The organism is Aporhodopirellula rubra (genome assembly GCF_014192335.1).
GTDB lineage: Bacteria > Planctomycetota > Planctomycetia > Pirellulales > Pirellulaceae > Rhodopirellula > Rhodopirellula rubra.
On the sequence record NZ_JACHXU010000012.1, the window covers coordinates 136,327 to 193,997 of the forward strand.

A 57,671-nucleotide genomic window follows, 5' to 3' on the forward strand; every position below is an offset into this window, starting at 1 on the left:
AAACCTCGATCGTGTCAGGCTGGATCGCACCCACCAAGTTTTTCATCGACTTCAAAAGCCGAGACGCGGTCGCGAAGTATTTCCGACGGATCCGATCGATCACCGGGATATCGTCGTATTCATCTGGCATCGTTCGAAACGTCGAAATCACACCGCTGTTGACTCCTTCGACGACCTCACGTGCTTCCGAATAGGTTAACACGGGCAGTTCGCTCGTCTTCGCTTCGCTCGTTTCCAGCGGAACGGTCTTGAGCCCGGCGGCCTCCGCGGTCCGGCGAACCCGGGCCTGACAGATGGTGCAGGCGACTGGATTTCCGTTGAAATTGACTGCACACGTGCCGGCGGATGCGTTGCAGTAACTGACCGTTACCTCATTGCCGCCATCCTGGAGTTCTTTGGCCCGGGCCAGCGTCACGACAAGGTGTTTCCGCCACAGCGGGTACGCCGCGTGTACCAGGATTTTCTGCCCATCTGACGATGGAGCATCTTTGTCGCCGATTGGGATAACGTCCATGTAATCTGATCCTGATTGCGAGAGCGTACCGCATTCCCATGGAATCTCGAGACGACTCTCTACCGGTGAACTCCTTTCACCAACCTCATGTATTCGCGGAGATTATCGCAACGCGTCATCTGTCGCAATACCGTCCACGCCCCCCCAGAAGCAGGGACTTTCGATCTTGCTGTGAAACAGGGACGTCTCTAAAGTTGCCAATCTCAACAAACCGGGCCATTCCCCCCAAACAAACCAACATGCTCCACACTCTCGGATTTGTGTTCGCACGTGGCGGATCGAAAGGCGTTCCCAATAAGAACCTTCGGTTGCTCGATGGCAAACCGCTGATCGCCCATGCAATTGAGACGGCCCTGCAGAGTCGTTCGATTGATCGCGTGATCGTCTCGACCGACAGTCTGGAAATTGCCCACGAAGCCCGAAAACATGGCGCTGAAGTCCCCTTCATGCGACCGCTCGAATTGGCCACCGACACCGCTCCCGAGAGGCTCGCGTGGCGGCACGCGATTGAGCAGATGGAAAGGATCGATGGCAAACGGTTGGACGTCTTCGTCAGCATCCCACCGACCTGCCCGCTGCGAATTCCATCAGACATCGACCGCGCCGTCGACGCGTTGGTTGCCGGCGATGGCGACATCGTCCTCTCAGCGACCGATGCTTCGTGCAATCCGTACTTCAACATGATCACGATCGCGGAGAACGGTGCCGCCGAACTCGCCGCGAAACCCAACGGCAACGTCGCACGCCGCCAAGACGCACCGAAGGTCTATGAACTGACGGCGGTCGCTTATGCGGCCCGGCGTGATCCGATTTTTCAGTTCGATTCCATCTTCGACTGCGATGCCCGGGCGATCGAAATTCCCGCCGAGCGAGCCGTTGATATCGACACCGAGTTTGATCTGAAGCTGGCTGAGTTTCTGTACTCTCAAAACCAACAGCCACCAATCAGGAAGGCTGCCTAAGTTCGGCGGTCGCAATTTTCAAGGATGATCCCCATGCTCTCGACTTCCACCGCTATTCGCGTCGGCGATCGTTTTGTAGGCGAAGGTCACGGATGTTTCGTCATTGCCGAAGCCGGCGTGAATCATAACGGTTCAATCGAACGGGCATTCGAGCTGATTGACTGTGCGGCGGATGCCGGCGCGGACGCGGTGAAGTTCCAAACCTTCGAGTCCACTCAGCTCGTCACCAAGGACGCCCCGCAAGCCGCCTACCAACAGAAGAATCTCGGCATCAAACAATCTCAACTCGAGATGCTCAGACAACTCGAACTCTCCCGCGACGATCACGAAAGATTAATCGGTCACTGCCAATCACGCGGCATTCACTTCATGTCGACACCATTTGACGAACCCAGCGTCGATCTGCTGGTCGAACTCGGCGTCGACGTCTTCAAAATCCCATCGGGCGAGATGACCAACACGCCGTTCCTCGCCCATGTCGCGTCCAAGGGATTGCCTCTGATCGTTTCGACGGGAATGTGCAGCCTCGGTGATGTCGAAGTCGCCGTCGATACGATTGAATCCGCAGGCAATCAAGACTTTGTCCTGCTGCACTGCGTCAGCAATTACCCGGCGGATCCGGCGACCGTGAACCTGCGAGCGATGGCGACCATGCGATCGGCATTCGGACACCCGGTTGGATATTCCGACCACACGATGGGAATCGATATCAGCGTTGCGGCAGCGGCCCTCGGCGCCTGCGTGCTCGAAAAGCACTTTACGCTCGATCGCACGCTCCCCGGCCCTGATCACAAAGCATCACTGGAACCGTCCGAACTCGTTCAACTGATCAAGAGCATTCGCACTGTCGAATCCGCCTTGGGCACGGGAGTCAAGCAAGCGACCAGCGCAGAAAAGGAAACCGCTCGAGCGGCCCGCAAGAGCCTCGTCGCCGCAACGCACATCCCCGCCGGTGCCGAACTGACCGAATCGTTGCTCGCGATCAAACGCCCCGGCACCGGTTTGCCACCGAGCATGAAGCCATTCCTGCTGTCGCGACGCACCAAGATCGACATCGCCGAAGGTGAACTGCTTCGCCTGGAGGACGTGGCATGACCGATCACGCTTCGCCTCATCCCGTTCGGATTGCCACGGTTACCGTTGCCCGCAGCGACTTTGGAATTTACCTCCCCGTCTTGAGAAAGATCGCCGCCAGCGATTGGGCACAACCGCTCGTCGTCGCCGGCGCCGCTCACCTGAGCAACCGACACGGACACACGGCCGATTGGATCGTGAGTGAAGGATTCTCAATCGATGCCGAGGTTCCCATCACCGATCAAACGGACAATGCGGTTGGCGTTGCCATCGGATGCGCCGAAGCAATCCAAGGATTCGCCAAAGCGTTCGACCAACTCAAACCCGATGCGATCATGCTGCTCGGAGATCGTTTCGAAATGCACGCCGCCGCCGTCGCCGCGGTGCCATTCGGCATTCCGATCATCCATCTGCATGGCGGCGAAATCACACAAGGTGCCATCGACGAAAGTTATCGGCACAGCATCACCAAACTCAGCCACGTGCACTTCGCCTCGACACGAGCCTACGCGGATCGAATCATCCAAATGGGCGAAGATCCTCGCCGCGTTTTCGTCAGTGGAGCACCGGGTCTCGATCATCTCGCGGACTTCGCCCCCTGGTCGATCGATCAACTTGCAACCAAACTCGACCTATCGCTCGACCAACGTCCTCTGTCGATCACTTTTCACCCCGAAACTCTCTGCGATCGAGATTCACTGACACAGGTCCGATACCTGATCGATGCGATCAGCGATCTCGACGTACCGATGGTGATCTCACAACCGAATGCAGATCCAGGCAATCAAGCAATCCTCGAACAGTGGACGGAATTTACAAACGCCCGTCCGAACCGGGTTCGCCTCGTCGCGAACCTCGGAACACAAGGATACTTCAGCCTGCTTCATCACGCCGCCTCCATGGTCGGCAATTCGTCCAGTGGGATCATCGAAGCGGCTTCGTTCAGTCTTCCGGTTGTTAACATCGGCGAACGTCAACAGGGACGCATCCACGCGGAAAACGTAGTGGACGTGGGATTCGATTCCGAAGCTATCAAAGCCGCCATCACCAAAGTCAGCTCGCCTCAATTTCGCTCGGGCCTTCAAACCTTGCAAAATCCCTACGGGGACGGGACCGCCAGTGACCACATTGTCGGAACGCTGCGAAAACTGATGCAGCGTCCCTTGTCGGTGCGGAAACCGTTCTTCGATCTCCCGGCAACACCGCATCGCCCGTCATCACACCCGATTACGAAGGTCGCATGATGTACCAATCATCTCCACAACCACAGCATGCCGAGACTGCTCGCGGATCGTTAACCGGATTCGGCGCCGGCGGACACGCTCGAGTCGTCATCGCTTTGGCAAACCGGTGTGGTTTCCAAATGCGATGTTTGCTCGATCGACAAACCGCTCCTCAGACGCAATCGACACTCGACGGCGTTCCTATCGTGTACGAAGACGAGACGTCGTACTACGCGAACCTCGAACGCGAACTCCACCACGATCACCACGGCGCGACACTGACACATCGACAACCGGAGGCGGCGATTTGCGTCGGCACGGCGAACTCCACGGCTGTCCGCACTTCGCTCTACAAGCGTCTCTCCATGTTGGGATTCGTTTTCCCGACATTGATCGACCCGACAACAATCCGTGAACACGCCGTCACGATCGGGAATGGCGTTCACGTTTTAGGCGGCAGCATCCTCGCCGCGGGTGCTGCACTCGGTGACAACGTTTTGATCAACCACCGAGTGACTGTCGAACACGACTGCATCATCGGCGATCACGTTCATCTCGCGAGCGGCTGCGTGTTATGCGGCGGCGTACAGGTGGGTTCCGGTTCGCTCATTGGCGCGGGCAGTGTGATCCTTCCTGGGATTCGAATCGGCAAGGACTGCGTCGTCGGCGCTGGCAGCACCGTCACTCGCGATATCGCCGATGGCCGGACAGTCGTTGGCAATCCGGCTCGACAACTTTTGCATTCACAAGCGGCTTAACGTCTCGTACAAATTGACGATCCCCCAAAATGACAATTCAACGAATCAACGATTGTGAACCGATCAAAGCTCACGCGGGCGATTGCCTCCGTGACGCGATGCGACGGCTTGATCAGACCGCGATGGGTATCGTGCTGCTCTGTGAAAGTGACGGACGGCTACTCGACACGATCACCGACGGCGACGTCCGCCGGGCAATCTTGGACAACGTCGACCTCGACGCGCCGCTGTGGCAGTTATACGGACGAAAAGTCCGCTCGGGACAGCAACCCGTCACCGCCAACGCCACCTCAACGCTGGTGGAAATCGAAGCTCAAATGATTCTCGCGCAAGTCAAACACTTGCCATTGGTGGACGAAAACCAATGCGTTGTCGGACTGGCACGCGACACACTGGCACGCTCCGAACGAAATCAACCGAGCGTTCAAGCGGTCGTGATGGCCGGTGGCTTCGGCACACGTTTGCGTCCTCTCACCGACAACACTCCCAAACCGATGCTGCCCGTCGGCGGCAAACCGCTGCTCGAACGAACCGTCGCCCGTCTCCGTGATTGCGGCATTCGCGACGTGCACTTCACCACTCATTATCTGCCCGAGCAAATCCAACAACACTTTGGCAACGGCAGCGACTTCGGTGTCGACATCCGTTACGTCGCCGAAGAACAGCCCCTCGGCACCGCGGGCAGTTTGAACCTCGTTCGCGATGACGACAATCCGTTGATCGTGATCAATGGTGACATCCTGACGGCAGTCGACTTTTCAGCCTTGATCGACTTCCATAACGAACACGACGCCGATATGACCGTAGGCGTTCGCCAGTACGAATTCAAAGTGCCCTACGGCGTGATCGAGTCCGAAGGCGGGCAAGTAAGACGGCTCAAAGAGAAACCCAAAATGGAATTCCTAGTTAACGCCGGAATCTATTTGGTCGGTGTTGAAGCAAAGAAACTGATACCGGCGGACCAGCGTTTTGACATGACCGATCTGATCGAACAACTCATTGCCGACGGCAAGAAAGTTGTTAGTTTCCCCGTTATCGAATACTGGCTGGACATCGGCCAACACGAAGACTTCGAACAAGCACAATTAGACATCCAGGCCAAAAGGTGGGCAGCATGAGTTGGGAAAACAAACAAGTTCTGGTCACCGGAGCCGGTGGATTTATCGGTAGCCACCTCGCCGAAGAGTTGGTTCGCCGAGGCGCCAACGTCCGAGCGATGGTTCGCTACGGTTCGAGCAATCACCACGGATGGTTGCAGGATTCACCGCTGGCCACTGACATGGAAATTTTCGCGGGCGATATTCGCGACAGTGGAAACGTCCGACGGGCGATGGAAGGTTGCGATACCGTGCTACATCTCGCTGCACTGATTGCGATTCCGTACTCCTACGTCGCGCCCGATTCTTATGTCCGAACCAATATCGACGGCACGCTGAACGTCCTCGAAGCCGCTCGGATGCTCGAAACGCCACGAATCGTGCACACGTCCACCAGCGAAGTGTACGGCACGGCATTGCGAGTTCCGATCGACGAAGAACACCCGTTGCAGGGACAGTCGCCATATTCAGCGACCAAAATCGCAGCCGACAAATTGGCCGAATCCTACTACCGATCATTCGATATCCCGGTCGTCACGATCCGGCCCTTTAACACGTTCGGCCCGCGACAGTCCACGCGAGCGGTCTTGCCGACAATCATCACCCAAGCCCTGACCAGCAATACGATCAAACTCGGGGCGACGACTCCGACGCGAGATCTAACGTACGTGTCCGACACCGTGAACGGGTTCCTTTGCGGCGCGACTGCTGAGGGCATCGAAGGCCAAACGATTAACCTTGGCACCGGCACCGAGATCTCGATCGGCGACCTCGCAAAGATGGTTTGCCGCCTCTGTGGCGTCGAATGCGAGATCGTGTGCGAGAACGAACGCCTGCGTCCGGAAAAGAGCGAAGTCAATCGACTGCTCTCGGACAACTCCCTCGCCAAACGCGAGATGAAGTGGCAGCCCGAACTGACGCTAGAAGAAGGCGTTCAAGAAACGATCGATTGGATGAAACAAAACCTGAGCCATTTCCGTGCCGGCGAGTATACGGTCTAAGATGAACCAACCCATTGCAACCGCCAAGGACTCTGATGCCGATACGAACGAAGCGATCGCCAACGACATCGTTTCACGTGTCCGCTCAGTCGTGCAGACGTCCGATTTCGTTGCCCTCCATGAACCCAATCTGGGTGACATCGAACAACGCTACGTCGCCGACTGCGTCGCGAGCGGTTGGGTATCCTCCGTCGGCAAATATGTCGATCAATTCGAACAAGACCTCGCTCGATATACAGGATCTAAATTTGCCGTAGCGACGGTCAACGGAACCGCCGCTCTGCACGTCAGTCTGCTGCTCGCGGGCGTCGAACGCGACGACGAAGTCATCTGCCCGGCACTCAGCTTTGTGGCCACTGCGAACGCGATTTCGTACTGCGGCGCGATCCCCCATTTCGTCGACACCGAATACCGTACGCTTGGGATGGACGCTGGAAAACTGGCGACTTATCTCAGCGAAATTACCAGCGTCGATGGCGATCGATTGATCAACCGCGTCACCGGCCGCAGGATCTCCGCAATCGTGCCGATGCACACGCTCGGACACAGCGTGGACATGCAGGCCTTGCAAGCGACCGCAACAACATTCGGCCTGCCGATCGTCGAAGACGCCGCGGAGTCTTTGGGCACGTTCTGCAACGGACAGCACACGGGCACGTTCGGCGTCGCCGGTGCACTCAGTTTCAACGGCAACAAAATCATGACCACCGGCGGCGGAGGTGCGATTCTTACCAACGACGAAGCAACCGCCGCGCGAGCCAAGCATCTCACGACGACGGCGAAACAGCCGCACCCGTGGCGATACGTCCACGATGAGATCGCCTTCAACTACCGAATGCCAAATTTGAACGCGGCGATGGGATGCGCTCAACTCGAGCGGTTCCCTGACTTCCGTGAACGCAAACAATCCTTAGCAAACCGATACCGAAGTCAATTCGCAAACAGCCAATCAGCGAATTTCGTTGACCAGTGGGAAGGCGAGTCCAGCAACTTTTGGCTCAATGCGATTCTGCTCGCGAGAACACCCAACTCGCCGCTGTCCCGACGCGACACCGTGTTGCAAAAGACCAACGAAGCCGGCTTGATGACCCGTCCCATGTGGGAATTGCTGAGCGATTTGCCGATCTATTCGACGTGCCCTCGCTCCGATCTCGCCGTCAGTCGGGACATCGCCGAGCGAACCGTATGCCTGCCCAGCAGCGTCGGCTTAGTACCGCCGGCGAGATAGCGGATCTCTCGCAACTCAGCCTCACGTCGACGAACGGTCGCGTACTACTCCGCGAGTATTCGCGTGATCACCGCGAGACGATTGGCGGCCTCCTCACCGAGGCGATTGAGCGATGTGAGATAGGCCTGTTCTTCACGCAGTGCGGTGAGGAATTCGCTGGTCCGGTGGCGGAGTTGATGAGGCCCAAACAGCAATGCGGCATCTCGATCAAGGCCGTCGTAAGCAGGGTCCTCGTGCGTTTGCTGCCTGTTCCCTGGACGCTCGAAACGCAGGATGACGTATCGCCAGTGGCCGTGAGCGATTGTCTCATCGACAAGGTTGTATTGGCTCCGCAGTGCCCAAGCTCGCACCAATTCGGGTTTGCGGTTGGGTTGAAAGATCGCGGTGTCGGGGACGCGGTCCGGATACGCATCCAAAATTCGAACGATCGATTCCCCACCCATCCCACAAATACTCAAACAGTCGGCTTCTCCACTCGCCAGTCCCGCCAACCCGTCCGCCAATCGCACCTCGGCATTGAATCCGGCCAGCGTCGCCTGTGAATTCGCATAAGGTTGAACCTTATTCTCGATCGCGATCCCACGCTCAATCCGGCCGGACGCTAAGAGGGCTTTGAGCAAATGCCCATGGTCCGATCCGATGTCGGCATGGGTGCCGCAGCGAACTTGGCGTGCGACGATTTTGAGACGTTGATCGAGGTGAGGCAAGGGAAGGGAGAGGAAGCGAAGGTGATAGGTTGCAGGTGACAGGCGATAGGTTGCGGGTTGCAGTGATTTACGATGTCTTTGGGATGGTTTCGAGGATCAAATCATTGGCGGGGACCGGGAAGTCGGTCAATGTCACCCAGGGCTCGGACGTTGCGTCGATGGAATCTGCGATCGAATCGGAATCGTCGTAAACTGAAAAAAGCAACTGTCCCTTTTCCACTTCGTCTCCGATCCGAACACACGTTCGAATTCCCACGCGATGGTTGAGCGATTCACCGCCAGATTTCCGACCGCCGCCCGCGGCGATGATCGCATCACCGATCGCCGGACAGTTGATTGATTCGACGTATCCGTCTTGATCAGCGAAATAGTCACGTTGACGCTCGAGCGGCAAGGGCCCGTTCAATCGACCACCCTGTGCGTTGACCATCCGCTCGAATCGCTCCATCGCCTGGCCACTGGCCAATCGCTCACGCAAGCACTTTTCGGCGGCCGCTCCATCATCGAACATTCCAACCTGTATCAGCGCGGACGCCGACAATGCGATCGTGAGTTCACGAAGTGGATTCCACGCCCCGTCCTCATCCGTTTCGCTCAACACCTCAATCGCTTCATTCACCTCGATGGCGTTGCCAATGGCGGCGCCAAACGCGACCCCGAGCGGCTGGTCCATGTCCGACAGGATCGCTCGGGTCGACATCCCCGCTTGGCCGCCGACACGGACAAGACTTTCCGCTAACTCGGTCGCTTCGCCGCGAGTGGGCATGAAACCACCGCTGCCGACTTTCACATCCATCACCAACGCGTCGAGCGACGCCGCCAATTTTTTGCTCAGAATGCTCGCTGTGATCAAACCGACCGATTCGACCGTCGCGGTGACGTCGCGTAATGCATACAAACGTCGATCCGCCGGAGCGATTTTTTCATCGGCCCCGATAATGAATGCCCCGACCTCCGCGAGCACTTTCGATGATTGCTCGATCGATAATGAGGTCTGAAAACCTTCGATCGATTCGAGTTTATCCAATGTCCCACCGGTCCGCCCCAGCCCCCGACCGCTGATCATTGGCACGTCGCAATCCACACTCGCGAGCAGCGGCGCGAGGATCAATGACACTTTGTCACCGAGCCCACCCGTGCTGTGTTTGTCCACTCGAGGACGGTCGCTCGCCCGCGGCAATCGGGTCCCGCTGGCCAACATTTCGCTTGTCAGGCAAGAGATTTCTTCGGGGGTCAACCCGCGAATACAGATGGCCATCGCCATCGCCGCCATCTGCGCATCGGTGACACCACCGTCGCAGTACGAACGAACCAGGAACTGCCACTCGTCTGCATCGAGGGTGAGCCCTTGGCGTTTCTTGCGGATCAGGGTGGTGCAAAGCATAGTGGCGAACGTTCGAATTTGGAGTTCACTGCTGGATTCACAACGAGTGATATCAGTTATAGTTGATCGCTCGGCGGCACCGAATGGCCCGGTGAACTCGAATTGGGGCTCCATTTCGCATCCCAATGACGGTACTCTGCGAACAGCACTCAATCGTTGTCATCGCCTGATTCATTTTTTTGCATTGGAGTCCATGATGGAAAACAAACCCTCTGAATCTTCTGCTCAACCGCAGCCTCCCACACCATCACCGGACGCCAACATTCCGACTCTCACCGATCCGGTCATGGTCTACAACGCCAACGGCAACCTGGAGGCACACTCCGTGGTGACGTGGCTCGAATCGAACAACATTGATGCTTACGCGGTCGAAGACAACTCGGGCGCAGGCGCCTTCGCGTTTGGGACGATGAGCCAAATTCACAAACCTCAAGTATTCGTTGAACGAACGGACGCCCAACGTGCGACCGAGTTACTAGCCGAATTCGAAACTCAGAAAAAGCGCCGCCTGTCCGACATCGCTGACGCCGATCCCATCGCCTCGCAATGCGAAGAATGCGGCACGGTGAGCGAATTCCCGGCTTCGCAAGACGGCACGACTCAGAGTTGCCCGAAATGTCATGTCTTTATGGACGTCGGTACATTCGATTGGCCCGAAGACTTCGATTTCGGCGAACCGGAACCCGAATTGACTCAGGCTGCGATGCCCGACAACGAAGACGACGCACTCGACGCGGCCGCAAAGCTCGATGAGACCGGAGAATGGGATTCGGCAATCAACGCCTACCATCAAATCGCCGAACGTTGGCCTGAACACTCGACGTACACCCAAAATTGCATCGCGGACATCGAACGAAAACGCGATCTCGGTTCCGCCAGCTCTTAGAATACTCCGTTCGCAAACGGTCGCGGTTTTCCGTCCACACCTTCTCGTTTCACTCACCCCGTCGCTCAGGAATCCCCTATGGATTTACGTTCGCAGATGTTGCAGGAATTTGATCTCGAGACCGCCCTGACTCGCAGCGTTCTCAAGATCACGCCCGACGCATTGATGGACTACCAAGCCGACGAGTCACTTCACTCGGTTCGCTGGAACGTCAGTCACCTCGCCGACATCCCCAGTTGGGCGGATGTCATTTTGCGGAAAGATGTCTTTGATATCGCGCCCCCCGATGGTCCGCCGCACACGACTCCCGAAATGGCAACCATCGCGGACACGATCGCTGCGTTTGATTCGAACGTGCAAACCGCCAAAGAAATCCTCGCGGAATTCCCGATCGATTCACTCGAGGATGAATGGTCGCTGCTCATTGGCGGGCAAGCCGTCCTGACCCATTCTCGCTACATGATTTATCGCATGTACATAATCAGCCACGTCGCACACCACCGGGCTCACGTGCTCGTCTACCTACGAACCAACGGCATCGAGACGCCGCACTTATATGGTTAATCCGATCCGAGTCACCGCGATCCAAGTCGGCCAACCCCGCGATTTCAGCGATGAGAGTCCCGATAAATCATGGACTTCTGCAATCATCAAAGATTCAGTCGAAGGACCAGTCCGTGTCAACTTCACCAATCTCGACGGGGACCGGCAATCGGACCTCGTCCATCACGGTGGCCGCGACAAAGCCGTATTGGCCTACCCTCACGTGCACTATCAGTACTGGGCCGCGGAGTTCCCGCAAATTGAGTGGAACGGCGGAGCCTTCGGCGAAAACCTGACACTGGCGAACGTCACCGGGAAAGACGTCTGCATCGGCGATGTCTTTGAAGTCGGGAGTTGTGTCCTGCAGATTTCACAACCACGCCAACCGTGCTGGAAATTGTCAAAGCGTTGGGGCATTCCCAAACTCGCCGTCCGCGTTCAACAAACCCGCATGACGGGTTGGTATCTGCGAGTCCTTCAAGAAGGCGAAATCGAAGCCGGCCAAACAATGACGCTCACCGAGCGACTCCATCCCGAGTTCACAGTCGACTTCGCCAACGACGTCATGTTCGCCAAACCGCGACGCAGCGAAGACGATCGCCACCTCGCCGCTTGCCCCGAGCTATCCAAATCCTGGCAAGAAACGCTCGACCGATAATCGCTACGCAAAGGCCCCTTCTCAGTCGACGCCCCAGCCAGTTCCGTTAGCTCCAACGGCGAAAACGGTGCGTGGACGGCTGAGCCACCGAAAACACAAGCGTCGCTGAGAATCCCACCTACCCTCTTCTCGGTGCTCTCCCTGTCCTCGGTGGCTGATGTCTTTCTATGAATCGATGTTGCGTTGAACCTGCATTGCCGGCCGATTCTGCGGTAAGATCAATCACCCCCGAAGGCCTGCCAACCTGCCGTCGTTCTATCACTTGGAGAATCTCAACTTAATGGCACTACCGATCGATCTGTGGCTCATCCATCCCGAAGCGGAAATGTGCGATGCCTTCCGTGACCGCTTTAACGGCCTGCCTCGTGTTACGGTAATTCAATCCCGCTTCGAAGACTTGCCGCCGCACGATTGTTTCGTCACTGCTGCAAACGCATTCGGAATCATGAACGCTGGCATCGATGCGGCGGTGATCCGATTCCACGGCGAAGACCTGATGCGCCGCGTGCAAACGCGAATCATGGACGAATATCTCGGCGAGCAACCCATAGGCACGTCATTCATTGAACCGACCGGGAATCCCAACTATCCGTTCATTGCTCACTCGCCGACCATGCGTGTTCCCGGTTCCATCGAGGGTACTGACAAGGTGTATGCCGCAACGTGGGCATCACTGCTTGCCGTCTATCGCCACAAAGCGTCGAGCCAAACGCAAATCGAATCGGTCGTATTCCCCGCCATGGGTGCTGGCTTTGGCGGCGTGCCGTTCCCTGAAGTCGCGAGGCAAATGGCGGTTGCCTACCGTCACTATCTCAGCCCGCCCCATCGCATGGACTGGGACATGGTTGCTGCCCGACAGCGTGCGATCCATTACGACGGCAAACATCAAGTCACGCGATGAAGTGACAGAACGACACCACTGTCCCGCACAGTGAGAGCCCTTCACAGATTTGCTTCCTGTTTGCCCCCGCCTATTTGGAAGCGAATGTTATGCTTGACACTCGATTGCCGTTCGCTTCCTTCACTCAACCGAGAAATCACAAATGAAACGTTTATTGCTTTGCCTGCCGCTCCTTTTCGCTTGCACCGGATCAGCATCTGCCGACGAACAAGCGGGCTCTGGTGATCTCCAACCGGTCGCGTCGCAGACTCAAACACAATTCCTCGTCAAGCTTTCCGAATTTCGCCTCGACGAGAATGTTCAGATCGGGACAACGGAAGAAGAAACGCTCGAAACGATTCGCAAACAGAAGGCGACTCCGTTCGAATCGATCCAAATAACCGTGATTGCGGGAACCGAGAGCATGGCGCAGTTCGGCAAACGCGTTTCCGTGGTCACGGGAACGACGATCAGTCGAGACAGGACAATTCAGCAAACAGAACAGATCAGCATTGGCAGCACCCTGCAGGTCAATCTTGCCCTTCACGAGCAAGGCGTGATCGCCAACATCAACTATTCAACCGCACGTTTGTCCGGTGAGGGAACCGACGCCTCGCCACCCGACGTACTCACCAACACCGCTCACGCCGAACAACAATACAAGCTCGGCGAACAGCGGCTACTTGTCGCAAGAAGCGGCACTGAATCCTGGATCGTCGTCGTCACCATCACAGCACTTCAATGACCTCAGCACGACGACCAACTCTTCGGCTTCCTCCGTCTTCTTTCAGCCGTTGGGCAAGCGATTGCGGATAATTTTGGTTGTTGGGTTCCCGGGCATGATGGTGTCACACCACATTTCGCTTTCGAACACATAGCGTACTTGGATCGCGATCGCCTGACCGGCAACAAACGCCGACTCTGCTTCGGCTAGTGACACCGTGCCGTCGGTCTCCGGCGTACGCATTTGTACGTGCCGAACGTCGGCACCGGCGGCAAGATCCGCGAACAGGGCCCTCACTTGATCACCCGCCCACTCGGCCTGAAGTATTTCGGGAAGCGGTTCATCGTCGAGCATGGAGTCGGGCTTCCTGTCGGGGAGTGTAAATCACGGAGTGGGGACCCTCGGCGCGAGACTGAACGTCAACGCTGAATTCCTGGGCGAGCCAATGCAGGCATCAGCAGGATAGCATTTTCGGGTGCAGGACATACGTAGCGACAGACACCACATCCGGTGCAGGCGTCTTCGACGACAGTGGGTTTGCCGTCCGTTACCGTGAGCGCACCCTCGACGGGACATCGTTCGCTACACACGGTGCACGTCGTATGGTGGTGTGCCAAACAGAGATGCTCGGTCACTCTCGCCGTTCCCATCACCTTCGGGATCGATTCGACCAGCACCCCCGGCTTGCATGACGTGATGCAAGGAAAATCCTCGCACATCATGCACGCCTGCGTATCCGCCTCAATCACGGGCGAGCCCGCAACACTCCCGTATCGGTCGGACGCCGTGCGAATGGCGTCGTACGGGCAGGCTGCGATGCAGTCGCCGCAACGCGTGCATCCAACCAAAAACTGAGCTTCATCAATCGCGCCGGGTGGACGGAAAACAGGAACCGGCTTCGACCGCGACGTGATCCCGAGATTGGTAGCGGGAACCGGATCGATATTGATCCCGTTGACACTGCGTGGTTTCGAAATCGGAGTCTCGTCGACAACCGGTTTCGGATACCGAGTCACCAGCGGCGCGAACTGCGTCGGGCGAACCGATTTCCACAGGCGCCCCTGGAAAAGGTCTCGCCGACTTAGCCCCGGCGGTCGTTTACGCTTACTCGAATGCTGCTTTTCTTGCGGGAAACAAAACGACAATCCGCGACGCACAAACCGAATGCACGATTGCCAAATCCGCGTGGCAAGATTCGGTTTATCGTTGCTTTCGCTTTCCGAATGCGTCGTCACTCTTTGGCAACTTCCAGTGGTGGCAGCATGGGAATCGTCTCAGATACGATCGCTTGGTCGAGCGACGCCGACGGTGCGTGACACTGTGTGCAGTTTGATCGCCACGGGTGCGTCGACTCCATGCCTGCCCAGCCGTTGCCGCCACCGTGACACGCGAGACAGTTCTCTCGCATCCACTGCGAATGCGGGATCGTCGGCGGGGCACCGGGAAACGCCCGCTTGCCCGCCTTTGGTGCTGGCAAACCGACAAACGTTGTGCTCACGCGGGCGTCCACGTTTTGAAACGGCGGCGGAGCCATCGGTGCATGACACTGGGTACAGTTGGCGAGGAACTGATGCGACATCACGCTGGCCTTGAGACTCCCCATTTTCATCCCGTTGCTGTGACACGAATAACATGCCGCATCGGTAGTGTTTTCGATCGCGTGCGGGATGATTGGCGGTGCTCCGTTGTAGGCACGTCGAGAAGACCGTGTTTGGCTAGACGCCAACTTCTCTTCTTCGCTCGGTTTGATTTCGGCGAACAAATCATATGTCTGCGTTGGCAACGTCTTGGCGGTCAACTGCCATGACTCGGTTGGCCCCATCTCTGCATCGGCAATCTCCGCGTAGCTAACCGCTTCGATCAGTTTCGCGTCGCCGGATGCCGCATGTTTTAGTTCGTGGTCGACCAACGGTGAATCATGAAATCCATCGGGCAGTGGAACGCCGTCGCCGATCCCGACGAAATAGCCGATCGCCGCCACAGCGATGACGAGCGACAGAAAGATGGTCGTGATTCGCTTGTTCATGAATGCACCATCTCATCCGGAGCCGCTTGGACCGCCGACTTTTTAACGACCTTCACAGCACATTTTTTGTAGTCGGGCTGTTTCGAAAACGGATCGTGCGCTTCGAGCGTGCAATTGTTGATAAGTTTCGTTTCATCAAAGAACGGAACAAAGATCGTCCCACGTGGCGGACGCCCGCGTCCATCGATCCATACCGGCAACTCGCAAACGCCGCGTCGCGACTCAATAACAACCGTTTCGCCTTGGCGAATGTTTGCCGCTCTGGCATCCTCAGCGTGCATCTCAACATACGACGTCGGCATCGCGCGGCTGAGTTGCGAAACCCGGCGAGTCATTGTTCCCGTGTGCCAATGCTCGAGCACACGCCCGGTGCACAACCAGAAGGGATACTCGGCGTCGGGCTTTTCCGGTGGCGGTGCGTATTCATGGAACCAAATCTGAGCCCGCCCGTCGTTCGAGGACGAGTGATAAAACTCAAACTCTTGTCCTTCGGCAACGAACGGATCATCGAATCCGGAGAAACGGAATTTGGTTTCTCGCCACGAACCATCGGGTTGTTCGACGACGGGCCAGCGTAACCCTCGTGCGGCGACGTACTCTTCGTACGGCGCGAGGTTCTTGTGCTTCATCGTCGTGAACGCGCGATACTCCTCAAACAAATGCTTATCGACGTTCGTGTCGTAGTAGTGCTCAAACTCCCAAACCGGGATTTCTTCTCCGCTGTCATCCTTCACGGCAAAAATGAACTCGCCGTCCTTGTTCTTCATTCCTTCGTGGCCGAGTTCGAACAGCCGATGAGCGATCGCGATCGTCATCCAACAATCGTCGCGTGCCTCTCCGGGAGGATCGACCATTTTGAACCATTGCTGCGTTCGGCGTTCGCTGTTGCCAAACATACCGTTCTTTTCCACCCACAAGGCGGCCGGCAAAATCAAATCGGCGAGCCGTGTCGTCGCAGTCGGATAGACTTCCGAGACAATCAAGAATTTGTCTTCGAGGCCTTCTTTATCGTTAAATAACGTATTGAGATTAGGCAACGTTTGGCCTGGATTGGTCACCTGCACGAACAGCGTATTGATGTCACCGCCTTCGGACGTCGGCTTGGTGAACTGCTCAAACATCTTCACCGTGTGGTATCCAGGCATGGGGTTGATACTACCCTCGCGAACGTTCCACAATTCTTCGCACTGCGCCCGGTGATCCGGTTTAGCAACCAAGCGTCCCCCTGGTAACGCGTGTGCCAACGTTCCGACTTCACGAACCGTTCCACACGCTGAAGGTTGCCCGGTAAGACTCGTCGGTGCGTCGCCGGGTCGGCCGAAGTGACCGCTGAGCAGGTGCACGCCGTGAACGAGCGAGTTGATTGCCGTTCCCATCGTGTGTTGATTCATGCCCATGCACCACAGCGACGTGATGCGGATGTCATGGTTTCCGAACAACTCGGCCAGCATGCGAATTTTGTCCGCGGGAACGCCCGAGAGTTCTTCCACGTGCTCGGGTGTGTACTTCGCGATCCGTTTACGAAACTCTTCTTCGGTGATCGCTTCACCGTGCAACGTGGGCGTGTCCGCTTCGTCGCCGCGGAAATTACAGTGTTTGGCGACAAACGATTTGTCGTAGCTGTCGTTTTCGATTAGCAAATGCATGATCCCTAACGAGATCGCCACGTCACCGTGCGGTTTCATCTCCAGGTAATCGTTAGACGCATCAGTTGTTCGTGTTCGACGCGTTCCGATGTCGATAATACGAACAGTTTCCCCGCGCGAACGCCGGTCCGTCACGCGAGAAAACAATACCGGGTGCATTTCGGCAGGATTATTCCCCCATGTGATCAGCACGTCGCACTCATCCAGATCGGCGTAACAACCTGCCGGTTCATCGACGCCGTACGTTGCCAAGAAACCGGTCACCGCCGAGGCCATGCATAACCTCGCGTTCGGGTCGATATGGTTGTTCCCGAGTCCTCCCTTCATGAACTTCTGAGCGGCGAAACCTTCGGGAATCGTCCACTGTCCACTGCCGTAGAACGCGAATTTATCGGGCGCGTCCATGATCCGTTTCGCAACGATATCAATCGCCTCGTCCCACTCAATCTCCGTGAGCTCGCCGTCTTTACGCAGCAGCGGTTTCGTCAATCGATCTTTGCCATACAGAATGCCTCCGACGTGATATCCCTTCACGCACAGGAGGCCCTTGTTGACGTCCGCCGCTTTGTCGCCCGCAATGGCAACGACGCGACCGTCTTCGACACCGACCTGCACATGGCAACCGGTTCCGCAGAACCGACACGGTGCCTTGTTCCACATAAGACCATCGCCATCAGGCAGGCCATCGTCGGCATTGAGCACCGGCAGAGAGAAATCCGCATCGCTCGCGACCATCGAACAGGCCGCCGCCATCGCGGTGGCTTTCATAAAGCTACGCCGTTTCGCATCCATCATTCATCCCCTGTGTGAATCTGACCGTCATCGAAACCGACGAAAGCGACTGCCACGTCGATGACGCCTGGCATTTGCCGTACCCAATCCCAAATCTCTTGATCGCGTTGTCGTGTTGGTGAGTCCACGACTATCGCCAACTTACCGTTTCTGAAGTCACCCGTTTCGATTTCGGGTACGTTTTCTAATAACTCAATTGTCTCACGGTGCCGATCCACCGGCGAATTGAACGTAACGACGAGCCCGCTGACTGGCACTTGTGTTAGGCTTTCAGAAAAGTGTGTGAGTTTTTGTGCGAATTACAGTTCCCAACAACCTGCACCACAGGGTATACAATTAGAGTCATTGGGGAAACCTTGTTTTGGACAGAAAATTGATGCCACGAATCGCAAGTTTAATTTTCGTCTGTTTGATCGCCTCCATGGTAGCCGCTGCGTTAGTCGCACCACCTCAACGCAACACCGATGGTTCGCCGGCAGCGGAAGCGACTCTCGAGTCAAACGCCCTAGCGGACGAGTCATCCGCGGACGCCCCCACTCACCCCAAACCGCCTACGTTCGCGGTCACTGTTCGACGCCCCGACGGCCCGCCTCGAATCGAACTCGCCGGCAGTGATCCGCAAGGCCGCAGCGGAACCGTCGCATGTTCGACGTGTCACAGCGTTCGACCTCCGGACCTTCAAAACCGCACCGCCGCGACGCTGAACGAGTTTCATCAGGGCATGCAATTCAACCACGGCACGATCGCGTGCTATTCCTGCCACAACCCCGACGACGCCGATTCCCTGCGGTTAGCCGACGGGACGCGTGTCGATTACAGCGACGTGATGACGTTGTGTTCGCAGTGCCATGGCCCGCAAGCGACATCGTTCGCCCACGGTGCTCACGGCGGGATGAACGGTTTCTGGGACCTATCTCGCGGACCGCAAACCAAAAACAACTGCATTGATTGCCATGACCCACACGCACCGAGCTTCCCGAAAATGATTGTCGGCTTCAAACCAAAGGACCGCTTCAACGCACCCCATCCCGAACCTGAACCGCATTAAGACGTGATGAGCTTTTGCCCGCGACCGCATTCCAAACCGCTCGCGGCCCGACGACCTTATTGTTTGACGAAATCATCTTCAGACTGCTCCGTCTTTGCGGAGATTCGACTGCCGTCCACACCGTTTACTAACACCTGACGCTTGGTTCCCCACCGCGAGACAATCTGATGGAAACGTCGAAACCGAGCCTTCCGATCGTCGAGAATTTTTCTCGCCGTGCTGCCGTGAAAGGTGGCTTTGCAACGCTGGGTGCTGCGGCATTCGTCGCTGCTGTGTCGCCGCTTCGGCAGGCCGCCAAGAACACGACGGCGGCGGAATTCATGCAACAGCATTACACGGAATTGTCACCGGAACAAAAATCAGACGTGATTGCCCGGCTAGAGACCGAAGCCAAAGAAAAGCATGGCGTCGACGTCCATATCTCAGACGACCGACCGATCCCGGGAACCAAGTTCGTCTACGCGATCAACCTGAGCGTTTGCAACGGGAACGGCAAATGTGTCGAAGCGTGCCACAAAGAAAACAACCACGACCGAACGACCAACCAATCGTACATCCGTGTCATTGAAATGCCCAAAGGCACGATGGACATGGAACAGGGTTCAACCACGTACACCGGCGCGGTCCCCAAAGACGACAAATTCTATTTACCGGTTCAATGTCAGCAGTGCGATGAACCGCCATGCGTCGATGTTTGCCCGGTCAAAGCGACCTGGAAAGAAGAAGACGGGATCGTCGTCGTTGACTACAACTGGTGCATCGGTTGCCGCTACTGCGAAGCCGCCTGCCCCTACCATGCTCGGCGATTCAATTGGAAAGAACCCGAGGTTCCGGCAGAAGAGATCAACCCAGACCAGGGATATCTCAGCAACCGTGTCCGCCCCGTCGGAGTGGTCGAAAAGTGTACCTATTGCCTGCACCGAACACGCAAAGGCAAACTGCCCGCGTGTTTGGAAGCATGCCCGACAGGTGCCCGAGTCTTCGGCAACATTCTCGATAAAGACTCGAACATCCGCTGGATACTGGAAAATAAACGGGTCTACATCCTTAAGGAAGAACTCGGCACCAAACCCGCGTTCTTCTACTACTTCGATTAGTCCTCGCCGCGATTCACATCCGCCAGGATCTATCGCAAGGTCTCCCCACTCCAATCGTTGCTGTTCCCCGCGAAATCATCATGAGCAATACCGCGACCACCGAGAGCCACATCTCGAGCTACCCGAAATTCATCGGCCGTTCGCTTTGGTTGGCGACCGAAGGCTCCTTCGGCTTTTACGCTTGGATGACGATGTTGACGGCGATCTTCCTGGTCGGTGCCAACGCGTGGGCAAACCAGGTCGCCGGTGGGATGGTTGGCACGAACATGACCGACCAGGTCAGTTGGGGATTGTACATCGCGAACTTCACCTTCATGGTCGGACTCGCCGCGGGAGGCGTGATGATGGTCATCCCCGCGTACCTGTACCACGACCGCAAAATGCATGACGTCGTCATCATCGGCGAGCTCCTGGCAGTTGCGGCCATCGTGATGTGCCTCATGTTCGTGGTCGCTGACCTGGGTCGACCGGATCGATTCTGGCACTTGATCCCTGGCATCGGCAAATTCAATTTCCCCATCTCGATGCTGACGTGGGACGTGATCGTTCTCAACGGTTATCTCGTCTTGAATCTGCACATTTGCGGCTATTTACTCTACATGCGATTCCTCGGACGCCGCCCCAATCCGGTGTGGTACGTACCGTTCGTCATGGTGTCGATCGTTTGGGCAATTTCGATTCATACGGTGACCGCGTTCCTCTACTGCGGACTCGGCGGTCGCCCCTTCTGGAACACGGCGTTGCTAGCACCTCGGTTTCTAGCATCCGCGTTCGTCTCAGGCCCGGCGTTCATTATCGTTTCCATGATTCTGATCAAACGTTTGACCGGCGTTATCGGACTTGACCAACCAATCGCCACGCTAACGAAAATCATTCGTGTCACCATCTTGATCAACTTACTGATGGTGGCGTCGGAATTGTTCACTGAGTTCTACACCGGTGGATCCCATGTGAGCGCGGCCAAGTACCTGTTCTTTGGACTGCATGGAAAGACCGCATTGGTGCCGTGGACGTGGACGGCAATCGGACTGAACATCACCGCCGCATTGCTGTTTTTGTGGTCGGGCATTTTGTCCGAACGATGGCGTCCTCTTTTGATCACCGCCTGTGCGATGGCGTTTGTCGGTACGTGGATCGAAAAAGGGATGGGCCTGATCATTCCCGGCTTCATCCCCAGCACATTGCATGAGATCGTCGAATACGTCCCCAGCCAATTGGAGTGGAAAGTCACCGTCGGCATATGGGCGTTTGGTCTGATGATCTTCACCATCGCGATCAAAACCGCGCTCCCAACGCTCAAACGACCGATCCACTAACTCACGCGCCGACACCGCTTCTGGTCGACGAAGCCTTTTCTGACCAATCGCATCAGTCGCGGGTTTGGCGTGCCGTGTGATCACTGCCCCCATGCGTCACGGACAATCAATCGGTTGCAACTCGCCGCAGTCGCGAGCAACCATCGGCGCATTCATATACAGCCGGCCAGTTGTGGATTGATTGAGCTTCACAATCGGCTTTCTAAAAAAGTTCAGAATCTTTGCTAATTCCATGCGGTGCGGTGGAATTACCTACTAATGAGCAAAGATCTCGCACGTCACGATGCTGCCGTCACGATTGCAGTGCGAGCGATCGACAGCAGTTCCGTGAAATTCGCGGAGCGGCACGAGACGACCGCAAAGGGCAGGATGAAATGAACCAATAGCGCGTCTCGACACGGAAGCCCATGAAGAACTTCCCATCCCATCATGTGCCAACGCGTGAGTTGACCAGATTCAGTGGCGAGCTACGGACATGAAAACTGCCGTGTGACATGAGACCGACGCTCGACTTCATCCTTGACTCAATAGACTTCCCGATACGAGAACTTGTTTATGTTGAAATTCAGTGCGTTTTGTTTCTATGGCCTTTGCATGGCCACTTTCGCAATGCCCACACCGGCCGAATCAGGAAATTCAACGGTCGTATTCGACGACCAATTCGCGCGAGAACTGAAAGCGGATGCCCAAGGAATCGAAAACGATTGGAAACTGAATTCACATGAAGAGCATCGGTTCGTACTGCAAGACGGCGTCGCGCGAGTTACTCGCAACTCGGACGCCAAACACTACGCAAATTTGCTGCACAAAGCCGACTTCCGAAACGGATCGCTGACCGTCCGTTTTAAGCTCGCCGACCAGAGCGCCCCGTTCCGGATTCAAGTCCGAGACTCCGCGTTAAAGACCATCAAACAAGGAATGCTGTTCAGCGTCCGCGCGGGAAACGGACAATTAGAATTACAGGATGCTGCCATTGCCTATCAGATCAAACAGAGCATGAAAGCAGCGAAGGTCGCGAAACCATCTTCTCAACAACAGGCAACGCTGGATGCAGCGACGACTCGTGCGCGCCTGGATCTGAGCCTCAACGAATGGCACGAACTACTGGTGCACGTGCAAGGCAACGAGTTGACGGTTTCTATCGATGGGACAGAACTAGCTTCTTTGGCTTCGGAATCGATCGCACACCCGACCAAGGACAACTTTCGAATTGAAGTCGGGCGGGCCCTCGAAATCGATCGTGTCACCGTCATCTCTTGCGAATAGAAACACTCGCACTTTGCCCGCATGACAACATGAGTCGAACCAGACGACTCATGCATTTCCGCTCGGTTTCTTACCGGCAGGTCGCGAACCCTTGATTTGAAAACAAACAGGTCATCCGACGATTGAGCTTTGCTGCTTCGTCTGCATCACGCATACAGAACTCTGAGAAACATGAAACAATCGATTCTATCCACACTCGCCGTGACCGCGATCATCCTGAGTTGCAATCTTTCGTTCGGTCAATCGACAAAGGCCATAATGCCGAAGGAGAGTGCCGAACTGTTTCGCAAGTACTGCTACGACTGCCATGATTCGCAGTCGCAAGAGGGAAAGCTGGATTTGGAGGTGCTGTCATTTGAAATCAGCAAAGACATCCAGACCGCGGAACACTGGGATAACATCCTGGCGGCGTTGAACTCCGGCGAGATGCCACCGGAGGACGCCACCCCGATTTCAGACAAAGAGAAAGCAGCGTTTCTCGAAGAGCTATCGAAACGAATGGTCGTTGCGCGGAACATCCTCAGCGACAGCGGTGGCGAAATCACCATGCGGAGACTCAATCGGCGAGAATATCAAAACACGTTGGAGGCGTTGCTGGGATTTCGCCCCGATGTTTCGACACTGCCCGATGACGAAGAGACGGGCGGTTTCGACACCGCGGGTGGGTCACTTTTCTTCTCGAGCGATCAGTTCGAACAGTACCGCGAGACCGCAACTCGCGCCCTCGAATACGCGCTGAATTCAAAAGCAAGACCGAAGCCACGGACAGTTCGTTTCGAAGGCGAAACCATCTCGCAAGCATACATCGCCAAAGCGGAGGAAAAACGGGAAGCCTTCGAACTCGCGAAGGCCTTCCTGGCACAAGCCGGGAAACCACCGCAGGACTTCGGATTCACGACCCCAGAACAGGCAAAGAACGTCTATGACAACCACACGTATGCCATGGCGGTCTACGATCTCTACTTCCTAACGCGTCCCGAGAGCAAAACGGGCACGATCCTATTACCAGGACGCCACAACGGGCCGGTCAAACGCATGCCCCGCGTGGTCGTCGAATCGTGGTATCCCGGCGGCACGTACAAATTGCGGATCAAGGCGGCAAGTTACGACACCGCGATGGATCACGAACGCTACCTCCAGGTACAGTTCCAGTCCGGGAAGAACATCTTCACCACATTAGACGGGCTCGCGAAAGTAACCGCCCCCATCGAAGATCCGCAAATCATCGAATTGCAACTGCAGAACCCCGCCGGCGTCAAAGGGGCGTTCCGAGTGAAGCAGCGGAACTACGAGGAACCTTGGCCATATAGGATCGACATCCAGTGGAAGGCGAAGAACGGTGCCGGGCGTCTCCCCGCGGTCTGGGTCGACTATGTCGAGTTGGAAGGACCCTTTTTTAATGAACGTCTGCAACAGTTGCCGCAGTTGTTGCAACCGGATGACGACCAATCGGACGAGGAATACGCGAGAAGCATCATCACACGGTTTGCGACTGAGAGTTTCAGAAACCGAACACCGGATCCGGATTACCTCGACAATTTGGTTCGGTACTATCTCAATCGTCGTGAAGCAGGCGACAAACCGCAAAAGGCAATCATCGACTGCCTCGCGTTGGTTCTGTCTTCACCGAGTTTTCTTTACCTGATCGAACCACGCGGCGACAGCGAAAGCCCCGTCCAGCTCAGCGATCAGGAGCTCGCGATTCGCCTCGCCTATTTCCTCTGGAGTTCGCCACCGGATGAATCACTCATGGCGGCCGCCAATAACGGCAGCCTTTCCGAGCCAAACGTTCTCAAAACTCAAACCGAACGCCTGATACAAGACCCGCGATTTGATCGCTTCATCAGCGGTTTCACTCACCAGTGGCTCGACATGAAGCGAATCGACATGTTCGATTTCAGTGCGTTTGACTTTCCCGAGTTTGACGAATCGGTACGCCGTAGCGCCCGTGAGGAGGTGTACCAGACCATTCGTCATGTCACGATCGCTGACTTACCAATCGATCAATTACTCAAATCGGACTTCGTCATCGTCAACGACGTCCTGGCCGATTTCTATCAACTTCCCGACGTCAACGGATCTGAGTTCCGCAAGGTTTCGTTGCCGCCTGCGTCTCCGCGTGGCGGACTGCTCGGGATGGCAGCCGTTCACATCATGGGCTCCGACGGCCTTCGGTCTTCGCCGGTGGAACGAGGCGTGTGGGTGCTGCGTCACTTACTGAACGATCCGCCGCCCCCGGCGCCACCCAACATTCCGATGTTGGAACACGAAGACGCCGCACTGTCCATTCGTGATTTGCAAAAGCGACATCAGGAAGAACCCCAGTGTGCCTCGTGCCACCACAAGATCGATCCGATCGGTTACGGAATGGAAAACTTCACCGCCACGGGACTGTGGCGGGAAATGGAAGCAGTCAAAATCCCACCTGCAGCCAACGCGAAACGCAGCAAGAAGCAAGCGTTGCAATACAAACAGTTCCCAATCGATCCCTCAGGTGAACTGCCCCGAGGCGAGCGTTTCACTAGCTACCACGAACTCAGGGAGAACATTCTCAATCATTACAACGACGCCTTTGCACGCGGCCTGTCGGAGAACTTGATTGCGTATGCTCTCGGCCGTCCTTACGCCATCTCCGATCACAACTTCGCCACGCAAATCACAACCGATGCCGCCGAGGAAGGCAATACGATCACTGCTTTCATTCATGCTCTCGTCCAATCAGAAGCCTTTCGTTTGAAATAGGAAATCCCCATGAACAAAACACGCCGACAATTCTTGCGCAGCAGCACGGCCGTCATCGCGCTCCCGTTTCTTGAGTCGTTCGGGTTCCGTCGCTTCGCGTCCGCCGCGTCTCAGGTAACGACACCTCCCAAGCGAATGATCTTCCTGGGCACCGGATTTGGAGTCACCGCGAACGCTTGGTATCCCGACAAAAACGACACCGGGTACGACTACAAACTCCCCGAAAGCTTGACGCCTCTGGCTCGACACAAACAGGACATCAGCATTCTGCAACATCTCGAGCATGCCAATTCGCGAGACGGGCACTCCGGTTCCACGTTCTGGCTAACGGGAGCCGACCGATTCGCCATTCCCGGTCGGAACTTCCATAACACAGTCTCGGTTGACCAAGTCGCAGCGGCACAATTCGGCAGCCAAACACGTTACACGTCCATGCACGTCGACGGCAGCGACTTGCTCGGCCACGGTGCCGGATCACTGTCGTGGAACCAAAACGGAAAACCCATCCTCGGTCTGCAAAACCCGGTTGCCCTCTATCATAAACTTTTTTCCGGTGACTCCATTCCACTCGCTCAACGTCAAGCGATGCTCGCCGATGAACGATCGGCGTTGGACACGGTGCTGTCTGACGCGCGTTCGGTCAAACGCGGCCTGACTCAAACCGACGTCGAAAAGCTCGACGAATACTTCGAATCCATCCGCGACATCGAAAAACGGATCGGTAAAGAAGAAAGCTGGTTGAACGTGCCGAAGAAGACGCCCACCAATCCGGTCAAAGAACCCAGCGAGAGTCTCGAAGGCGCGCCCGCAGTCGAGGCCGTCTACGACCTGATGGTCGCGGCGATGCAAGTCGACGCCTCACGCGTTTTCACCTACCGTTTGCCATCGGACAGTTTTTGTGCCAGCATCGGGTCGAGCTATACGGCCCACAACCTGAGTCACTACGCCGGCACCGAGCGGACACACGATTCGATCCGACGCGACCAAGCCCATGCGAGATTGGTCGCACACCTGCTCGACAAATTGAAAGCCACCACGGAAGCCGACGGTTCCACGCTTCTGGACAACGTCGCGCTGACCTTCGGCAGTAACCTGCGCAGCAAGCACAGCCTCGACAATTGCCCGACGCTGATAGCGGGAGGAGGCGCCGGATTCAAACAGGGGCGTCACTTGGTGATGAAGGACGAGAAGACTCCGCTCTGCAACCTGTGGCTTTCAACTCTCCGCGGCAGCGGCGTTAACGTCGATTCGTTTGGCGATGCGACCGGCGTCATCGACGAATTGTTCGAAGCGTAAGCGTTCGCCAATCTTCGCTGGTGCTCCTTTGTGAGCAAACGACTAAACTCCCACCAGCTACCAGCGGCGTCTATTAAATTTGTCAGGATTGGCAAGAGCGTCTCTTCGATAAAATCGCGTTACATTGCTTCAGCGTTTTCGCGATCACACAACCTCACGGCTCAGTAGACATACCCCTGACCTCCGGTTGCACACAGAAGCACCTCGGATTCGGGATGGTAACTGCCGGGGCGATAGCGATCGCGATGACGAATCAGTCGGACTTCGTTGAGCCGAGTCACCGAAAAGAACGTCACGATCGCATTGCCTGATGTTTCGATCTCGACGCTCGGTTGCAGATCGGCATCGCTGCGCACCTCGCCCTGAATCCACGACCAGTTTTCGTCCGTGGGTTGGCTGACGATCTGATGGCTATTCCATTCCTGTTCATTCCATCCCGATCCAACCATGCCAAACACGCGGATCAATACGGACGCGTCCGTATATGATTGTGGTGAATGATCACCGCGGAGAGCCTCTTCAATCCCACGTGCACCAACCGGCCGTTCTCCCTCCCACAATGGATTTTGCGTTTCCCATGACGGTGCGCTGGGCGGCAACATCCAAATACGGTGAAAACCTTCACGTGGGCCAGCATAAACTTGAGCGATGGTTTTCCAGTTCGGCAATAATTCCAAACGTGGAAACAACGACATGAAATCCTGCTCGAACGGCAGCACTGTCCACTCGGAGGTTGGCGGCGTTTCCACCCGCGCGCCTGCTAAGTGCAACGCCCATTCAGCGTCCCTGACCGTGGATTGGATCTTGTCGTCGCAGATGGGTGTTGAGAAAGGCAGTGGGATGTTCACAGGGGCCGATTCGACTAATTGCTTCGCCTCGGGAAGTGAAATCCCCGCTTGGTCGCGAACGGCCCAAACAACCTTCGCGGGCGACTTCCCTGCATCGAGAAGCCTGATCGAGCACTCGAATGACTTGCGAGGCGTTTCCATCGCAAGTGACCATCGCAGTTTTTTCTGCAAATCCTCCAAAACCTCCGCGTCGCCTTTCCAGTGCATCGGCTTTTGATTGGACAACGGATCTCCGGACATGATGGATCCCATCAATGCAATAGTTATCGAGCTTTTCTGCAAACGAAGTCGGTTTCAAAAAAGCAGTTCCTTCCGCCAGAACCTGTTCCACCACCTGGCGACGATGGCTACAACAATTGAAAACGTTCTAACGGCACATCTCGTGATGGGATGCCCAATGTAACGAAGTCGCCCGAATCCAATGCAGACCTCCCCGAAACGGGGCAACGATCAGTAAATGACTCTGACGACCACCAATACACAATAACACTGAGCATGCTACACGTTCATTCATCACTCATGTCATCGAGACTGTCTAATGCCGACGCGATCTCACGGGCGACCTGCTCGGCTAAAAACGCATAGCCGGGCTTTGTGAAATGAACGTCGCCTTTCTTGATCTGAATCTCCGGCAGTCTCTGCAGTGCATGGGCGTGAAGGTCGTTGATGGCGATGTGGTTCTTTTTCATGATCGATTCAGCGATCCGATTGTATTTGATTTCATCTCCCACGTTTCGCCCGACCTCAAACTCCGGGACTGGCGTGGTCGCGCACCAAATCAGCTTTGCTTTAGTTTCGATTAACCGCTCGACTATCTTTTCGAGAGTTTGCCGGTACTCCTCCGGACTCGCCGTCAGTGTTCCGTTGACTTTGTCTCGATGACCTTGTGCTTTTGACATCGGATGTCGATAGCAGACGTCCCACAATCCCCAATTGAAATGGATCACATCCCACTGCCGCTGACCTAGCCACTGCTCCAGTTTCTCGAGACCATGTGCTGCGTACTTTCCGTTGGTCGGAATCCGAAACACATCCGCTTTGCCCGATAGTTTTTTCCGCACATCAACCGTGTATCCGATCGAAATCGAATCGCCAATGATTAATACGTTCGGCAAACTGGGATCATCCTTAGGATTGGCGAACGCACTATGATATTCCTTGCCGGTGTAGAGTTCCTCTTTATCGGCTAACTCCTGTGCTCGTGCCCCCGCAGTCGATGCGAACAACAATATCAGGGACGCCGAAACTGCGACTGGAAACTTCAACATTCGATTGATCTTCATCTTGCTAGTGTTACGGTAAAAGCGGCAATGGCGAACGCTCGGACGTGATTTTCGAAATCCCCTGATCAACTCAATTGGCTGCTAGAATAACTTCTTTTCAACGTCACCGACGCGTGATTGTACTCCATCACCGTGTTGTCGATTTTCGGTACGGTGTCAGATCACGGACGAACGTTGAATTCGAAAGTCGGCTCGTGTAGAGCGGAAAACCACTGAACTACGCTGCGAACAAATTGAAATCACTCCCACGGGCTTCCTGGTGCTCATCAAAACGCTCATTTGCTTGATCGCGATCTCCGCGTTCTCCGAAACCGCGGGCGGGCAAGAAGCCGATGTCGATGCATCACCAGCGCCGACGCCAATCGCCGCGATTCGCAATCCATGATCTACATGGCCGTGGGCGAACTCACGATCGAGGGTGCGTTGGAGAACTACGCCCCACACCGCGATCTCTACGTCGAGTTTTCGGCTTACAACCATGTCACGTCCGACGATCCGCCGCTCAAGATGTCTCACGGCGGCGACATGACATTGCCTTCGAAATCCGCTGGACACGGCATCCACCATCCCGTCTACGACGTGAAAATGAAAGAAAAGGCGGACAGCGTCGGGCAAAAATGCCACCTGGCGATTCCCAGAACGTCGGAAACGACCTACCGATCGACGAACGGTTTTCTAAAGGAAAAACTGCTCAACTGAGCGAGCCGTTTCCCCCTGAATGATCGAAATCGCCGTCCCGGAGGACGATTCAGACGGTTGTCCCGGCCGACGTGAACACGCCACGAACCACGCCGCTGAGCACGCCACCGACACTTACGTGGCCCTCAAAAAACTGCGGTTGAAAACTTAAACGAGTTTCCCGCAAATTGATTTTGCGTAATTTTGGGAGATTCGTTAAAGTTTCACGGCAAGATGCCATATCGACGTTTTCAAGGAGGAAACGATGCCAGGTGAATCCTTTCGCTTTATCCACGCCAGCGACTTTCATTTAGAAACACCGCTGGGCGATCTCGATCAACTGCCGCCGAACCTCCGAGAGGCACTCGCGACCGCACCACGCACGGCTGCGGCCGCGGTTTTCGAAGCCGCATTGGCTGAAAACATTGACTTTCTCGTCTTGAGCGGCGACCTGCTCCATCCGGTTGCGGCCGGGCCTCATGGGATGTCGTTGCTGCTCGATAATTTCGAGAAACTGCACGCCGCGGGAACCCCGGTTTACTGGGCCGCCGGCATCGCAGACGATCCGAAACAGTGGCCCGAAGCGGTGCCGCTGCCGCCCAACGTCACGCTGTTCCCGCGCGACAAACCGCTCTCGATTCCTTACGAACGGGCCGGCCGAGTGGTCTGTACCATCGTCGGCCGCAGCAGCGAAGGCCGCTCGTCCCTTCATGTGCCGGGCTTCCAAACCGAGCCCACCGATGAGTTCACCGTCGGTGTCGGATACGGCGCCGCGGACGCAAACGCCTTGGCGACCGGACGGATGGATTACTGGGCACTCGGCGGTGCCCACAACTACACCGAAATCGAAGGCGGTGCCCCCGCCGGTGCGATCCAACCGGGATCACCACAAGGGCGTGGTCTCGATGAAAGTGGCGCGCATGGATATTGCGTCGTCGATGTCGATGCCGAACAAACCGCACGCGTGCATCGCGTTGAATCGGATCAATTCCGCTACTGTCATGAAACGATCGACGCGGAGGAGATTCGCAGCGTCGGTAGCCTCCGCAACCTTCTCGGCCAAAAGATCAACACGCTCGCCAACGACAACGGCGGTCGTCATTTGTTGATCGCGTGGGACGTGGCGTTGAACGATCCGGAAATGATTTCGTCCGTCGGCGATCCCGTCGAACTGCTTCGCCAATTGCGGCGTGACCACGGCAACGGTAACCCGGCGGCCTGGACAACACGACTGACGGTCCGGCCACCTCGGAACTATCCAAAATCATGGCGTGAGGAAGACACGATCCTCGGCGACTTCCTTCGCGCGTCCGACAAATTTCGCAAAGCGGGCAGTGCGTCGAACAACGCGTCGACGAACGCCGACCAAACCACTGCGACTGGCAAAGCCGGCCGCGTTCAATTGATGCCGTTCACGGAAGAACACCCAGAACTTTCTAGCACCGCGACCACGCTGCTCGGCGACGTGCCAGCACAACATCGCGATGAAACGCTCGACGAAGCGACGCTGCTGGGCGTCGAATTGCTTCGCGGCGGCAAACCGTCATGGGGACGCAAATCATGAAGATCAAAGACATCCAAATTGACGGTTTCGGCGTCTGGACCGGCCTGAGCGTTGACTCGCTCAGCGAAGGAATGACGTTGTTCTACGGTCCCAACGAGGCCGGCAAAACGACGTTGATGCAGTTCCTGCGTGCGATGCTGTATGGCTTCACCCCCGAACGCCGCGCTCGTTACCTGCCTCCCATTCACGGCGGCACCCCCGGCGGTGCGATCCGAGTTACCGGGCCCGGTGGCGGTTATGAAATCCGCCGTCACAGCCAACTGACCGACTCAGACACGACAGGACGCCTGGCCGTCACCGGCACGGACGGACTCAGCCAAGGGCAACACCGATTGAGCATGCTGCTCGGTCAAATCGACGAACCGATCTTCACCAACGTATTCGCCATCGGCATCCGAGAACTACAGGAACTCAGCACGCTCGACGACACGTCCGCCGCCGACGAGCTGTACAAACTCAGCAGCGGCCTGGACCGCGTTTCGTTGGTCGATGTCCTTCGCAGTTTACGCGCCGGACGTACCGAATTGATCGGCAAAGACGCTCCCTCGCAAAGCGAAGAGGAAGCCGCCGCGAACCACCTGACCGGATTGCTCAGCCGTCGTGAAAAACTCCGCGACGAAATCCAACGTCTCACCGGTCAAACCCGTCGGTGGAGCGAAATGGCGACGCAGCGCCGAACGCAGAGTCAAGAGATCGAATCGTTGCGCGGACGCATGGTCGCGTGGGAACGCGAAGCACGCTGCGTTGAGATCGCCACCAGTGTCCACGAACCATGGCAAAAGCGTGCCGAACTGACCGCGGAAATCGACGCGATCGAAGGCGAAGCCCATCTGCCCGATGACGCACCCTCGCAACTCGTTCAGATCGAAGCGTTAATCGAAGAACGCAAAGCAAAGATCGAAGAGATCCGAGCCCGTCGACGTTCGTTGCGTGACAAAGCCGAACAGTTGCCGGTCAACAAACGATTGTTCGACCTGCAAGGACGGATCGAGGCCGCCACGCAACAGGCGACTTGGGTGGAAGCTCTCGAGGAGCAAATCACTCGCATCGATACTCAGATCGAGAAAGCTCGCAAACAAGTCGAAGCCGATGCGGATCGACTCGGCATCGACGAACACGAACGGATGCAAATCGCCGAGGGCGACACCGGTGCGTTACCCGATCTGTCACGCAGCACGCTGGCGGCGTTGTCGTCACCGGCGAAAAACGTCAAAGAGCAGATGTTCCTGCTCAAACAGTCTCGTGCCGAAGGCAAGACGCACAAAGCACGTGCGGAAAAGCTGAGCGAGAAACTGCAAGACGTTCTCAATCGTGCCCACGCCAGCGATCTACAACAGGCGATCCGGCGCGAGAACGAAAACATCTCGTCGCTGCGTCATCGCATCCAACTCGGTCAACACCTCGACAAACTCACGCGGCACTATCGCGACCTCGAACGTGAATCGATCGAATTGACGACCGATGAAGCGTTGCCGATGGACCGCCTGTTCCTGCTCGGGTTGCCTTTCATCGTCGGCGGAATGCTAGTCCTTTACGGACTGTTCAACGTCTTCCAAATCACGACCTTTGTCGCTCGCCCGAATCCGACGCAGGGAATGCTGTGCATCATGTTCGGTGCGATGGCATTGCTCGTCTATTATCTCAGTCGCGAAAAGGGCCAACGCAGCACGTTAGTTGATCTCGAAGATTGCGAGCGTCAGATCGAAAGCGTTCGTCGCCAAATCCGCGAAGTCGAATCCGAACGTGAGGAAGTCGATTCTCATTTACCGACCAGCAACGAGTCGCTCGAAGCACGTCTTCGCGAATCGGAAACGCTGCTCGCCGAACTCGAAGAATCCTTGCCGGCCTATCATTCGCACGAAGCCGCGATGCAGTCGTACAAGGCATCGTACGCCCGTGCGACCAAAGCCGCCGAGGGTATGAAAGAGGCTCGGCGCGAGTGGACTGCGACGTTGGATCGACTCGGCCTAGCCAACACCCTCTCACCCAAGAGCGTCCGGACGCTCGGCGACGGTTACGAAACGTTGCAGGCGAGCCTGCGACGGCTGCATGATTTGCGTGAAGAACGTGAACAACGTCGACGCGAACGCCAAACAATCGCCAAGCGAATTGAGACGCTCTACATCGAAGCCCTCGACGCGTCCGAAGGCAGTTCAACCGTTAACGAGTTCCAATACGACGAACACGATTCCATTGAACGTGACACGCATGATCGCGGACGTGATAAGAAACGGGACAAGAACCGTCATTCGAAGGGCAACCGCGACTCGGCTCAATACCGTGCTCTCGGAGCCAACGGATACGAAGATAACTATGACGACGTCGACCAAGACCGTTATCGCGACGACGATGCGAACACGATCTCGCGACGCACTTCACCGATTTCCAAGAGTGCCGCATCGGCGTTGAAGTCTCGGAGCAATCCACTCGACCAACTCAACCACCTGCACGAAGAACTCGCTCGCCAACAACATTGGATCAAACAACGACGCGACCTGAAGGCACAGGATCAACAGTACAAGAAACAGCATTCGTCTCACGCCAGCACGATCGAACGTGCCGAGCAGCAACGGCGTGCGTTGTGGGCCAAGTGTGGCGTCGCGACGGCCGAACAGTTTTATCAAATCGTTGATCGTAAATCGTTGCTCGCGCAGTTAGCTGAACAACGTGAGGCACTCGACAAGCAAATCCGAACGATGATCGGAACGTCGGTCCAATACGACGACGTTGACCGTGAAATCGAAGGTGCCAAGGCATCGGATCTCGAACGTCGTTGGGATGCGTTGACGACGCGAATGAGTGAAACCGAGGCCCGGATCGCGTCGATGCAAACCGCTCAAGGTGAACTCGCCGCCAGCATGAAACAACTCGGCGACGACGATCGGTTGATGACCGCTCGGTTGGAACTCGGGTGCGTCGAACGCAAACTCGACAAACTCGCACGCCGCTGGCAAACACTCGCGACGGCGAGCAGCCTACTCGAGGACGTTTGCGGCACATTCGAACGCGAACGCCAACCGGAAACGCTCCGCGAAGCCTCCTCGTTCTTGAACCAATTAACCGACGGCAAATACACGCGAATCTGGACCCCGCTGGGCACCAACCAGTTGAAGATCGACGACAGCGAAGGAAAATCGTTGCCGCTCGAAGTCCTCAGCCGGGGAACGGGCGAAGCCGTGTTCATTGCGTTAAGGTTGTCACTCGCGGCGGCCTACGCTCGACGTGGTGTGATGTTGCCGTTGGTACTCGACGACGTGCTTGTCAACTTCGACGGCGAACGTGCCCATCACGCCGCCCGAACTCTGCAAACCTTCGCGGAACTCGGTCACCAAGTCATGATGTTCACGTGTCATGATCACATCGTGGAGATATTTCACCAAATTGGTGTCGAAGTTCGACAAATGCCCGCACAAGGCACCCCCGGTCGCGCTCACATCCTCGCACCACCTGAAGAATCGTACGAGTACGAAGAACCGGAATACGAAGAGGAAGAAGCCTACGAGGAAGAGCCCGAAGAGCAACCCGAACCGATTGCCGAAATCATCGAGCCCGAACCGACTCCCGAACCGTTGCCCGTTGTGATCGCACCACCGCCGTTGCCGATCGCACGCCCCGCCGCACTGGTCGTCGAAAACCGGGTGACTGCTCCCTCTCGTCCGAAACCGCCAAAATCAAAATACCGTTTCGGCTTCGAACGACTCCATCGACAACACCGTCGGCGTCGGGCACCGCAAATCAAGATCGAACCGAAGAAGATCGCCAAACCCGAACCCGTCCGACCAACGCGCATCGTCGTCGAGCGAGAACCAGAACCGATCACGGAAACGCGAATCGTCGACAACTCGATCGGATGGGCCTGGTTCGAACGTGAACCGGCCGATGGTCGTATCGATGCCGATGAAGCAGCCGCCCAAGCAACGCGAAATCAATGGCTTGCCGAAGAAGACCGCATTGTCGAAACCGAAATCGCCGATGACGATTTCGGCCGGGACGGGTATACCAGAGACGATTCACGAAACCGTGACAATGCGGTCGTGGGCGAGAAAGGAATCGAAGGGGAAGACCGATCATGGTGGCGTGCCGAACACGTCGGCCGCGCCTCCTAAACCTCCTCTAAACAGAACTTTCGCAGCGGCGATGCCTGATCGAAGGTTCCCGTGGCAAATTGTCTCAGCGTTCCGAAATGTGAGTGACGCGGCGTCAGCGAGAAAATCGGCAACGATAGAATTGCCGCTCTTTCGGCATCGCTGCTCGTCATCAATCCTTTTCCGTATCGCTCGTCTGTCTCAATCGCCACGGCTGCTCGCATGAACCATCGCTCGCTTCATTTTGACACGTTAAAAGAGGCCATGGCCGAGGCGGAACGTCTCGCCGTGACGCCGGTTCAAACAACGGGCAATTACACCCTGGGTCAGATTCTCGACCATCTCGCCCGGACGATACGCATGGCAACCGGTGACGCGCCGCCACCGAAAGTCCCGTTGTTATTGCGACTGGTCGGCCCACTGATCGGCGGCCGAATCGTCAAGGGACCTGCAAAACCCGGCTTTAAATTGCCCGCCGGCATGCAGGCCTATTTCTGGTCGAAGGAAGACGTTCCTGTTGAAAAAGCAATCGAAGAACTGCGTGCCGCACACCAGCGTTTCGCGACGATGGTGGAACTCCCACGGAATCCCATGTTCGGATCACTCTCGCACGAACAAACCGAACAATTGCAATGCCGACATTTCGAATTGCATCTCGGCTTTGTCAACGACGCTGCGTAAGCCTTTCCATCGCTGCGTTGTCAGACAGCGGTCCACCGCCTGGCGGCGGTAAATACAGCAAAAACAATCACGCTCTAGATTGCCTATCTTTTGTTGACGTCGCGTGGGTGAACTTCCTAGTCTCGCCCGCATGTTCTGTTCCACGATCCTTTACCGAAACGCTGCGGAGACTCAAACGAGTTCGCCCGCTCGCAAGAAGGCCGATTTGACCGGCCGATTAGGCGTTTGGTGGGTCATCGCCGTTTTGATGATGTGTGGAACATCGGGCTGCGCGACGGCTCGCTATCTGCAAGACCGACCGATTCGGGACAATGCACTCGAAAGTTCGCTGCAACTGCTTCGATGGCGAGGCCCCGAAATCAGTGAACGCACTCAGCACACACTGCGTCGCTACGGGCTCAACGAAACCTACCAAAGCGACAGCAACATTTGCATCCATCAACTGCGGACGCTCCACCGACAAAACCTTGACCCCGAATTGACGTACGCGGTTTCCGAACTCGCGTACGTGGAAGGCAAAAAGGCCGAGCGACTCGGACGCACCAGCGACGCGATGAATCACTACGGCATCGCGTTGACGACGAGTTACCGATACCTCTTCGGACCTCAACTCGCCGACGTTCGCAATCAATACGACCCGCAGTTCCGTGCCGTTTGTGATTTGTACAATGAATCACTCGAAGATCTACTACGCGTCCTCTGTGCTGAAAACCGTTTGCGTCCTGGGCAGACCTACACCATCCAAACGGCCGATCGCAAATTTGTGATTCGAACCGAAATGCGAGGAGCGTGGAAACCGGACGAGTTTGATCGATATGAATTCGTTAGCGACTACGACATCAAAACGCTTCGAAACCGACACACCACCTTCGGGCTCGGCGTGCCGTTGGTCGCCGTTCGTAAACCTCGTGGGGCAAACGACTCACGCGAGAAATACTATCCCGAAGGGCTCAGTTACGCGGTGACAGCGCTGCTGCGTTGTTCGACGGGGAATGAGGGTGAATACGCCGCCGCGACCGAACTGCTGCCCTCGACGGGCAATTCCGAATCGAGCGTCCGGTTGGCGAGTCACAACGTTCCCAATCGCAACTTTGCAAACGAAGATCCAAACGAAACACCGGTCTGTGTGCTGGAGTTTTTCGATCCGCTACGCGCAAACCAAATCAAACTCGCCAACGATTGGGTGCCGCTCGAAACCGACCTCACCACACCGCTAGCGTACTTCCTCGACAGCCCCGAGTATCGCAAACGCGATCGAGCCACCGAAGGTTTGCTCGATCCCGATGACGCGCAGCAAAAACGTGGCCTGTACATGCTCGAACCCTACGACCCCAATCGCATCCCGGTGCTGATGGTTCACGGATTGTGGTCGAGCCCGCTGACGTGGATGGATATGTTCAACGACCTCAGGAGTTTTCCCGAGATCCGACAACGTTATCAATTCTGGTTTTATCTCTACCCGTCCGGACAACCGTTCTGGCTCAGCGCCACGCAACTGCGCAGCGATCTGTTCGCGATGCGTCAAACGTTCGATGCGACCGGACAAGACCGCGCGATCGATAACATGGTGCTGGTCGGTCACAGCATGGGCGGTCTGATCTCGCGTATGCAGACGATCGACAGCGGCGATGATTTCTGGAACATCGTCAGCAATCAACCCAAAGAGAAACTCCGCGGACCACCACAGGACGTCAACCGACTCGTCAGTGCGTTGGAGTTCCGACCGAACAAATCGATCAGCCGCGTTGTCACGATCGGCACACCGCATCGTGGGAGCGATCTGGCCAACTCTGCGACGCGATGGTTGGCAGGAAAAATCATCAAATTGCCGAAGATGGCGATCTCGACGAGCAACCGTTTAACGCGAGCGAACCCGGGCTTCTTTCGTGATACCCGTTTGCTAACCGAAGCCAACGCGGTCGATTCGCTCGCGCCGGATTCGCCCATTTTCCCAGTCATGTTAAAAGCAAAAACATCCTCTGACATTCGCTACCACAACATCATCGGCGTGCTCGACGATCCACCGGTTTTGGCAGGTCGCAATTACAAAGGCGATGGCGTCGTCGAATACGACAGCGCCAAAATGGAAGACGTGAAGAGCGAACTGGTCGTTGACGCGACACACACAACCTTGCACATGACCGGCAAAGCCATTTTTGAGGTGCGGCGGATCTTGCTCGAACACCTTCGCGAAGTCGACTCAGAGGATCGTCTCGCGTGGGATGCGCCGACACGAACGCCACTGGTCGCCGACGGCGCCGCGGGTCTGATCTCTGACCCACGTTTCCGCTACGAACGTCAAGCCGCATCTCAGTCCGCCTTCCAACTCTCCGGCACCGGCGACACGGCGAACCGCAAATAGCGAGTCGTCAGCATTTTGCACGTGAGGATGCTCCGGAACGCGAACCGCGAGTTGGCTTTCAACGATGCCAACGCACCCAGTGCTGATCACTGCGGCAGGAAATGACTTTCGCCCAACACTCGGTCTTACCCGATCGGTGCATTTCAATGGATGACGCGACCGGTCACAGTAGCTGGACTCGCGAGCCTTCAGTCCCGCGAAGTCTGACGGCATCGGCTACATCTTGTTTGTAAGACGCGTTAATAGTCGAACCAGATTCCGAAACCGAGATATTCATCGTTTCGTTTGAAAAACTGAAACTGACTGCTCGGCCCGTCTCCGTACTGCATTCCAAAACGCAACCGTCGATCGGACTTCGGCCCCTGGTAACACCACCCCGCCTGCAACGTGGTTGCCATGTGGTATTCGGTTGACTCGTGAAACGCGAGATTGGCCGCAGCGAACGGTGCAATGCCACGCGGACGCCGAGGCTTCGCCGTCCATTCCGCACCGGTTTGATACTGCATCCGTTTCGCACCGCCGGATTTCTTCACTGCCCCGGCAACTTCTCCGTAAACTCGCGTCGTCGTCGACGGGTTGTAACTGACTCCGTAGACCAACGACTCGGCGACGTAGTTGATCCGTTCGAACGTTGGGTTGTTGATCAAGTACTCGTCACCAACGTGAGAACTCAGGTGGAAGTAGCCGAACTTCATCGCCCACGGCCCCTCTGCCCAGGTCATCTCGGTTCCGAAACGAAAATCCATCGACTCAACATCTTCGGAATTGAGCAGGTCCAACCGCGTGATCACGGCACCTTCGAGATCCCATTGAAAGCCCTTGGGATCGTTGGCGCCTTCGGTCCCGTATCGGAGGATCCCCACGCGGCCGCCGAGCGTCGCGTCCCAGAAATACCCACCGTTATCGTCACCAAACAAGATTGCCGAGATCCGCGGTTCCTGTGGCCCGGCGAGGTAAGCGTGGTACATCAACCCGTCGGGCAACAGATGCCAATCACGTTCCTCGATCACAGGTCGAACCGCCGAGATGGTGCGAATCACGGTTTGCTCGACCGCGTCCGGCGGCAACTGCGTCGACGAACCGACAATGGAACCTGTCGCAGGAAAGAGCGCCGCGTCCGATGTCGCGTCGCCTGGAAAGGCGATCGACGCCACCCCGCCGCCCACGACTTCATTCAGAAAACCACTCGCCTCGGCCGATTCCGACACGTCCGCCACTTCCGGTAACAGAAACGGCAGCTCTTTGTATTCGAGCATCGGATCTGCCAGCGACTGGCGATGCGGGTCCTGCGCCGATGTGACGGCCATTGAGAGCGTGCCCCAAGCGATGCAAATCAATAGATTGAGAACACATCGCCGACACGCCATCGTAACGAACCTCTCGGTTTCCATAGGTTCGCACGCTGCCAAAAACGCCACGTGCCAAGTGAAGTGCTGCACCGCCCGGATAGCAATCAACCCGACTTTCCATCCCTAACAAAAGGGGGACGGATTGTATTGGTCGGAACAATTACACGCCCTGCGTGAAGGTTTTACAAAAATTTCGCAACACTGAACAAAAGCACAACAAGCTAGGTAATTCAGTCAACCGTTGAGGCGTCCCCCGGATAGGTCCTCTCTGGTCGAGCACGGAATCGTGATCAACGCCTCGCCAGCCTCTCCTTCAAATAGCACCATCTAGCCCGCGAAAAACGCCCCACGCGCGACACACCCCAAGGTCTATGCAGCTCTCGGTCGCGCCGTGAAACACCCACCCGGAGGAATCGATGCAAGCGAAGTCCATCACGCGACCAAACAATCACGCCATCCTCTACCGTGAAAACAAGTTTTGAGGCGTGCGGATTCACCCCCTCCGCGACCCCAAGGACTGGCTTTTCAACATTAACCGCGTACAATAAGGCTCACCCACCGGGTGTTGTGCATTTCCGCCAACGGGATCGATTCCTGACGCGGCCCTTCCTCCTTGCCCAATTCCCTTCCCACCCACCATTGAAGTTCACGGCAACGTTCTGACAACGGATGCCCTGTCTGTGACATCGTATGAAACAGCCCTTCTATGCACTGACGCTGTTCCTTCTCCCGATCATGTTGTCGGTGAATGCCGCGGCCGATTCAACGACGGTGACGGAATCCGTCGAGACAGCCGAACAAACCGGGGCGACAATCTTTGCCGCTCAATGTGCCAGTTGCCATGGACCTCAGGGACAGGGAACACAAGAAAACTACCCTGACCCCTTACACGGCGACGCGTCGGTCGGTGAACTCGCCGAACTGATCACTGACACCATGCCGGAAGAGGATCCGGATCTTTGTGTCGGTGAAGATGCAACAGCCGTCGCAACCTACATTCACGAAACCTTCTACAGCGAAGCGGCTCAACTGCGGAACCGTCCTCCTCGACTGGCACTGCAGCGTTTGACCGGCGACCAACTCCGGCGCAGCCTCTCGGACCTGTACGGTGTGTTCGCGCAAGTTCGCCGCGATACGTGGAGCGAACGCCAAACCCAACAGGGGTTGGACGCGGTCTATTACACAGGAACCAAATGGAACGGCGAAGATCGCAAGATCCAACGAATCGATCCGGTTGTCGACTTTGACTTCGGAGTCGACGGCCCCAAGAACGTCGACGGCAGCGACGCGGGAATCAATGGCGAGAGCTTTCATGCCCACTGGAGCGGTGGTATTCGGATCGAACAAACCGGCCGTTATGAGATCATCGTTCGCAGCACAACGTCGTTCGAGTGCAAGTTCGGTCACGACCGCAATCAACTGATCGATAATCACGTGCAATCGGAAGGACGCAATGAGTTCCGCCGCATGTTGACGTTGACTGGAGGTCGTATCTATCCGATCAAAATCAACCTGAATCAGCGTAAACGCAAAGGTGAAACGCCACCGTCGAGCATCTCGCTCTCGTGGGTCACCCCAGGTGGTGTCGAGGAAATCATCCCGGCTCGTTTTCTGGTTCCCGGTTGGGCGCCGCCGGCGTTGCGGTTGACCACGCAAATGCCACCGGATGATCGCACCTACGGTTTTCAACGAGGTATCTCAGTCGACCCGACGTGGGATGATTCGGTCACCTCGGCGGTGCTCGAATTCGCCGATCGTGCTTGCGATGAACTGTGGCCCGATTACCGAAACCATCACAAGAAAGACAAACGGTCTCGCGACGATCTACTGCGCAACTTCCTCAGTGAATTGATCTGCGTTGCTCACCGCGCGACGCCCGAACAGGCGCAAGCGGATCGCATGATTGACGCCGCGTTCGCAGCCAACGAGGCCGAAACGGATCGCATCCGATACACGATTCTGCTGGCGCTGAAATCCCCACGCTTCCTCTATCCGACGATTAACGCGGACCGCACGCGATCATGGCGTGCGGGTGTGCAGTTGACGCTCGCAATGCATGATTCGTTGCCCAGCGATCGTTGGCTGATTGATGCGATCAACAAAGAGGAAGTCGATAACGAACCACAACGACGACGTATCGCGACTCAACTCGTTGATGACGCTCGCACGCGTGCGAAGGTGCGTGAAATGTTCCATCACTGGCTCGATGTTTCGCCAACAGACGACCTCCGCAAAGACGAAGAGCGGTTTGCCGGGTTCGATGTCAACGTCGTTGCGGACCTGCGTCAATCGCTCGATACGTTTATCGATTCGGTCGTTTGGAACGAGACGAGCGATTACCGACAATTGATGGCGGCCGATTGGGCAATGACCTCACCACGCCTTACCGATTTCTACGGCGACGCATGGAAGCCATGTGCGGATGACGCTGACAAAGCGATGGGGCGATTTCAACCAACCGTGCGTGATTCTAATATTCATGTCGGCGTGCTCACTCATCCGCTCGTGATGGCAAAGTTCGCGCATCACCAAACGACGTCGCCAATTCATCGCGGCGTGTTCCTGATCCGGCACGTGATGGGACGCACGCTACGGCCACCCAATTCGGCATTCGCGCCACTCAGCCCTGACTTGCATCCCGACCTGACGACACGTCAACGGATTGAATTGCAAACCAGTCCCGCGAGTTGCCAAATCTGCCACACGAAGATCAATCCGCTCGGATTCGCCCTCGAACACTTTGATGCCGTCGGTCGGTATCGCGAATCGGAAAACGGCAAGCCGATTGACGCCTCCGGTGGCTACACGTCTCGCGACGACGAAGAATTTTCGTTCGAGACGGCCCGGCAACTCGGTGATTTCGTTGCCTCGAGCCCGGACGCTCAGAATGCATTCGTTTCGCGAGTCTTTCAGTACTTTGTCAAACAGCCAATCGCTGCCTACGGCCCCGAAAAACTCGATCGACTTTCGGAACAATTTCGACAATCCGAGTTCAATATTCGTAAACTGCTTATTGAGGTCGCGTTGATCTGTTCCGAAGAATGACAACGTTGCCGATCGAATTCGCGTCGAACCGGAAACGACATTTCAGTTTGCCTGCGTTTCGATGACTCTGTCCCTCCGTCCGATCCTTTCCGCCCTCTCACCCCCGCCTTCCTATGCGTCAATCGCGTCGTCGCTTTCTCAAGCAAACCGGTATCAGTGCCGCTGTGGCTCACTTCGCTCTGAATTTGCCGAGCCTCGCGTTGGGCGCCGAGACGAGCGAACGGAAACGTTTGGTCATCGTGTTCAGCCCCAACGGAGTGATTCCGGATCACTTTTGGCCAACCGTCGGCGAGAAGGAAAACGAAGCTCCACTGGAACTCAAACGAATCCTTCAACCTCTCGAACCCTTCCGCGACCAAACGGTGACGATGCACGGACTGTGCAACCAAATCAAAGGCGACGGAGACGGCCACATGCGAGGCATCGGTTGTTTGCTGACGGGAGTGGAATTGTTCCCCGGCGACATCCAAGGCGGCAGCGATACGCCAGCGGGTTGGTCACAAGGGATCAGTATCGATCAGTTCTTGAAGAATCAATTGCAAGCCGATGCCCGAACCCGAACCCGATTCGGCTCTCTCGAATTTGGTGTCATGGTTCCTGATCGCGCCGACACGTGGACGCGGATGTCCTACAGCGGGCCGAACCAACCGGTCGCGCCGATCGATGACCCGTACAAGATGTTCGACAAACTGTACGGGCAGGCCAAAAACCGCGAACTGCTCGCCAGCGTGCTCGATGATCTGACAGATGACTTTAAGAAACTCGAAAAGATGGTCAGCGCCGAAGACCGGCGACTGCTCGAACAGCATCAAGCCTTGGTGCGAAAGGTCGAGAAAGACCTCAAGGTCGAACTCGCCGCCCAGACCGATCAGATCGGACACGCGGTCCCTGAACTGCCGCCGAACATCGAAGACCAAAACGACAACATGCCGGAGATCACACGGATGCAAATCGAGTTGCTCGTCAACTCGTTTGCCGCCGATTTTGCCCGCGTCGCCACGTTCCAAATCACGAACAGCGTCGGCGGTGCCAAAATGCGTTGGCTCGATATCAACGAAGGTCACCACGCGATCTCGCACGAACCCGACAGCAACGAGACGTCGTACGAAAACCTAATTCAAATCAACACGTGGTACTGCGAACAAGTCGCAATGCTTGCCCGCCGACTCAGCGAAACGCCGGAACCCGGCGGCGAAGGCTCGATGCTCGATAACACCACGATCATCTGGACGAACGAACTCGGCAAAGGAAACTCGCACACCCGCGACAACATCCCATTCGTCTTGGTCGGCGGTGGGCTCGGTATCAAGGGCAACCGAGCGATCGATTTCAAACGCACGCCTCACAACCGCTTCCTGATGACGGTCGCCGAACGGATGGGATTCCCCCAAAACTCATTCGGCAACCCCGACTTTTGCGGCGACGGTGTCCTAACCGGCGTCTGAATCGACAAGACCGAAACTCAACACGTTGATCGGCCTCTCCGAGGCTGATCCCGCTCAACCCAAGACCGACGTCGACGTCCCTTTCTCGGTCTTGGTCTCGGTCATGATGTCGGCCTTCGAACTTTACCCCCCGTCGCTCTCCCTCGCGAAGAGCGACGGACGCACCGTGGGAAGATGTCCCGCGGATTACGCGTCCGGTTCGTAAGCGAGGTTAGGCGACAGCCAACGTTCGACGTCTCGAATAGCCCATCCTTTTCGTGCCGCGTACGATTCGATTTGATCTTTCGTTACCCGATCGACGCTGAAGTAGCGTGCCTCGGGGTGAGCGAAGTACAAACCGCTGACCGCGGCACCGGGTGTCATCGCGAAACTCTCGGTCAACTCAACACCGGTTGTCTTTTCGGCATCGAGCAGATCGAACAACGTACGCTTCTCGGTGTGGTCCGGGCATGCCGGATAGCCAGCCGCGGGACGAATCCCACGATACGCTTCGGCGATCAACTCTTCCCGCGTCAAACTTTCTTCGGATCCGTATCCCCATTCGATCCGAGCCCGGCGGTGCAACCATTCGGCGAGCGCTTCGGCACAACGGTCGGCAACGGCGGAGACCATGATCGCGTTGTAGTCGTCATGCTCGGCCCGGTACTTCGCCGCGATGGCTTCGGCTCCGATGCCTGCGGTCACAACAAAACCGCCCACGTAATCCTTGCGTCCACTGTCGACCGGCGCGATGAAATCCGCGAGTGACCGGTAACACGATTGCCCCTTGCGTTCCCATTGTTGGCGAAGGCAATGGAATCGTGTCTTCTCCGTGGTCCGCGACTCATCGGTGTAAACGATGATGTCGTCACCTTCGGACGCTGCGGGGAAGAACCCGTAGACCGCGTTTGCCGTCAACGAATGATCGGCGAGGACTCGGTCGAGCATCGTGTTGGCGTTTTCATACAACTCCTTGGCCTGCTCACCGACGGCGGGGTCGTTGAGAATCTTCGGATACTTCCCTCTCAATTCCCACGTCGAGAAGAATGGCGACCAATCGATGTAGTCACGGATCTCCGCTAGGTCGATGTCCTTCAACACTTTCGTGCCGGTGAACTCGGGCGTGTCGATCCGCACCGATTCCCAATCGGTTGGGAAACGTTTTTCGAGCGCGTCGGCGTACGGGACGAGTTTCTGTTGACGGTCGCGGAAGCTCGCGGCGAGTTTCGCTTGCTCGGTTACGTTGGCTTCCAAGAACTCTTTACGCGAATCCTTGCTGAGCAGTTTCTCGACGACGCCTACGCTGCGGCTCGCGTCGAGCACGTGAATCACAGGCGACTCGGTCACCGGTGCGATCCGAACTGCAGTGTGCTTGGCACTCGTTGTCGCTCCACCGACGAGCAGCGGGAGTGTGATTTCACGCCGTTTCATCTCGCGAGCGACGTGAACCATCTCATCCAAACTCGGCGTGATCAGACCACTCAGCCCGATCATGTCGACGTTCTGCTTGATCGCTTCGTCCAGAATCTTTTCAGCGGCAACCATCACGCCCATATCGATGACTTCGTAGTTATTGCACTGCAACACCACGCCCACGATGTTCTTGCCGATGTCGTGAACGTCGCCCTTCACGGTCGCGATTAAGAATTTACCGCGGGCCGATTGGTCCTGCGTTCCGTCGGCGATCTTTTCCTCTTCCATGTACGGTTCGAGGTACGCGACTGCTTTCTTCATCACGCGAGCGGACTTCACAACCTGAGGCAGGAACATTTTCCCTTGCCCGAAAAGATCACCGACAACGCTCATGCCGTCCATCAAAGGCCCTTCGATGACATGCAAGCAGCGGTCGTAGTGCTGCCGTGCCTCTTCGGTGTCTTCGACGATGTATTTGTCGATCCCTTTGATCAACGCGTGCTTCATCCGTTCAGCGATCGTTCCTTCACGCCACGTCAGATCCTCTCCCGATTTCTTCTTACCGCTGCCTTTGACGGTCTCGGCGAATTCCAACATCCGATCCGTCGCGTCGTCGCGGCGATTCCACAACACATCTTCGACGTGCTCGAGCAAGTCTTTGGGAATCTCTTCGTAAACTTCGAGTTGCCCCGCGTTGACGATGCCCATGTCCAGACCGGCTTTGACGGCGCGGTACAAGAACGCACTGTGGATCGCTTCGCGGACCGGATCGTTGCCGCGGAAACTGAAACTAATGTTACTGACCCCGCCGCTGGTCTTCGCACCCGGGCACTCTTTCTTGATCCGCGCGATCGCGTTGACGAAGTCGATTGCATAATTGTTATGCTCCTCCATCCCGGTCGCCACGGTCAGAATGTTCGGGTCAAAGATAATGTCTTCGGCCGGGAAGTCAGCTTCGTTGACCAACAGATCGTAGGCTCGTTTGCAGATCCGGACTTTGTTGTCCTCATCGGCTGCCTGGCCTTCTTCGTCGAACGCCATCACCACGGCCGCGGCACCGTACTGACGAACCAATCGGGCACGCCGCAGGAACTCCTCTTCGCCGTCCTTCAGCGAGATCGAGTTCACGATCGCTTTGCCCTGAACGTTGCACAGCCCGGCCTCGAGCACTTCCCACTTACTGCTGTCGATCATCACGGGCACGGCCGCGACGACGTCATCGCCTGAGATCAACCGCAGGAACCGCGTCATCGCTTCGACACCGTCTAGCAACGCGTCGTCGAAGTTCACGTCGATAATCGTCGCACCGTTTTCGACTTGTTCGCGTGCGACCTCGACCGCCTCTTCGTATTTCTCGTCACGGATCAATCGCGCGAACTTGCGACTGCCGGTAACGTTGGTGCGTTCGCCGATCATCGTGAACGGGATCTCGGGCCGCATCACCATCGGCAACTGACCTGACAAACGCGTGTAAACCGGACCGGTGGTCTCCTGTTTCGGTTTCGCTCCCTTTGTCCGTTCGGCCATCGCGCGAATATGGTCAGGCGTGGTACCGCAACAACCGCCGAGAATGTTCAGCCATCCGTTATCGACCCATTCACCGACCTTCTCAGCCATGATTTTTGGCCCGAGATCAAACTCACCCATGTCATTGGGCAAACCCGCGTTGGGGTGGCAACTGATCGGCACGCCCGCAACGTGCGACAATTCCTCGATATGCGGACGCATGATGTCGGGGCCGAGGGCACAGTTCATGCCGACCGAGAGTACGGGGAAGTGGTTGATAGACGTCCAAAATGCCTCGACGCTTTGGGCACTGACGAACGTCCGACCACCGTCAGCAAAAGTACCACTGACCATCACCGGAACACGACGGCCGCCTTCGTCAAAGAAACGCTGGATCGCGAACAAACATGATTTCAGGTTCAACGTGTCGATCGCCGTTTCGGGCAACAGAATATCGACACCGCCCTCAACGAGAGCTTTCACCTGCGCGTAATAGCTGTCCGCCATTTCGGTGAACGTTGTGTCGCGGTGAGCCGGGTCGTCTTGCGTGCTGATCGCGAGCTGCTTCGTCGTTGGGCCGATCGATCCGGCGACGAAACGAGGTTTGTCCGGCGTGCGGTCCGACCATTCATCCGCCGCACGACGGGCACATGCCACGGCCGCGTAGTTGATCTCCTGAACGAGATCGAGCGGGAGATCGAACTCGATCATGCCGACCGGGGACGCGCCGAACGAGTTCGTTTCGACAATGTCACTGCCGGCTTCGAAGTAGGCCGCGTGAATGTCGGTGATCTTGTCGGGATGCGTTAAGCAGAGAATGTCCGAAAAGTTCTTGAGGTCTTTGTGGTGATCGGCGAACCGTTCGCCACGTACTCCCGCCTCATCCAGTTTCAGCCTCTGAATCATCGTTCCCATCGCACCGTCTAGCAGCAGCACACGTTCACGAATCAGTTCGGCAATCTGTTGATCGGTGGGGGAGGATAGCAACATATCTCGTTACAAAGGGCTGTTTGAGAGTGGAATTTGAGTGCGGCCGGGGTTTCGCGACCGGGAGGAACCCCGACCTACTTGGTGGGGCGTCTTCCGAACCGCTATCATCATTGCCCATTAACTTTTGAACAACCCAAGACAGAGGTTTTCCCCGCATGCTGATCGATTCTCACCATCATTTATGGGCCTATGATCCATCCGAATATGACTGGATCAGCGATGAGATGAGCGTCCTGAAACAGGATTTTCTCGCCCCGCAATTGCGAGAAATCGCCAGCGACAACAATATAGACGGATTTATCAGCATTCAGGCTCGGCAAAGCATCGCGGAAACCCGGGATTTATTGCAAATTGCGTCCACCGAACCACTCATCCGAGGAGTCATCGGGTGGGTGCCGTTCGCCGATTCAGACGTGCCCGCGGCAATCGAAGAATTCGCCGACAACGCGACCCTTAAGGGGTTTCGCCACGTGGTCCAAGATGAACCGGATGACCGGTTTCTCGACGGAGCCGAATTCAACGCGGGGATCCGGTCGCTCGCCGGCCGTGACCTCGTTTACGACCTGCTCGTTTTCCCCAAACAATTGCCCGCGGCGATCGATTTCGCAGACCGCCATTCGGACATCCCGATGGTCCTCGACCACATCGCAAAGCCGGCGATCGAGGCGGGCAAACTCGATGAAAAATGGCGAACCGATTTCTGCGAACTCGCACGCCGCGATCACGTCTGCTGCAAGTTCTCAGGCGTCGCCACGGAAGTACGAGACGAGAGTTGGTCGGTCGAAACGATCCGCCCGTACTGGGACGTTGCCCTCGAGGCCTTCGGCACCGAGCGGCTGATGTACGGCAGCGATTGGCCGGTATGCCTGCTCGCCACCGAATACACCCGGTGGCTCAGCGCGGTGAGAGAGCTCGCCGCCCCACTCAGCGAAGCCGAACGGGAACGATTTTTCGCCGGCAACGCCACCAAAGTCTACCGACTCGCATAGATTCGCGGGCTACTCAAAAGCAGTAGGCCGGACCAAGCAAACAGGTCAATTGCCGGAGCGGCGGACGCGATAACAAACCCCTTCGAACGAATCGCTTCGTTCGAAAGCGAAGGTTTACACCGTTCCAGCACCGATCGCGTCCTTGATCCGGCCTACCTTAATGACGCCAACGCATACCGACTCACGCCAGGTTCGCGGCCCACTTAGAATCCCCGAACCACTCGCGACAACAAACCACCTAAAATCGTGTTGCCGAGATCGGAACGATTGCGGGGAGCCCTCGGGGCGGGGTGAACGGGATAGGAAACAGGCGGCGCCACGATCGGGGCAGGCGTGGGCGCACGGTAACCCGATTCGTATCCTCGGCTGCGGTATCCAACCGGCGGGCTGGGGTAGTTCGAATACCCGTGACCATGCTCGAACGTCGAGCCGTAGTTGGATCCGTACGCGGGAGCCCGGAGTTGTTGCATCTCACGCGACAATGCCGCGAACGCGACTCGGACTTCGTTCCAACAATCACCGAAGGCGGATCGAGCGACCGGGGAACCGACACCGAACACGGCGGCTTCCACTTGCGGCTGCAGCGATTCAATCTCGTTGAATTCGTAAATGATTCGAGACATCCCATTGGCCCGGCTCGCCGAACGCTCGACCGTCGCCGCTTGGCTGTCGAGCCGATCGATTAATCGCAACGTGAACGAATCGACCGAACGCGAACGATGCGTCTCTTCGCTGAAATGAGCCACCGCATCATGATACTGCTGGGCCGCGAGAGCGAGCGACCGTCCCGATCGCTGGCACGAACTCGGCGGAGCTGGTTGCCGGTAGGCGTTGTAACCGTAGTCGTTGGACGACCGATGCACCGACGAGCGATACGTCTGGGCATCCGCGGGAGTCGCCGAAGCAATCGCGATCACGATGAGTGAAGCAACAATCGAACCGAGTAAACGTTTCATATTCTGGGAACCTTCCGTTGTTCCGGTCTGCCACGTCAGCCGTGGGCACCGGAGTCGTTTTGAGAGAAGCACTCTTCCGTGATCGAATTCGCCGCCTTCATCGGCGACAACAGGAATCACGTAACGCGACTGCCATACCGAAACGGCCCGCCCGGTTCAAAAGAAGAACGCAACTCCCTCACCAGCCGAGAGTTACATCACTCGAAATTGCCTTAGGGACACCAAACAGGACTCCCACGCGAGATCAAACCGACGACACGCGACGTCAACAAGACCGCACGTCTCCTGTCATTACGACAACACCCGACAAGGCGAAAACGGCGGCGGAGCTAATCCTGGTCCGGATTCGGGATGGGGCGTCCGTGCGGATCGATCGACGGCGAATCGGTTTGCTCGTCGAGCTGTTCCTGCATTTCACGATCAGTAAAGTGCTCGAAACGGTCCGCCTTCGCGTGCAGCCTCTCTTCCGCGACGTCGACTTTCGTCACCAAATACTGCTCCCACAATCGGTGCGACCGAACAATCGTCTCGGCTTCTCGCCGACCGACTGCGGTCAGTTTGGGCAAAACAGATGCCGCCTCGCTCGATTCAGCGGATTCGGATCCTGGTTCGTTTGCTTTGGCCGGTTCAACACGGCCACGCCAACTCAAATAGCGAATCGCCCACTTCACCGCGAAACGATTGGTTAACAAAGTCTCCGCAACCCAAGGCACCGTTTGCGTCAAAGGCATCGCCGTGACCGCAAACGTCGAACCGTCCGCGCTCGCCGAATGCGAGACTCCAATTCGGGCCGATTCTTCAATCCGGTACAGCAACGTCAGAACGTCGTCGGCCAAGATCGACCATCGCAACCACTGCTGCCGCACTAAACGTGGCAGCAACCCTTGGTTGGGGGCAAAGAGAAACGCGAGCATGAAAGCGCACCCGGCCGCCACACTCATCATGCCCGCCGTTGTCGTGCTGCGAAATCCGAACCACGACGGGATCACAATCGCCATCACGTGACCGCCCCACGCCGAAACCGCCGCGATCAGACACGACAGAATCACCATCGTTCGCAATCGATTGGTCAGCAGGTAAGCCGTCGCCGGCGGAACGATCAACATCGCGACGACGAGGATGTTCCCGACGCTTTCAAAACACGCCACCGCGGTAACCGCGACTAACGTCATGAGAGCGTAGTGAATCAGGCTCGCCGAAAAACCGCTCGCCGTCGCGAGGGCCGCGTCGAACGTCGAGATTTTCAGCTCTTTGAAAAACAGTCCGACGAACAACGCGTTCACCAACGTGACGATCGACAACACCACGACCACGCGAGGCACCGCGATTCCCAGCCAGGGGAAATCCCATTTGTCCAACGGCGTTTGCTCGATCGCACCATACAGCACGCAACCGGGATCCAAGTCCACACGATCAGCCGCGACGACAATCATCAACAGACCGCTCGCGAACAACGTCGTGAACACGACGCCCATCGAGGCACCTTCATCGACTTGGCCACGGTTATGAATGAAGTCAGACAAGAGCGCCGTGAGGACACCGACGATGACGGCACCGACAAACATCCAAATGCTGCTGCGTGAACCCGAAATCAAAAACGCTCCGGCGAGCCCCGGCAACACCGCGTGCGAAATCGCATCGCCCAACAAACTCATTCGTCGCAGCAGCAAAAAACACCCCAGCAACGACGAGGCAACCGCACACAAAATTCCCGCCGCAACGATCCATCCGTCGAGTTGCCAGTTCCAATCGAAACCCATCATGACGCAACCCCATCGGCATGAGGATCGTCCGGCATCCGAGTCTTACCCAACTCGTTGTCCAACAACGTTTCGAGTTCCGCAACGATCTCTGGCTCGAGGACGTGCTCGATCGCGTCGGCGTCGCGGTCAACGCGTTGCGGGGCAATGTCCGCGTACCGGATCAGATACAGTTCCCACAACCGGTGACGACGCGTCAAACGTTTCGCTTCGGTCTCACCGCGATCGGTCAACGCGAATTCCATTTTCGACACATTCTCAGTGATCCATCCCTCACGTGACGCCTGTTCCAACATCCGGCGAAGCCGCTTGCGAGACCAACTCCGTCGCTCGAGCAGTTCTTCGTAAGGCACCGAAACGCGAGACGGATCGAGCTCGAACATCTCGTACAGTTCACGCAACAGGTGTTGATGATCGATGCTCTCGTTGAGTTTGCGTCGCCGCCACAATCGAACCAAGACGCCGCGCCGTGTCCCGATCAGGAAACTCACGAGGAACCCGAACCCCGCGGCTAAAACGATCATGGCTCCCGAAGGCAACCGTGGCAACATCGCACTGACGGCCGCACCGACAAACGAACCGGTCATCCCAAGAACCGAGGCAATGACCATCATCACGACCAGCCGGTCCGTCCAGAACCGCGCCGACGCCGCAGGGATCACCAACAATGCGATCACCAACACCAACCCGACGGCCTGCAAACCAACGATGGTGACCACCACGACCACGCTCATCAGCACCGCATCGAGCAGCACGACCGGGTAGCCGCGTGCGCCGGCGAACGCCTCGTCGAAACAAAGCAGTTTGAATTCTTTCAGCAACGCGATGCAGATCAACACGCATATCGCCGACGCGACCGCGATCAATCTCGCGTCGCCCGCCGTCATTGTTGCGGTCTTGCCATAGATGAACGATTCGAGCCCTGCCGCGTTTCCTCGATTCATCTGTGTGACGATCCCGAGCAAGGCCACACCGAGTCCGAAGTACACGCTGAGAATAATCCCCAACGCGGCATCCTCTTTGATTCGGGTCATCTTTCGGATCAATAGAATACTGACAATCCCAAAGAGTCCCGACACCGTGGCCCCGGCGAGCAAGATCGGCAGAGACTTCCCTTCGCCACCCATCGCCGTGGCGATCAAAAACGCGCCGGCAATCCCGGGCAAGGCCGCATGGGCGAGTGCGTCACCAACGAGAGCACGGCGACGCAACAGTGTCAAACAACCAACGAGCCCCGCCGCAAAACCGAGAATCGCGGTACCGAAGATGACAACCCGTGTGTTGTGATCCTGCAGGCTCAGCACACGCCAAAGGTGCTCGCTCAAATCCCACGCTCCCGTCGTCGCATCGCCTCGGTCGCTTCATCGAGCAACGTCAAACGACCACCGTAGGTCTTCTGCAAATTCTCGTTGGTGAACACGTCTTCGGTGCGTCCCGATGCGACGACCCGCATGTTCAACAACACCACGTGGTCGAAATATTCCGGCACGCTCTGCAGGTCATGATGGATCACGACCGCGGTCTTGCCGTCCGCCTGCATCTGTTTGAGCAACTCAACGATCGCCGCTTCGGTCGCCGCATCGACCGCCGCGAGCGGTTCGTCCATCAGATACAAATCCGCATCCTGAACGAGCGCGCGGGCGAGAAACGTACGTTGCTGTTGACCGCCGGATAATTGGCTGATTTGTCGATGAGCGAGGTCCGCGATCCCAACCCGCGCCAATGCTTCCCGGGCCGCATCTCGGTGTTTCTTTCGAATCGGCAAGCACCATCCGACCCGGCGGTAGAGCCCCATCGTGACGACGTCGAGCGCATCGACAGGGAAATCCCAATCGACGCTTTCTCTCTGCGGCACATACCCGACCCGGTGCAATGATTGGTGATACGGTTTACCGAAGACTTCGACGCGCCCGGACGCTTTGGGGATCAAATCCATGATCGCCTTGAGCAACGTACTCTTGCCGGCTCCGTTGGGCCCAACGACGCCAACGAGTTTGCCCTGAGGGATCTCGAATTCGACGTCCCAAATCACAGGTTTGCGATGATAGGCAACCGTCAAATCGTCAACTGATAACGCGATCGGATCCATTCGTTGCAAACTAAATCATGAAGGTCGAGAGAAGAGAAAACAAACGCCACGCCCGCGAACGTGACAATCCCCTAGAGCGTGCCCAGTATAGAACAAACTCTACCGAGCGTTTGTTTTACCGATTCGATTCATTCCACAATGCGGCGAACTCTCCTCCCCGGGAAAAAGAGGGGTGGGTAGATAGGTCACAGGTTGCCTGTCGCCTGTTTAGCTACCTGCAGACTGCCCATTCTCGATCTTTTCACGCAGCTCCTTGCACCCTTCCGATGGCGTACTGCACATCGAACATCGCGAGACTCCGTCTGGGTCCGTTCTCGCGTTCAGACCGCCGCACGACCCGCTGATGCTCTTGCGACCGAAAATCACGCCGACCGCCATCGCGATCAACACGGCGCCAAAACCGATTGCGGTCAACACGAGGATCGGCATCATCCGTTCGCCAAACCCGCCGCCCTCCGCCGTCGCCGCCTGGGCCATCATCATTTGCTCCGCGACTGCCGCGAGCGTTCCCGTTCCGATCACATTCATTTGATTTCCTTCATTCCCATTCGTTTCGTCCGACTGCGTAACACCGGCAACGCCGCCTCGCGTCATTAGCAAAGTATCTAAGTCGTTCTCATTCGCCAATTCAATCGCTCTCTCAGGACCGAGAACATTCAGCGCCGTCGCCCACGCGTCCGCGGCCATGCACGTTGATGCGATCACGGTCACCGACGCCAAATCGTGTCGAACCGGACGGCGCGTCACCGGATCGATCGTGTGCGAATAGCGTTCCCCGTCGACTTCGAAATAGTTTCGATAGTCACCGGACGTCGCCATCGCGGAATTTTTCATCGGGTGCGCCACGGCGATCTTATTGTTTTCCGCATCCGGTCGCTGGATCCCGACGAGCCATGGGACCGTTCCGCTCGGAGTGATTTTCGCACCGGAGACCCGCACCTCACCCCCGATTTCGACAAAGACGTTCTTGGCTCCTCGAGCCAGCAACAATTCGACCACTCGGTCGACGCCGTGGCCCTTCGCGATCGCCGACAAGTCGACACGCAATTCACCAATCGCCTTCTTCAGCGCCGGCGGATCGATGCGTGCTTGCAGATGCTCCTGTCCAATACGCTCACCGATCTGTTCCAGTTCCGTGTCGCTGGGCACGTCTTGATTTCGCTCGTACGGACCGAAGCTCCAACGGTCGACCAGCGGCCCCACCGTGACATCAAACCGACCGCCCGATGCTTCACCGACCTTTAACGCAAACGCGACCACCTCGGCGGTCTCGGCACTGACGTCAAACCAATCCGTTGATGTCGACTCGTTGAATCGACTCAATTCGCTCGACGTGAGATACGTCGACATCTGATCGTTCACCCGTCGCAGCTCAGCGTCCACTGCCAACGAGGCTTCTTCGGCCCAATCGTCTCCATCCGGCGGATCAGAAACCTTGACCGAATACGTTGTTCCCATCGTCGCGCCACGAAACGCGATCATTTGCGGCGTCTCACGCGCGGTTGACTCTGCCGCAGTTGACTCTGCCGCAGTTGACTCTGCCGACGAATCCTGAGCCTGGACCACGTTCCCGAACAGCCATCCGCCACCTAGCACGACAACGACTGTGATCGTGAGCATAAGAAAAAACGCGACGGGTGAGTAACCTCGTCGCGTCATGCGGTTTCGTTGAGACATGGATGCCTTTGATTAGCCGCCGAAGTCGTCGTATGCGATGTTCTCTGGCTCGACACCGAGATCGTCGAGCATCTTGAACACGGCCGCGTTCATCATCGGAGGACCGCAGATGTAATACTCGATGTCTTCGGGAGCAGGGTGCGTCTTCAGGTAGTTGTCCAACAACACCTGGTGAATGAATCCGACGTAGCCTTCCCAATTATCTTCAGGAGCAGGCTCCGACAACGCGATGTTGAACTGGAAGTTCGGGAAGTCCTTCTCGATGTCACGGAAGTGATCGACGTAGAACAACTCGCGAGCACTTCGACCGCCGTACCAGTAGCTGACCTTGCGATCCGTTTTCTGACGTTTGAACAGTTCGAAGATGTGACTTCGCAGAGGAGCCATCCCGGCACCACCACCGATGTAAACCATCTCGGCCTTGCTGTCCTTGATGAAGAACTCACCGTAGGGACCGCTGATCGTTGCCTTGTCGCCCGGTTTGAGCGAAAAGATCCAACTACTCATCTTGCCCGGAGGTGTTCCTTCGGGAGCACGTGGCGGCGGCGATGCGACCCGGATATTGAGCATGATGATGCCCTTTTCGCCGGGATAGTTGGCCATCGAGTACGCACGGACGACGGGCTCGTCGACCTTCGAAACGTAACGCCAAATTTTGTACTGATCCCAATCAGGATGGAATCGTTCCTCGATGTCGAAATCTTTGTAATGAATTTCGTGAGGAGGACATTCGATTTGGATGTAACCGCCGGCACGGAAGTCAACTTCCTCGCCCTCAGGAAGTTCGAGAACGAACTCCTTGATGAACGTTGCAACATTGTTGTTACTGCGAACGGTGCATTCCCACTTCTTAGTATCGAAGGCCTCTGGCGGCACTTCGACCTTCATGTCTTGCTTGACCGCGACCTGGCAACTCAACCGTTCGCCTTCGGCAGCTTCCTTCTTGTTGATATGACCTTCTTCGGTCGGCAACAAATCTCCGCCGCCTTCTTCAACTTTGACTTTGCACTGGGCACAGGTACCACCACCACCGCAGGCACTCGAGACGAAGATACCGGCATCGGCGAGAGCACCGAGGAGCTTACCGCCAGCGGGAACGGAAATCTCTTTCTGATCGTTAATCATGATTTTGACCAAACCAGAAGAAACGAGCTGTTTCTTAGCGGCCAAAATCAGCAACACGAGCGCCAGCACGATGAGCGTGAACATCGCGACGCCGACGGCAACGACCGTACTCGCTGCGGCACCGATCACAAGGGTAGACGTTAACATCAGGAAAGACTCACTGCCATGAATGGTGTGGCTGACGCAAGAACGCCGGCCAACGGGTTGTTTCGTTGTGTGTTTGCCGTCAACCGACGGCGGGACCACGCTCGCGGCGAACGTGGTGACGGGTTGCTCTCCACACTCATCCCGAGTGCGGCGAGACTTCTACAATTGGATCCCGCTGAACGACATGAACGCCAGCGACATCAATCCAACCGTAATGAATGTGATTCCTAAACCACGCAACGGCGGCGGAACGTCTGAATACTTGAGTTTTTCGCGAATCCCCGCGAGAGCCATGATCGCCAACGCCCAACCGACGCCACAACCAAACCCGTACGTGCAGGATTCAGGGAACGAGTAATTGCGTTCTTGCATGAACAGCGACGCACCGAGGATGGCACAATTCACCGTGATCAGTGGCAAGAAAATCCCGAGTGCGTTGTAAAGCGACGGCAGGAATTTATCCAAGAACATTTCGAGGATCTGAACCAACGCCGCGATCACACCGATGAAGCTGATGAACCCGAGGAAAGCCAAGTCGACTTCCGAGAAGTTGATCGTGGATTCGGGAATGAATCCGTTGGCCCAAGTCAGAGCCCCCTTCTTCAGCAACAACGAATAGATCAACTGGTTCGCTGGCACCGTGATCGTTTCAATCACGATCACCGCAATGCCCAGACCGATCGCGATCTTGACGTTCTTGCTGACTGCCAGGAACGTGCACATCCCGAGGAAGAAGGCCAACGCCAAGTTCTCGACGAAGACCGCCTGCAGAAAAATACTGAGGTGAGTTTCAAAAGTAGCCATAGCTTTCTCAGGCCTCTTCGATTTGTTC

47 protein-coding genes (2 of these 47 only partly in view) are annotated in these 57,671 nt (G+C 56.6%); 27 read left to right on the plus strand and 20 right to left on the minus strand.

What is annotated here, in order from left to right:
* Positions 1-514, minus strand: partial view of a capsular polysaccharide export protein, LipB/KpsS family gene (locus tag FHS27_RS17065; protein ID WP_184306098.1) — the 5' portion only. 938 nt of this gene lie to the left of the window's left edge; only the first 514 of its 1,452 coding nucleotides appear in the window; it begins with the start codon at positions 512-514; the stop codon falls past the left edge of the window.
* 239 nt (positions 515-753) lie between these two features.
* On the opposite strand from FHS27_RS17065, the gene FHS27_RS17070 reads away from it, so the two are divergent.
* From FHS27_RS17070 to FHS27_RS17100, 7 genes are read left to right on the plus strand one after another with little or no spacing between them, the layout of a single operon-like run.
* The gene (locus FHS27_RS17070) at positions 754-1,476 is read left to right on the plus strand and encodes an acylneuraminate cytidylyltransferase family protein (protein ID WP_184306099.1); all 723 of its coding nucleotides are present in this window, start codon (positions 754-756) and stop codon (positions 1,474-1,476) included.
* Between the two features lie 33 nt (positions 1,477-1,509).
* Positions 1,510-2,571 (plus strand): N-acetylneuraminate synthase, encoded by a 1,062-nt coding sequence (gene neuB / locus FHS27_RS17075; RefSeq protein WP_184306100.1) that lies wholly within the window; start codon positions 1,510-1,512, stop codon positions 2,569-2,571.
* The gene (gene neuC, locus FHS27_RS17080) at positions 2,568-3,794 is read left to right on the plus strand and encodes a UDP-N-acetylglucosamine 2-epimerase (protein ID WP_184306101.1); all 1,227 of its coding nucleotides are present in this window, start codon (positions 2,568-2,570) and stop codon (positions 3,792-3,794) included. Before neuB ends, neuC begins: the two co-directional genes overlap by 4 nt.
* Positions 3,791-4,531 carry an acetyltransferase gene (locus FHS27_RS17085; protein WP_184306102.1) on the plus strand — a complete coding sequence of 247 codons (741 nt, stop codon included), beginning with the start codon at positions 3,791-3,793 and terminating at the stop codon, positions 4,529-4,531. Before neuC ends, FHS27_RS17085 begins: the two co-directional genes overlap by 4 nt.
* A gap of 29 nt (positions 4,532-4,560) precedes the next feature.
* Complete coding sequence (locus FHS27_RS17090; RefSeq protein WP_184306103.1) at positions 4,561-5,649, plus strand: nucleotidyltransferase family protein; 1,089 nt, start codon at positions 4,561-4,563, stop codon at positions 5,647-5,649.
* Positions 5,646-6,629, plus strand: a complete 984-nt coding sequence (locus tag FHS27_RS17095; RefSeq protein ID WP_184306104.1) for an SDR family NAD(P)-dependent oxidoreductase — start codon at positions 5,646-5,648, stop codon at positions 6,627-6,629. Before FHS27_RS17090 ends, FHS27_RS17095 begins: the two co-directional genes overlap by 4 nt.
* A gap of 1 nt (position 6,630) precedes the next feature.
* Positions 6,631-7,857: a LegC family aminotransferase gene (locus FHS27_RS17100; protein WP_184306105.1), complete on the plus strand. Its 1,227-nt coding sequence runs from the start codon at positions 6,631-6,633 to the stop codon at positions 7,855-7,857.
* Positions 7,858-7,901: 44 nt separating this feature from the next.
* Here FHS27_RS17100 and FHS27_RS17105 read toward each other — a convergent pair whose 3' ends face one another.
* Both FHS27_RS17105 and FHS27_RS17110 read right to left on the minus strand, forming a co-directional pair.
* A complete protein-coding gene (locus FHS27_RS17105; RefSeq protein WP_184306106.1) occupies positions 7,902-8,564 on the minus strand; it encodes a tRNA (adenine(22)-N(1))-methyltransferase in 663 nt (220 codons plus the stop codon).
* Between the two features lie 67 nt (positions 8,565-8,631).
* On the minus strand, positions 8,632-9,948 hold the full coding sequence (locus FHS27_RS17110; RefSeq protein ID WP_184306107.1) for a thymidine phosphorylase: 1,317 nt from the start codon (positions 9,946-9,948) through the stop codon (positions 8,632-8,634).
* A gap of 196 nt (positions 9,949-10,144) precedes the next feature.
* Here FHS27_RS17110 and FHS27_RS17115 point away from each other — a divergent pair, with 196 nt between their 5' ends.
* The 5 genes from FHS27_RS17115 (at position 10,145) to FHS27_RS17135 (ending at position 13,660) form a co-directional block, all read left to right on the plus strand.
* Positions 10,145-10,834 (plus strand): putative signal transducing protein, encoded by a 690-nt coding sequence (locus tag FHS27_RS17115; protein WP_246419972.1) that lies wholly within the window; start codon positions 10,145-10,147, stop codon positions 10,832-10,834.
* Positions 10,835-10,912: 78 nt separating this feature from the next.
* Positions 10,913-11,398 carry a DinB family protein gene (locus FHS27_RS17120; RefSeq protein WP_184306109.1) on the plus strand — a complete coding sequence of 162 codons (486 nt, stop codon included), beginning with the start codon at positions 10,913-10,915 and terminating at the stop codon, positions 11,396-11,398.
* Entirely contained in the window at positions 11,391-12,035 is a 645-nt protein-coding gene (locus tag FHS27_RS17125; protein WP_184306110.1) for an MOSC domain-containing protein, read from the plus strand. Before FHS27_RS17120 ends, FHS27_RS17125 begins: the two co-directional genes overlap by 8 nt.
* 280 nt (positions 12,036-12,315) lie before the next feature.
* Positions 12,316-12,936: a macro domain-containing protein gene (locus FHS27_RS17130; protein ID WP_184306111.1), complete on the plus strand. Its 621-nt coding sequence runs from the start codon at positions 12,316-12,318 to the stop codon at positions 12,934-12,936.
* A gap of 142 nt (positions 12,937-13,078) precedes the next feature.
* On the plus strand, positions 13,079-13,660 hold the full coding sequence (locus FHS27_RS17135; protein WP_184306112.1) for a hypothetical protein: 582 nt from the start codon (positions 13,079-13,081) through the stop codon (positions 13,658-13,660).
* A 42-nt stretch (positions 13,661-13,702) separates the two neighbouring features.
* Here the strand turns inward: FHS27_RS17135 and FHS27_RS17140 are convergent, their stop codons facing one another.
* The 5 genes from FHS27_RS17140 to FHS27_RS31655 all read right to left on the minus strand — a co-directional run bounded on the left by FHS27_RS17140 (position 13,703) and on the right by FHS27_RS31655 (position 18,360).
* On the minus strand, positions 13,703-13,993 hold the full coding sequence (locus tag FHS27_RS17140) for a hypothetical protein (protein WP_184306113.1): 291 nt from the start codon (positions 13,991-13,993) through the stop codon (positions 13,703-13,705).
* A 65-nt stretch (positions 13,994-14,058) separates the two neighbouring features.
* A complete protein-coding gene (locus FHS27_RS17145) occupies positions 14,059-14,874 on the minus strand; it encodes a 4Fe-4S dicluster domain-containing protein (protein WP_315854600.1) in 816 nt (271 codons plus the stop codon).
* Complete coding sequence (locus FHS27_RS17150) at positions 14,871-15,665, minus strand: nitrate reductase cytochrome c-type subunit (RefSeq protein ID WP_184306114.1); 795 nt, start codon at positions 15,663-15,665, stop codon at positions 14,871-14,873. Before FHS27_RS17150 ends, FHS27_RS17145 begins: the two co-directional genes overlap by 4 nt.
* Positions 15,662-18,106, minus strand: coding sequence for a molybdopterin-dependent oxidoreductase (locus FHS27_RS17155; protein ID WP_184306115.1), 2,445 nt, complete (start codon positions 18,104-18,106; stop codon positions 15,662-15,664). Before FHS27_RS17155 ends, FHS27_RS17150 begins: the two co-directional genes overlap by 4 nt.
* The gene (locus tag FHS27_RS31655) at positions 18,103-18,360 is read right to left on the minus strand and encodes a chaperone NapD (protein ID WP_184306116.1); all 258 of its coding nucleotides are present in this window, start codon (positions 18,358-18,360) and stop codon (positions 18,103-18,105) included. Before FHS27_RS31655 ends, FHS27_RS17155 begins: the two co-directional genes overlap by 4 nt.
* 119 nt (positions 18,361-18,479) lie before the next feature.
* On the opposite strand from FHS27_RS31655, the gene FHS27_RS17165 reads away from it, so the two are divergent.
* The 6 genes from FHS27_RS17165 (at position 18,480) to FHS27_RS17190 (ending at position 26,868) form a co-directional block, all read left to right on the plus strand.
* On the plus strand, positions 18,480-19,151 hold the full coding sequence (locus FHS27_RS17165) for a hypothetical protein (protein ID WP_184306117.1): 672 nt from the start codon (positions 18,480-18,482) through the stop codon (positions 19,149-19,151).
* A gap of 167 nt (positions 19,152-19,318) precedes the next feature.
* Positions 19,319-20,248: a 4Fe-4S dicluster domain-containing protein gene (locus FHS27_RS17170; RefSeq protein WP_184306118.1), complete on the plus strand. Its 930-nt coding sequence runs from the start codon at positions 19,319-19,321 to the stop codon at positions 20,246-20,248.
* 80 nt (positions 20,249-20,328) lie between these two features.
* Complete coding sequence (gene dsrP / locus FHS27_RS17175; RefSeq protein ID WP_184306119.1) at positions 20,329-21,564, plus strand: sulfate reduction electron transfer complex DsrMKJOP subunit DsrP; 1,236 nt, start codon at positions 20,329-20,331, stop codon at positions 21,562-21,564.
* Between the two features lie 594 nt (positions 21,565-22,158).
* Positions 22,159-22,830 carry a family 16 glycoside hydrolase gene (locus FHS27_RS17180; RefSeq protein WP_184306120.1) on the plus strand — a complete coding sequence of 224 codons (672 nt, stop codon included), beginning with the start codon at positions 22,159-22,161 and terminating at the stop codon, positions 22,828-22,830.
* A gap of 171 nt (positions 22,831-23,001) precedes the next feature.
* Positions 23,002-25,572, plus strand: coding sequence for a DUF1592 domain-containing protein (locus FHS27_RS17185; protein ID WP_184306121.1), 2,571 nt, complete (start codon positions 23,002-23,004; stop codon positions 25,570-25,572).
* 9 nt (positions 25,573-25,581) lie between these two features.
* Positions 25,582-26,868: a DUF1552 domain-containing protein gene (locus tag FHS27_RS17190; protein WP_184306122.1), complete on the plus strand. Its 1,287-nt coding sequence runs from the start codon at positions 25,582-25,584 to the stop codon at positions 26,866-26,868.
* Positions 26,869-27,029: 161 nt separating this feature from the next.
* Here the strand turns inward: FHS27_RS17190 and FHS27_RS17195 are convergent, their stop codons facing one another.
* Together FHS27_RS17195 and FHS27_RS17200 are read right to left on the minus strand one after the other, a co-directional pair.
* Entirely contained in the window at positions 27,030-27,956 is a 927-nt protein-coding gene (locus FHS27_RS17195; RefSeq protein WP_184306123.1) for a hypothetical protein, read from the minus strand.
* A gap of 266 nt (positions 27,957-28,222) precedes the next feature.
* Entirely contained in the window at positions 28,223-28,999 is a 777-nt protein-coding gene (locus FHS27_RS17200) for an SGNH/GDSL hydrolase family protein (RefSeq protein WP_184306124.1), read from the minus strand.
* A gap of 259 nt (positions 29,000-29,258) precedes the next feature.
* Between FHS27_RS17200 and FHS27_RS31415 the strand changes: the two genes are divergently transcribed.
* From FHS27_RS31415 to FHS27_RS17225, 6 genes are all read left to right on the plus strand, one after another.
* On the plus strand, positions 29,259-29,384 hold the full coding sequence (locus FHS27_RS31415; RefSeq protein ID WP_261363941.1) for a hypothetical protein: 126 nt from the start codon (positions 29,259-29,261) through the stop codon (positions 29,382-29,384).
* A complete protein-coding gene (locus FHS27_RS17205; RefSeq protein ID WP_184306125.1) occupies positions 29,381-29,698 on the plus strand; it encodes a hypothetical protein in 318 nt (105 codons plus the stop codon). The genes FHS27_RS31415 and FHS27_RS17205 overlap by 4 nt, the downstream gene beginning before the upstream one ends.
* Positions 29,699-29,942: 244 nt before the next feature.
* Positions 29,943-31,241: a metallophosphoesterase family protein gene (locus tag FHS27_RS17210; protein ID WP_009102456.1), complete on the plus strand. Its 1,299-nt coding sequence runs from the start codon at positions 29,943-29,945 to the stop codon at positions 31,239-31,241.
* Positions 31,238-35,347, plus strand: coding sequence for an ATP-binding protein (locus tag FHS27_RS17215; RefSeq protein WP_184306126.1), 4,110 nt, complete (start codon positions 31,238-31,240; stop codon positions 35,345-35,347). The genes FHS27_RS17210 and FHS27_RS17215 overlap by 4 nt, the downstream gene beginning before the upstream one ends.
* A 201-nt stretch (positions 35,348-35,548) precedes the next feature.
* Positions 35,549-36,007 carry a DUF1569 domain-containing protein gene (locus FHS27_RS17220; RefSeq protein ID WP_184306127.1) on the plus strand — a complete coding sequence of 153 codons (459 nt, stop codon included), beginning with the start codon at positions 35,549-35,551 and terminating at the stop codon, positions 36,005-36,007.
* Positions 36,008-36,254: 247 nt separating this feature from the next.
* Complete coding sequence (locus FHS27_RS17225) at positions 36,255-38,369, plus strand: esterase/lipase family protein (protein WP_390853818.1); 2,115 nt, start codon at positions 36,255-36,257, stop codon at positions 38,367-38,369.
* Between the two features lie 239 nt (positions 38,370-38,608).
* Here FHS27_RS17225 and FHS27_RS17230 read toward each other — a convergent pair whose 3' ends face one another.
* On the minus strand, positions 38,609-39,676 hold the full coding sequence (locus FHS27_RS17230) for a DUF1207 domain-containing protein (protein ID WP_246419974.1): 1,068 nt from the start codon (positions 39,674-39,676) through the stop codon (positions 38,609-38,611).
* Between the two features lie 732 nt (positions 39,677-40,408).
* Between FHS27_RS17230 and FHS27_RS17235 the strand changes: the two genes are divergently transcribed.
* A complete protein-coding gene (locus FHS27_RS17235; protein WP_184306128.1) occupies positions 40,409-42,763 on the plus strand; it encodes a DUF1588 domain-containing protein in 2,355 nt (784 codons plus the stop codon).
* A 113-nt stretch (positions 42,764-42,876) separates the two neighbouring features.
* On the plus strand, positions 42,877-44,208 hold the full coding sequence (locus FHS27_RS17240) for a DUF1552 domain-containing protein (RefSeq protein WP_184306129.1): 1,332 nt from the start codon (positions 42,877-42,879) through the stop codon (positions 44,206-44,208).
* Positions 44,209-44,394: 186 nt separating this feature from the next.
* On the opposite strand, the gene metH is transcribed toward FHS27_RS17240, so the two are convergent.
* Positions 44,395-48,096 carry a methionine synthase gene (metH, locus tag FHS27_RS17245; RefSeq protein ID WP_184306130.1) on the minus strand — a complete coding sequence of 1,234 codons (3,702 nt, stop codon included), beginning with the start codon at positions 48,094-48,096 and terminating at the stop codon, positions 44,395-44,397.
* Between the two features lie 155 nt (positions 48,097-48,251).
* Here metH and FHS27_RS17250 point away from each other — a divergent pair, with 155 nt between their 5' ends.
* A complete protein-coding gene (locus FHS27_RS17250; RefSeq protein WP_184306131.1) occupies positions 48,252-49,085 on the plus strand; it encodes an amidohydrolase family protein in 834 nt (277 codons plus the stop codon).
* Between the two features lie 203 nt (positions 49,086-49,288).
* Here the strand turns inward: FHS27_RS17250 and FHS27_RS17255 are convergent, their stop codons facing one another.
* From FHS27_RS17255 to FHS27_RS17290, 8 genes are all read right to left on the minus strand, one after another.
* A complete protein-coding gene (locus FHS27_RS17255) occupies positions 49,289-50,041 on the minus strand; it encodes a sulfur globule family protein (RefSeq protein WP_184306132.1) in 753 nt (250 codons plus the stop codon).
* Between the two features lie 329 nt (positions 50,042-50,370).
* The gene (locus FHS27_RS17260) at positions 50,371-51,804 is read right to left on the minus strand and encodes a metal ABC transporter permease (RefSeq protein WP_246419975.1); all 1,434 of its coding nucleotides are present in this window, start codon (positions 51,802-51,804) and stop codon (positions 50,371-50,373) included.
* Positions 51,801-53,126, minus strand: a complete 1,326-nt coding sequence (locus FHS27_RS17265; RefSeq protein WP_009102430.1) for a metal ABC transporter permease — start codon at positions 53,124-53,126, stop codon at positions 51,801-51,803. The genes FHS27_RS17260 and FHS27_RS17265 overlap by 4 nt, the downstream gene beginning before the upstream one ends.
* Positions 53,123-53,890, minus strand: a complete 768-nt coding sequence (locus FHS27_RS17270) for a metal ABC transporter ATP-binding protein (RefSeq protein ID WP_009102428.1) — start codon at positions 53,888-53,890, stop codon at positions 53,123-53,125. Before FHS27_RS17270 ends, FHS27_RS17265 begins: the two co-directional genes overlap by 4 nt.
* Positions 53,891-54,097: 207 nt before the next feature.
* The gene (locus FHS27_RS17275) at positions 54,098-55,567 is read right to left on the minus strand and encodes an FAD:protein FMN transferase (protein WP_184306133.1); all 1,470 of its coding nucleotides are present in this window, start codon (positions 55,565-55,567) and stop codon (positions 54,098-54,100) included.
* Positions 55,568-55,579: 12 nt separating this feature from the next.
* Positions 55,580-56,839 carry an NADH:ubiquinone reductase (Na(+)-transporting) subunit F gene (nqrF, locus tag FHS27_RS17280; RefSeq protein ID WP_044256422.1) on the minus strand — a complete coding sequence of 420 codons (1,260 nt, stop codon included), beginning with the start codon at positions 56,837-56,839 and terminating at the stop codon, positions 55,580-55,582.
* Positions 56,840-56,998: 159 nt separating this feature from the next.
* On the minus strand, positions 56,999-57,643 hold the full coding sequence (gene nqrE / locus FHS27_RS17285) for an NADH:ubiquinone reductase (Na(+)-transporting) subunit E (RefSeq protein ID WP_184306134.1): 645 nt from the start codon (positions 57,641-57,643) through the stop codon (positions 56,999-57,001).
* 7 nt (positions 57,644-57,650) lie between these two features.
* On the minus strand, positions 57,651-57,671 hold the final stretch of the coding sequence (locus FHS27_RS17290) for an NADH:ubiquinone reductase (Na(+)-transporting) subunit D (protein WP_184306135.1). 603 nt of this gene lie beyond the right edge of the window; 21 of the gene's 624 nt are visible here — the last part of the coding sequence; the start codon falls outside the window, past its right edge; its stop codon occupies positions 57,651-57,653.

Excerpts from the sequence above, each read along its gene's own strand:
- FHS27_RS17070 (WP_184306099.1), top strand. The coding sequence starts at position 754 with ATGCTCCACACTCTCGGATTTGTGTTCGCACGTGGCGGATCGAAAGGC.
- neuB (WP_184306100.1), top strand. The coding sequence starts at position 1,510 with ATGCTCTCGACTTCCACCGCTATTCGCGTCGGCGATCGTTTTGTAGGC.
- neuC (WP_184306101.1), top strand. The coding sequence starts at position 2,568 with ATGACCGATCACGCTTCGCCTCATCCCGTTCGGATTGCCACGGTTACC.
- FHS27_RS17085 (WP_184306102.1), top strand. The coding sequence starts at position 3,791 with ATGATGTACCAATCATCTCCACAACCACAGCATGCCGAGACTGCTCGC.
- FHS27_RS17090 (WP_184306103.1), top strand. The coding sequence starts at position 4,561 with ATGACAATTCAACGAATCAACGATTGTGAACCGATCAAAGCTCACGCG.
- FHS27_RS17095 (WP_184306104.1), top strand. The coding sequence starts at position 5,646 with ATGAGTTGGGAAAACAAACAAGTTCTGGTCACCGGAGCCGGTGGATTT.
- FHS27_RS17100 (WP_184306105.1), top strand. The coding sequence starts at position 6,631 with ATGAACCAACCCATTGCAACCGCCAAGGACTCTGATGCCGATACGAAC.
- FHS27_RS17110 (WP_184306107.1), bottom strand. The coding sequence starts at position 9,948 with ATGCTTTGCACCACCCTGATCCGCAAGAAACGCCAAGGGCTCACCCTC.
- FHS27_RS17115 (WP_246419972.1), top strand. The coding sequence starts at position 10,145 with ATGGAAAACAAACCCTCTGAATCTTCTGCTCAACCGCAGCCTCCCACA.
- FHS27_RS17120 (WP_184306109.1), top strand. The coding sequence starts at position 10,913 with ATGGATTTACGTTCGCAGATGTTGCAGGAATTTGATCTCGAGACCGCC.
- FHS27_RS17125 (WP_184306110.1), top strand. The coding sequence starts at position 11,391 with ATGGTTAATCCGATCCGAGTCACCGCGATCCAAGTCGGCCAACCCCGC.
- FHS27_RS17130 (WP_184306111.1), top strand. The coding sequence starts at position 12,316 with ATGGCACTACCGATCGATCTGTGGCTCATCCATCCCGAAGCGGAAATG.
- FHS27_RS17135 (WP_184306112.1), top strand. The coding sequence starts at position 13,079 with ATGAAACGTTTATTGCTTTGCCTGCCGCTCCTTTTCGCTTGCACCGGA.
- FHS27_RS17140 (WP_184306113.1), bottom strand. The coding sequence starts at position 13,993 with ATGCTCGACGATGAACCGCTTCCCGAAATACTTCAGGCCGAGTGGGCG.
- FHS27_RS17150 (WP_184306114.1), bottom strand. The coding sequence starts at position 15,665 with ATGAACAAGCGAATCACGACCATCTTTCTGTCGCTCGTCATCGCTGTG.
- FHS27_RS17155 (WP_184306115.1), bottom strand. The coding sequence starts at position 18,106 with ATGATGGATGCGAAACGGCGTAGCTTTATGAAAGCCACCGCGATGGCG.
- FHS27_RS17165 (WP_184306117.1), top strand. The coding sequence starts at position 18,480 with ATGCCACGAATCGCAAGTTTAATTTTCGTCTGTTTGATCGCCTCCATG.
- FHS27_RS17170 (WP_184306118.1), top strand. The coding sequence starts at position 19,319 with ATGGAAACGTCGAAACCGAGCCTTCCGATCGTCGAGAATTTTTCTCGC.
- dsrP (WP_184306119.1), top strand. The coding sequence starts at position 20,329 with ATGAGCAATACCGCGACCACCGAGAGCCACATCTCGAGCTACCCGAAA.
- FHS27_RS17180 (WP_184306120.1), top strand. The coding sequence starts at position 22,159 with ATGGCCACTTTCGCAATGCCCACACCGGCCGAATCAGGAAATTCAACG.
- FHS27_RS17185 (WP_184306121.1), top strand. The coding sequence starts at position 23,002 with ATGAAACAATCGATTCTATCCACACTCGCCGTGACCGCGATCATCCTG.
- FHS27_RS17190 (WP_184306122.1), top strand. The coding sequence starts at position 25,582 with ATGAACAAAACACGCCGACAATTCTTGCGCAGCAGCACGGCCGTCATC.
- FHS27_RS17195 (WP_184306123.1), bottom strand. The coding sequence starts at position 27,956 with ATGTCCGGAGATCCGTTGTCCAATCAAAAGCCGATGCACTGGAAAGGC.
- FHS27_RS17200 (WP_184306124.1), bottom strand. The coding sequence starts at position 28,999 with ATGAAGATCAATCGAATGTTGAAGTTTCCAGTCGCAGTTTCGGCGTCC.
- FHS27_RS17205 (WP_184306125.1), top strand. The coding sequence starts at position 29,381 with ATGATCTACATGGCCGTGGGCGAACTCACGATCGAGGGTGCGTTGGAG.
- FHS27_RS17210 (WP_009102456.1), top strand. The coding sequence starts at position 29,943 with ATGCCAGGTGAATCCTTTCGCTTTATCCACGCCAGCGACTTTCATTTA.
- FHS27_RS17215 (WP_184306126.1), top strand. The coding sequence starts at position 31,238 with ATGAAGATCAAAGACATCCAAATTGACGGTTTCGGCGTCTGGACCGGC.
- FHS27_RS17220 (WP_184306127.1), top strand. The coding sequence starts at position 35,549 with ATGAACCATCGCTCGCTTCATTTTGACACGTTAAAAGAGGCCATGGCC.
- FHS27_RS17225 (WP_390853818.1), top strand. The coding sequence starts at position 36,255 with ATGATGTGTGGAACATCGGGCTGCGCGACGGCTCGCTATCTGCAAGAC.
- FHS27_RS17230 (WP_246419974.1), bottom strand. The coding sequence starts at position 39,676 with ATGGCCGTCACATCGGCGCAGGACCCGCATCGCCAGTCGCTGGCAGAT.
- FHS27_RS17235 (WP_184306128.1), top strand. The coding sequence starts at position 40,409 with ATGAAACAGCCCTTCTATGCACTGACGCTGTTCCTTCTCCCGATCATG.
- FHS27_RS17240 (WP_184306129.1), top strand. The coding sequence starts at position 42,877 with ATGCGTCAATCGCGTCGTCGCTTTCTCAAGCAAACCGGTATCAGTGCC.
- metH (WP_184306130.1), bottom strand. The coding sequence starts at position 48,096 with ATGTTGCTATCCTCCCCCACCGATCAACAGATTGCCGAACTGATTCGT.
- FHS27_RS17250 (WP_184306131.1), top strand. The coding sequence starts at position 48,252 with ATGCTGATCGATTCTCACCATCATTTATGGGCCTATGATCCATCCGAA.
- FHS27_RS17255 (WP_184306132.1), bottom strand. The coding sequence starts at position 50,041 with ATGAAACGTTTACTCGGTTCGATTGTTGCTTCACTCATCGTGATCGCG.
- FHS27_RS17260 (WP_246419975.1), bottom strand. The coding sequence starts at position 51,804 with ATGATGGGTTTCGATTGGAACTGGCAACTCGACGGATGGATCGTTGCG.
- FHS27_RS17270 (WP_009102428.1), bottom strand. The coding sequence starts at position 53,890 with ATGGATCCGATCGCGTTATCAGTTGACGATTTGACGGTTGCCTATCAT.
- FHS27_RS17275 (WP_184306133.1), bottom strand. The coding sequence starts at position 55,567 with ATGTCTCAACGAAACCGCATGACGCGACGAGGTTACTCACCCGTCGCG.
- nqrF (WP_044256422.1), bottom strand. The coding sequence starts at position 56,839 with ATGTTAACGTCTACCCTTGTGATCGGTGCCGCAGCGAGTACGGTCGTT.
- nqrE (WP_184306134.1), bottom strand. The coding sequence starts at position 57,643 with ATGGCTACTTTTGAAACTCACCTCAGTATTTTTCTGCAGGCGGTCTTC.